Annotated in this window: 50 protein-coding genes, 2 rRNA genes and 2 pseudogenes (1 of these 54 running past the window's edge); 40 read left to right on the top strand and 14 right to left on the bottom strand. The window is 70.8% G+C overall.

What is annotated here, in order from left to right:
- The 4 genes from FCI23_RS24455 to FCI23_RS24470 all read left to right on the top strand — a co-directional run.
- Nucleotides 1-170 (top strand): 23S ribosomal RNA (locus tag FCI23_RS24455); the annotation flags it as partial.
- Nucleotides 171-277: 107 nt separating this feature from the next.
- Nucleotides 278-394 (top strand): 5S ribosomal RNA (gene rrf / locus FCI23_RS24460).
- Between the two features lie 202 nt (nt 395-596).
- The gene (locus FCI23_RS56625; RefSeq protein ID WP_169316923.1) at nt 597-2,027 is read left to right on the top strand and encodes a hypothetical protein; all 1,431 of its coding nucleotides are present in this window, start codon (nt 597-599) and stop codon (nt 2,025-2,027) included.
- Nucleotides 2,012-2,869: a tetratricopeptide repeat protein gene (locus tag FCI23_RS24470; RefSeq protein WP_136726188.1), complete on the top strand. Its 858-nt coding sequence runs from the start codon at nt 2,012-2,014 to the stop codon at nt 2,867-2,869. The genes FCI23_RS56625 and FCI23_RS24470 overlap by 16 nt, the downstream gene beginning before the upstream one ends.
- Nucleotides 2,870-2,963: 94 nt before the next feature.
- On the opposite strand, the gene FCI23_RS24475 is transcribed toward FCI23_RS24470, so the two are convergent.
- Nucleotides 2,964-4,217 (bottom strand): DUF1015 family protein, encoded by a 1,254-nt coding sequence (locus FCI23_RS24475; RefSeq protein ID WP_136726082.1) that lies wholly within the window; start codon nt 4,215-4,217, stop codon nt 2,964-2,966.
- Between the two features lie 76 nt (nt 4,218-4,293).
- Here FCI23_RS24475 and FCI23_RS24480 point away from each other — a divergent pair, with 76 nt between their 5' ends.
- Nucleotides 4,294-5,301, top strand: coding sequence for an HAD-IIA family hydrolase (locus FCI23_RS24480; protein WP_136726083.1), 1,008 nt, complete (start codon nt 4,294-4,296; stop codon nt 5,299-5,301).
- A gap of 208 nt (nt 5,302-5,509) precedes the next feature.
- Here FCI23_RS24480 and FCI23_RS24485 read toward each other — a convergent pair whose 3' ends face one another.
- Nucleotides 5,510-5,857 (bottom strand): sterol-binding protein, encoded by a 348-nt coding sequence (locus FCI23_RS24485; RefSeq protein WP_136726084.1) that lies wholly within the window; start codon nt 5,855-5,857, stop codon nt 5,510-5,512.
- A gap of 195 nt (nt 5,858-6,052) precedes the next feature.
- On the opposite strand from FCI23_RS24485, the gene FCI23_RS24490 reads away from it, so the two are divergent.
- From FCI23_RS24490 to FCI23_RS24520, 7 genes are all read left to right on the top strand, one after another.
- The gene (locus tag FCI23_RS24490; protein ID WP_136726085.1) at nt 6,053-6,919 is read left to right on the top strand and encodes a histone; all 867 of its coding nucleotides are present in this window, start codon (nt 6,053-6,055) and stop codon (nt 6,917-6,919) included.
- Nucleotides 6,912-7,169, top strand: a complete 258-nt coding sequence (locus FCI23_RS24495) for a hypothetical protein (protein ID WP_136726086.1) — start codon at nt 6,912-6,914, stop codon at nt 7,167-7,169. Before FCI23_RS24490 ends, FCI23_RS24495 begins: the two co-directional genes overlap by 8 nt.
- 7 nt (nt 7,170-7,176) lie before the next feature.
- Nucleotides 7,177-7,983: a TlyA family RNA methyltransferase gene (locus FCI23_RS24500; protein WP_136726087.1), complete on the top strand. Its 807-nt coding sequence runs from the start codon at nt 7,177-7,179 to the stop codon at nt 7,981-7,983.
- The gene (locus FCI23_RS24505) at nt 7,980-8,900 is read left to right on the top strand and encodes an NAD kinase (RefSeq protein ID WP_136726088.1); all 921 of its coding nucleotides are present in this window, start codon (nt 7,980-7,982) and stop codon (nt 8,898-8,900) included. Before FCI23_RS24500 ends, FCI23_RS24505 begins: the two co-directional genes overlap by 4 nt.
- A 180-nt stretch (nt 8,901-9,080) precedes the next feature.
- Nucleotides 9,081-10,823, top strand: coding sequence for a DNA repair protein RecN (gene recN / locus FCI23_RS24510; RefSeq protein ID WP_136726189.1), 1,743 nt, complete (start codon nt 9,081-9,083; stop codon nt 10,821-10,823).
- 61 nt (nt 10,824-10,884) lie between these two features.
- The gene (locus tag FCI23_RS24515; protein ID WP_136726089.1) at nt 10,885-11,682 is read left to right on the top strand and encodes a hypothetical protein; all 798 of its coding nucleotides are present in this window, start codon (nt 10,885-10,887) and stop codon (nt 11,680-11,682) included.
- A gap of 212 nt (nt 11,683-11,894) precedes the next feature.
- Nucleotides 11,895-13,034 (top strand): glycosyltransferase family 4 protein, encoded by a 1,140-nt coding sequence (locus tag FCI23_RS24520; RefSeq protein WP_136726190.1) that lies wholly within the window; start codon nt 11,895-11,897, stop codon nt 13,032-13,034.
- 401 nt (nt 13,035-13,435) lie between these two features.
- Here the strand turns inward: FCI23_RS24520 and FCI23_RS24525 are convergent, their stop codons facing one another.
- Nucleotides 13,436-15,253, bottom strand: a complete 1,818-nt coding sequence (locus FCI23_RS24525) for a glycoside hydrolase family 15 protein (protein ID WP_136726090.1) — start codon at nt 15,251-15,253, stop codon at nt 13,436-13,438.
- Between the two features lie 390 nt (nt 15,254-15,643).
- Here FCI23_RS24525 and FCI23_RS24530 point away from each other — a divergent pair, with 390 nt between their 5' ends.
- The 11 genes and pseudogenes from FCI23_RS24530 to FCI23_RS24580 form a co-directional block, all read left to right on the top strand.
- A complete protein-coding gene (locus FCI23_RS24530) occupies nt 15,644-17,290 on the top strand; it encodes a CTP synthase (protein ID WP_407646022.1) in 1,647 nt (548 codons plus the stop codon).
- A gap of 12 nt (nt 17,291-17,302) precedes the next feature.
- A complete protein-coding gene (locus tag FCI23_RS24535) occupies nt 17,303-17,926 on the top strand; it encodes an NUDIX domain-containing protein (protein ID WP_136726091.1) in 624 nt (207 codons plus the stop codon).
- Between the two features lie 1,298 nt (nt 17,927-19,224).
- A complete protein-coding gene (locus FCI23_RS24540; protein WP_407646019.1) occupies nt 19,225-21,336 on the top strand; it encodes a tetratricopeptide repeat protein in 2,112 nt (703 codons plus the stop codon).
- Nucleotides 21,337-21,539: 203 nt separating this feature from the next.
- Nucleotides 21,540-22,667 (top strand): alanine dehydrogenase, encoded by a 1,128-nt coding sequence (gene ald, locus FCI23_RS24545; RefSeq protein WP_246143944.1) that lies wholly within the window; start codon nt 21,540-21,542, stop codon nt 22,665-22,667.
- A 502-nt stretch (nt 22,668-23,169) separates the two neighbouring features.
- Nucleotides 23,170-24,129, top strand: a complete 960-nt coding sequence (locus FCI23_RS24550; RefSeq protein WP_407646023.1) for a ParA family protein — start codon at nt 23,170-23,172, stop codon at nt 24,127-24,129.
- Nucleotides 24,114-24,683 (top strand): hypothetical protein, encoded by a 570-nt coding sequence (locus tag FCI23_RS24555; protein ID WP_136726093.1) that lies wholly within the window; start codon nt 24,114-24,116, stop codon nt 24,681-24,683. The genes FCI23_RS24550 and FCI23_RS24555 overlap by 16 nt, the downstream gene beginning before the upstream one ends.
- Nucleotides 24,684-24,738: 55 nt before the next feature.
- Nucleotides 24,739-25,941, top strand: a complete 1,203-nt coding sequence (locus FCI23_RS24560) for a segregation and condensation protein A (RefSeq protein WP_136726094.1) — start codon at nt 24,739-24,741, stop codon at nt 25,939-25,941.
- Nucleotides 25,938-26,582 (top strand): SMC-Scp complex subunit ScpB, encoded by a 645-nt coding sequence (gene scpB, locus FCI23_RS24565; RefSeq protein ID WP_136726095.1) that lies wholly within the window; start codon nt 25,938-25,940, stop codon nt 26,580-26,582. Before FCI23_RS24560 ends, scpB begins: the two co-directional genes overlap by 4 nt.
- Nucleotides 26,582-27,628, top strand: coding sequence for a pseudouridine synthase (locus FCI23_RS24570; protein ID WP_136726096.1), 1,047 nt, complete (start codon nt 26,582-26,584; stop codon nt 27,626-27,628). Before scpB ends, FCI23_RS24570 begins: the two co-directional genes overlap by 1 nt.
- Before the next feature lie 90 nt (nt 27,629-27,718).
- On the top strand, nt 27,719-28,495 hold the full coding sequence (locus FCI23_RS24575; protein ID WP_136726097.1) for a nucleotidyltransferase domain-containing protein: 777 nt from the start codon (nt 27,719-27,721) through the stop codon (nt 28,493-28,495).
- A pseudogene (locus FCI23_RS24580) lies at nt 28,492-29,085 on the top strand (ADP-ribosylglycohydrolase family protein); the annotation flags it as partial. The gene FCI23_RS24575 and the pseudogene FCI23_RS24580, both read left to right, overlap by 4 nt.
- Nucleotides 29,086-29,098: 13 nt before the next feature.
- On the opposite strand, the pseudogene FCI23_RS24585 reads toward FCI23_RS24580, so the two are convergent.
- The 5 genes and pseudogenes from FCI23_RS24585 to FCI23_RS24605 form a co-directional block, all read right to left on the bottom strand.
- A pseudogene (locus FCI23_RS24585) lies at nt 29,099-29,221 on the bottom strand (DNA polymerase beta superfamily protein); the annotation flags it as partial.
- 62 nt (nt 29,222-29,283) lie between these two features.
- On the bottom strand, nt 29,284-29,691 hold the full coding sequence (locus tag FCI23_RS24590) for a Rieske (2Fe-2S) protein (protein ID WP_136726098.1): 408 nt from the start codon (nt 29,689-29,691) through the stop codon (nt 29,284-29,286).
- Nucleotides 29,688-30,284, bottom strand: coding sequence for a DUF6529 family protein (locus tag FCI23_RS24595; RefSeq protein ID WP_136726099.1), 597 nt, complete (start codon nt 30,282-30,284; stop codon nt 29,688-29,690). The genes FCI23_RS24590 and FCI23_RS24595 overlap by 4 nt, the downstream gene beginning before the upstream one ends.
- Complete coding sequence (locus tag FCI23_RS24600) at nt 30,281-30,937, bottom strand: hypothetical protein (protein ID WP_136726100.1); 657 nt, start codon at nt 30,935-30,937, stop codon at nt 30,281-30,283. Before FCI23_RS24600 ends, FCI23_RS24595 begins: the two co-directional genes overlap by 4 nt.
- A 100-nt stretch (nt 30,938-31,037) precedes the next feature.
- On the bottom strand, nt 31,038-31,400 hold the full coding sequence (locus FCI23_RS24605; protein ID WP_136726101.1) for a DUF952 domain-containing protein: 363 nt from the start codon (nt 31,398-31,400) through the stop codon (nt 31,038-31,040).
- Nucleotides 31,401-31,514: 114 nt separating this feature from the next.
- On the opposite strand from FCI23_RS24605, the gene aroH reads away from it, so the two are divergent.
- From aroH to der, 5 genes are all read left to right on the top strand, one after another.
- Nucleotides 31,515-31,877: a chorismate mutase gene (aroH, locus tag FCI23_RS24610; protein WP_136726102.1), complete on the top strand. Its 363-nt coding sequence runs from the start codon at nt 31,515-31,517 to the stop codon at nt 31,875-31,877.
- Entirely contained in the window at nt 31,874-32,959 is a 1,086-nt protein-coding gene (locus FCI23_RS24615; protein WP_136726103.1) for a prephenate dehydrogenase, read from the top strand. Before aroH ends, FCI23_RS24615 begins: the two co-directional genes overlap by 4 nt.
- Nucleotides 32,960-33,328: 369 nt before the next feature.
- Nucleotides 33,329-34,012, top strand: coding sequence for a (d)CMP kinase (gene cmk, locus FCI23_RS24620; RefSeq protein WP_246143946.1), 684 nt, complete (start codon nt 33,329-33,331; stop codon nt 34,010-34,012).
- Nucleotides 34,009-34,677: a lysophospholipid acyltransferase family protein gene (locus tag FCI23_RS24625; RefSeq protein ID WP_246143948.1), complete on the top strand. Its 669-nt coding sequence runs from the start codon at nt 34,009-34,011 to the stop codon at nt 34,675-34,677. The genes cmk and FCI23_RS24625 overlap by 4 nt, the downstream gene beginning before the upstream one ends.
- Nucleotides 34,678-34,816: 139 nt before the next feature.
- Entirely contained in the window at nt 34,817-36,274 is a 1,458-nt protein-coding gene (gene der / locus FCI23_RS24630; protein WP_136726104.1) for a ribosome biogenesis GTPase Der, read from the top strand.
- Between the two features lie 39 nt (nt 36,275-36,313).
- Here der and FCI23_RS24635 read toward each other — a convergent pair whose 3' ends face one another.
- The 3 genes from FCI23_RS24635 to ctaD form a co-directional block, all read right to left on the bottom strand.
- Entirely contained in the window at nt 36,314-36,538 is a 225-nt protein-coding gene (locus FCI23_RS24635; protein WP_136726105.1) for a hypothetical protein, read from the bottom strand.
- A 179-nt stretch (nt 36,539-36,717) separates the two neighbouring features.
- Nucleotides 36,718-37,512: a hypothetical protein gene (locus tag FCI23_RS24640; RefSeq protein WP_136726196.1), complete on the bottom strand. Its 795-nt coding sequence runs from the start codon at nt 37,510-37,512 to the stop codon at nt 36,718-36,720.
- Nucleotides 37,513-38,249: 737 nt separating this feature from the next.
- Entirely contained in the window at nt 38,250-39,929 is a 1,680-nt protein-coding gene (gene ctaD, locus FCI23_RS24645; RefSeq protein ID WP_136726106.1) for an aa3-type cytochrome oxidase subunit I, read from the bottom strand.
- Nucleotides 39,930-40,111: 182 nt separating this feature from the next.
- Between ctaD and exaC the strand changes: the two genes are divergently transcribed.
- The 3 genes from exaC (at nt 40,112) to FCI23_RS24660 (ending at nt 42,490) form a co-directional block, all read left to right on the top strand.
- A complete protein-coding gene (exaC, locus tag FCI23_RS24650) occupies nt 40,112-41,635 on the top strand; it encodes an acetaldehyde dehydrogenase ExaC (RefSeq protein WP_136726107.1) in 1,524 nt (507 codons plus the stop codon).
- A gap of 72 nt (nt 41,636-41,707) precedes the next feature.
- Nucleotides 41,708-42,091, top strand: a complete 384-nt coding sequence (locus FCI23_RS24655; RefSeq protein ID WP_136726108.1) for a DUF779 domain-containing protein — start codon at nt 41,708-41,710, stop codon at nt 42,089-42,091.
- Nucleotides 42,092-42,274: 183 nt separating this feature from the next.
- On the top strand, nt 42,275-42,490 hold the full coding sequence (locus FCI23_RS24660) for an I78 family peptidase inhibitor (RefSeq protein WP_136726109.1): 216 nt from the start codon (nt 42,275-42,277) through the stop codon (nt 42,488-42,490).
- Between the two features lie 41 nt (nt 42,491-42,531).
- Here FCI23_RS24660 and FCI23_RS24665 read toward each other — a convergent pair whose 3' ends face one another.
- Nucleotides 42,532-43,500, bottom strand: coding sequence for a phosphatase PAP2 family protein (locus FCI23_RS24665; protein WP_407646020.1), 969 nt, complete (start codon nt 43,498-43,500; stop codon nt 42,532-42,534).
- Nucleotides 43,501-43,745: 245 nt separating this feature from the next.
- On the opposite strand from FCI23_RS24665, the gene FCI23_RS24670 reads away from it, so the two are divergent.
- From FCI23_RS24670 to FCI23_RS24680, 3 genes are all read left to right on the top strand, one after another.
- Entirely contained in the window at nt 43,746-44,903 is a 1,158-nt protein-coding gene (locus tag FCI23_RS24670) for a hypothetical protein (protein ID WP_136726110.1), read from the top strand.
- A 144-nt stretch (nt 44,904-45,047) separates the two neighbouring features.
- Nucleotides 45,048-46,682 (top strand): MFS transporter, encoded by a 1,635-nt coding sequence (locus tag FCI23_RS24675; RefSeq protein WP_136726111.1) that lies wholly within the window; start codon nt 45,048-45,050, stop codon nt 46,680-46,682.
- Nucleotides 46,683-46,762: 80 nt separating this feature from the next.
- On the top strand, nt 46,763-47,950 hold the full coding sequence (locus tag FCI23_RS24680; protein ID WP_136726112.1) for an acyl-CoA dehydrogenase family protein: 1,188 nt from the start codon (nt 46,763-46,765) through the stop codon (nt 47,948-47,950).
- A gap of 36 nt (nt 47,951-47,986) precedes the next feature.
- On the opposite strand, the gene FCI23_RS24685 is transcribed toward FCI23_RS24680, so the two are convergent.
- Nucleotides 47,987-48,430, bottom strand: a complete 444-nt coding sequence (locus FCI23_RS24685; protein ID WP_136726113.1) for a cell division protein SepF — start codon at nt 48,428-48,430, stop codon at nt 47,987-47,989.
- A gap of 675 nt (nt 48,431-49,105) precedes the next feature.
- Between FCI23_RS24685 and FCI23_RS24690 the strand changes: the two genes are divergently transcribed.
- The 5 genes from FCI23_RS24690 to FCI23_RS24710 all read left to right on the top strand — a co-directional run bounded on the left by FCI23_RS24690 (nt 49,106) and on the right by FCI23_RS24710 (nt 55,326).
- Nucleotides 49,106-50,989 carry an FAD/NAD(P)-binding protein gene (locus FCI23_RS24690; RefSeq protein ID WP_136726114.1) on the top strand — a complete coding sequence of 628 codons (1,884 nt, stop codon included), beginning with the start codon at nt 49,106-49,108 and terminating at the stop codon, nt 50,987-50,989.
- A 91-nt stretch (nt 50,990-51,080) separates the two neighbouring features.
- Nucleotides 51,081-51,971 carry an LLM class flavin-dependent oxidoreductase gene (locus FCI23_RS24695; RefSeq protein WP_136726115.1) on the top strand — a complete coding sequence of 297 codons (891 nt, stop codon included), beginning with the start codon at nt 51,081-51,083 and terminating at the stop codon, nt 51,969-51,971.
- A 112-nt stretch (nt 51,972-52,083) separates the two neighbouring features.
- Nucleotides 52,084-52,887, top strand: a complete 804-nt coding sequence (locus tag FCI23_RS24700) for a DUF1684 domain-containing protein (protein ID WP_136726116.1) — start codon at nt 52,084-52,086, stop codon at nt 52,885-52,887.
- A gap of 140 nt (nt 52,888-53,027) precedes the next feature.
- Nucleotides 53,028-54,089: a S1 family peptidase gene (locus FCI23_RS24705; RefSeq protein ID WP_246143950.1), complete on the top strand. Its 1,062-nt coding sequence runs from the start codon at nt 53,028-53,030 to the stop codon at nt 54,087-54,089.
- A gap of 172 nt (nt 54,090-54,261) precedes the next feature.
- Complete coding sequence (locus FCI23_RS24710; RefSeq protein ID WP_136726118.1) at nt 54,262-55,326, top strand: S1 family peptidase; 1,065 nt, start codon at nt 54,262-54,264, stop codon at nt 55,324-55,326.
- Between the two features lie 98 nt (nt 55,327-55,424).
- Here FCI23_RS24710 and FCI23_RS24715 read toward each other — a convergent pair whose 3' ends face one another.
- Nucleotides 55,425-56,522 (bottom strand): winged helix DNA-binding domain-containing protein, encoded by a 1,098-nt coding sequence (locus FCI23_RS24715; protein ID WP_136726119.1) that lies wholly within the window; start codon nt 56,520-56,522, stop codon nt 55,425-55,427.
- Between the two features lie 63 nt (nt 56,523-56,585).
- On the opposite strand from FCI23_RS24715, the gene FCI23_RS56630 reads away from it, so the two are divergent.
- Nucleotides 56,586-56,936, top strand: the 5' end (the start) of a protein-coding gene (locus tag FCI23_RS56630) for a helix-turn-helix transcriptional regulator (protein WP_169316925.1). The gene runs 597 nt beyond the window's last position; 351 of the gene's 948 nt are visible here — the first part of the coding sequence; it begins with the start codon at nt 56,586-56,588; its stop codon lies beyond the right edge, outside the window.

Raw genomic sequence — 56,936 nt, forward strand, 5'->3', positions numbered from 1 at the left:
GGAGGGATAACCGCTGAAAGCATCTAAGCGGGAAGCCTGCTTCGAGATGAGTGTTCCCACCTCCTTTGAGGGGTTAAGGCTCCCAGTAGACGACTGGGTTGATAGGCCGGATGTGGAAGCCCTGTAAAGGGTGGAGCTGACCGGTACTAATAGGCCGAGGGCTTGTCCTCAGTTGCTCGCGTCCACTGTTTGGTTCCCGGGTTGCGAACATTCGCACCGGTAGAGCCAGTCACTTAACTGAAGAGTGTGCTTGTTCGCCAACAACACCCGATGGTGTTTCGGTGGTCATAGCGTTAGGGAAACGCCCGGTTACATTCCGAACCCGGAAGCTAAGCCTTTCAGCGCCGATGGTACTGCAGGGGGGACCCTGTGGGAGAGTAGGACACCGCCGAACAATCTTTGTGGACCCTCGGTCCTGGCCTAAGCGCTGGGACCGAGGGTCTTTTTTTATTTGATCCGCCGGTGCACAGCCACTCCTCCGGTAGGAGACACTGGCACTACAGCAGTACTGATCCGACAGGAGTCACCGTCGATGTCCAACTCACCCGAAGACCGGTCGGACCGGCCCGAGCGCCGGGATTCGCGCCAGGGCAGTGGTGACCGGGGGGGCTTCCGTAGCGGCGGCCCGCGCCGGGACGGCGACCGCCCTGGCGGCGGTGCTGGCGGTGGTGGTTTCCGGCGTGACGACCGAGGCGGATTCCGCCGTGACGATCGTCCGGGGTCCGACCGTGCCCGTACCGAGCGCCCGCGCGATGACCGTCCCCGTACCGAGCGCCCGCGCGATGACCGGGGTGGCAGTTTCCGTCGTGATGACCGGCCGCGCTTTGACCGGTCGGCTGGTGATCGGCCTCGTACGGACCGGCCGCGTGATGACCGTCGTGATGACCGCCCCAGCGGTCCCCGCCGTGAGGACGACCGTGGCGGCAGCTTCCGCCGTGATGACCGGCCGGCTGGTGATCGGCCCCATACTGACCGGCCTCGTGTCGATCGTCCGCGTGATGACCGTCGTGATGACCGCGCCAGCGGTCCCCGCCGTGAGGACGACCGTGGCGGCAGCTTCCGCCGTGATGACCGGCCCCGGGACGACCGTGGCGGGAGCTTCCGTCCGCGTGAGGACCGGGGTGGCAGTTTCCGTCGTGATGACCGGCCGCGCTTTGACCGGCCGGCTGGTGATCGGCCCCGTACGGACCGGCCCCGTGTCGATCGTCCGCGTGATGACCGCGCCAGCGGTCCCCGCCGTGAGGACGACCGCGGCGGCAGCTTCCGTCGCGACGACCGGCCCCGGGACGACCGTGGCGGCAGCTTCCGTCCGCGTGAGGACCGGGGTGGCAGTTTCCGTCGTGATGACCGGCCGCGCTTTGACCGGCCGGCTGGTGATCGGCCCCGTACGGACCGGCCCCGTGTCGATCGTCCGCGTGATGACCGCGCCAGCGGTCCCCGCCGTGAGGACGACCGGGGTGGCAGCTTCCGTCGCGACGACCGTCCGCGTGAGGACCGGGGTGGCAGCTTCCGTCGCGACGACCGTCCGCGTGAGGACCGGGGTGGCAGTTTCCGTCGTGATGACCGGCCGCGCTTTGACCGGCCGGCTGGTGATCGGCCCCGTACGGACCGGCCGCGTGATGACCGTCGTGATGACCGCCCCAGCGGTCCCCGTCGTCAGGACGACCGCGGTGGCACCTTCCGCCGGGATGACCGGCCGGCTGGTGATCGGCCCCGTACGGACCGGCCCCGTACGGATCGGCCCCGTGTCGATCGTCCGCGTGATGACCGTCCGCGTGATGACCGCCCCAGCGGTCCCCGCCGTGAGGACGACCGTGGTGGCAGCTTCCGCCGGGATGACCGGCCGCGGGGTCCGCGTCGGGACGATGACCGGGGTCAGAGCCGTCGTCCGAGTGTTGAGGGGCGCGGGCGGTTCGAGAGCAGGGGCAGGGATGAGCGGCGTGAGGAGCGGGAGCCGGTCAAGCGGCTGCCGATTCCGGACGAGGTCACGGGTCAGGAGATCGACCCAAGTGTGCGTCAGGAGCTGATGAGCCTGCCGAAGGGTCTCGCGGACGACGTGGCGCGCAACCTGGTCATGGTCGCTCAGCTGCTGGACGAGGAGCCGGACCGGGCATATGAGTACTCGCGGGTCGCCCTGCGGTTGGCATCGCGTGTGGCGGCGGTGCGTGAGGCCGCGGGGTTCGCGTCGTACGCGACCGAGAGGTACGCGGAGGCGCTGGCGGAGTTCCGCGCTACTCGCCGGATGACCGGCACGGTGGATCTCTGGCCGGTGATGGCGGACTGCGAGCGCGGTCTGGGCCGACCGGAGCGCGCGCTGGAGATGGCGGGTGCGCCGGAGGTGCAGAAGCTGGACCGGGCCGGTCAGGTGGAGATGCGGCTGGTCGCGGCCGGTGCTCGGCAGGACATGGGCCAGGCGGAGGCGGCGGTGGTGACGCTGCAGAGCTCCGAGCTCGCGTCGAGCGCTGTCCATCCGTGGACGGCGCGGCTGCGTTACGCGTACGCGGACGCGCTGCTGGCGGTGGGCAGGGAGAGCGAGGCCCGCGACTGGTTCGCGAAGGCGCTGGAGGCCGACCAGAACGGCACGACGGACGCGTCCGACCGGCTTGCCCAGCTGGATGGTGTGGCGTTCGTGGACGCACTCGAGGAGGAGACCGAGGACGTGGTGCCCGACACCGCGACCGCCGAGGTCGCTTCGGCCGACTCCGAAGTCCGGTCCGAAGTCCGGTCCGAAACCCAGCCCGAGTCCGAGTCCGAGTCCGAGTCCGAGCCCGAGCTCAAGCCCGAACCCGAGGACGATGTGACCGACGAGGCCGACCCCTCGTTCCTGGACGCCCCGTTCAAGGAGCCGGTCCAGAGCGACGAGGACTGATCGGACGGCGGCCTGTCTGACGGCCGTACAAGCCGAAAAGCTGAACAAGAAGGAGGGGTGCACCCGTTGCCACGGGTGCACCCCTCCTTCTTGTTCAGCCCAGGCCGAGGCTGCGCATCACAAGGCCGCTGGCCGGCTTGGGGCCGAAGGAGGTCGATTTGCGCGGCATGGTGATGCCCTGCCGGGCGAGTTCACGTACGACGGTCTCACGCACCGGGTGCAGCAGGACGGCCGTGCCGCCGTGCCGCTCCGCCTGCTCGACCGCGGCTTCGGGATCATGTATGTAGGCGATGTGCTCGGGGGCGTCGGGCACCTGCCATACATCCTCCAGGAGGAGGCTGTGCAGCACTGCGGCGTCGAGCCGACGCCAGGCCTCCGGGCGGTCGTGCGGTACGGACTGGTCGACGCGGTGCGGGTCGGGCAGGTCGAGGAGGCGGAAGCCGCCGTCGCCGCCCAGCAGGAAAGCGTTGCCCTCGACGGTGGCCGCATCGAGGACCGCCAGAGCGTCCTGCAGGTGCCGGCCCGGCAGTTCCCGGACGCGGAAGACACCTCGCACGGCGGCTACCGCTTCGGCGACGGGCAGGTTGGGCAGCACGCGGTGGATGGCGCGCACTCGCAACGGGTAGCGGGTGGTGTCCACCAGCAGCACCAGCCCGTAGTCCCAGGCGCTGGGGGCGGCCTGCTCGCCCTGGAGTTGGAGATAGGTCGCCCAGCGGTGGTGGCCGTCGGCGATGAGTGCCTGGCGCGTCGACAGATCGGCATTGACGGCCGCGATCTCGTCCGGGTCGGTGACATGCCAGAGCCGGTGGCGGACGCCGTCCTCGGTGGTGGTGGTCAGCAGGGGCTCGCGCCCGGCGGTGCTTTCCACAACCTCGGCGGCTGTGGTGCCGTCCTGGTAGACGAGGAGCAGCGGTTCCAGGTTGGCGGCGGTGGCGCGCATGAGCGCGGCGCGGTCCGCGACCGGGCCGGGCATGACGTCCTCGTGCGGCAGTACGACGCGCTCGGCGGGCGGGGTGAGGCGCAGGGCGCCGATCAGCCCGCGCTGGAGGAGGTCGCCGTCGCGCTGCTCGTACACATAGAGGGCCGGTTCGGGGTCGGGGGCCAGGACGCCCTCCTGCTGCCATTGGCAGAGCGTCCAGGCCGCCTGACTGGTGGCCTGGGGCAGGATGAGCCGGACGACGTTGTGCGGGTCTGCGGCGGCGAGGTGGAGCTGCCCGTCGGGGCGGATCACGACGTCGTACGGTGGCGAGGTGACCGCGGCCAGGCTGCCGACCCGTTCGGGAACGTAGCGGAGCCCGCGGAAGGGCGCGAGCCGCAGGCCGCGCGCGGGGGACCTGGATGTGCTCATCAGCGCATGCTACGCGGGTTGCGCGGGTGAGGAATGATCGAGCGGAACAGTCAGACGTATGAGGAGCGAATGAGCTATGAGCCACCGGACGGGCCTGAGCGGCAGCGAACAATCGTTGGACGTTGCGTATGACACGGCTTTGCTCGACCTCGACGGCGTCGTATATGCGGGTGGTGACGCAATCGCTCATGCCGTCGAATCGCTTGGCGCCGCGCGCGGGCACGGCATGCGCCTCGCATATGTGACGAACAATGCGGCCCGCACCCCTGAGGCGGTGGCTGAGCATCTGACCCGGCTCGGAGTGCCTGCCGAGCCGGGCGAGGTGATTACCTCCGCCCAGGCGGTGGCCCGGTTGATCGCCGATCAGGTGCCGACAGGCGCGCGGGTGCTGGCGATCGGGGGTGAGGGGCTGCTGGCGGCGCTGCGGGAGCGTGGGCTGGAGCCGGTGGGGTCGGCGGACGACGATCCGGCGGCAGTGGTGCAGGGGTATGCGCCGACGGTCGGCTGGGAGCAGCTCGCGGAGGCGTCGTACGCGGTGAACCGGGGCGTGCCGTGGTTCGCGTCCAATACGGATCTGACGATCCCCACGGCGCGAGGCAAGGCGCCGGGCAACGGTGCGCTCGTGGAGGTCGTACGGATCGCGACGGGTGCCGAGCCGCAGATCGCGGGCAAGCCGCTGCCGCCCATGCACCGCGAGACGGTGATCCGTACGGGAGCACGGCGGCCGTTGGTGGTCGGGGACCGGCTGGACACCGACATCGAGGGTGCGAACGCAGCCGGGGTCGACTCGCTGCTGGTCCTGACGGGTGTCTCGACGCCGGCGCAGCTGCTGGCCGCGGAGCCGAAGTACCGGCCGACCTACGTCGACGCGGATCTGCGGGGGCTGCTGGTGCCGCAGCCGGCAGCCGAGGGGGCCCGGTGCGGCGGCTGGGTGGCGTCGGCGGGTGACGAGGGGCTTGTCCTGGAGGGTGAGGGCGCGCAGCTGGACGGGCTGCGAGCGTTGTGCGGGGCGGCCTGGACGGCGGCGGGGGAGGGCTCGTACGGCAGGGACACGGGCAAGGCGCTGGCCCGGCTGGGACTTTAGGCAGGGTCCGGCGGACCGGGTTGCCTGCGGCGCCCGGGAGGCTCCCGCGGCCGTCCTGGGGCGGCTGGAAGTCGTAGCTCCCGTTCGGGGGTGAGCTGTGCTGTCCGCAGCACCTTGAGTTGGAAGAAGCGGTACGGATCTGGATCGGTGGCCCTGGGCGCCTCACCTCTCGGGAGGGCGACGGTACGGGAAGGGCGACCTTACCGAGTTACAGCAGTGAGCGCAGCCGCAGCAAGTCCCGGAATCCCGCCTGCAGCTTCACCCGGCCGGTGCCCCACGCCTTCGCGAAGGGCAGCTGTCCGTGGACCATCGCCACCAAGTCGTCACCGGACATCGTCAGCCGGATCTGCGCGCGCTCGGACGGCAGACCCTCCTCGGTCGTCACATCCTGGATATGGCCGCCTGCCAGCCGTCCGACGAAGGTCATGTCCAGGTCGGTGATGTGGCAGCTGAGCGAGCGGTCGAGCGCGGCGGCGCTGCGGATGTCGCCGTCAGCCTTCGCAAGGGTCTCCGACAGCCGGTCGAGTGCGTAGCGGCACTCCTCGATGGTCGCCATCGGTGGTGCGTCTCCTGTGTTCGGGTGGTGCGGGGTGCGGTGCGCGACACCTGGGCAGCCTTGGCGCGCGGCCAAGGCGCCGCGATCGCGCGCGTATCGGTCGAAGGTACCGCAGGGCGCTGTCGGTGGGACGTGGGACGGTAGGCGGTAGCGTCATGACCATCGGTGTCAATGGTGAGGTGAGGAGTGAGGTCAATGCGGGACGCGCTGCGAACGTGTCTGCAGATCGCGGGCGGCCTGGCCGAGGCCACCCGGCGGAGGACGGCGCATGCCGCCAGGGAACTTCTCGATCAGGCCGGGATAGATGTTGACGACCTCCAGCGGAAGATCGGCGAGCGGATTCCGCCGGAGGTTCAGACGCTCACGGATGAGCTGATCGCGTCCGGGCGTGCCAATCGCGACCTCCTGACCGGGCTCATCCGGGAGGAAGTCGACAAGACGTTGAGCCGGGTCGGCCGGATCGCCGACGAGGTCACCAAGGTCGGCGTCGTCCTGGAGGTGCTCGAGCGCCGGGTGCGCAACCTTGAGGCCGAAGAGCCACTCCAGGACGACGCCCCTTCGGAGGCGGCCCCGGAGGCGGCGCCGGTGGCCGATGAGGCCGGCCCGGGAGCAGGCACGGACGCGGATGCCGGGGCGGCGGCTCCGGGCAGGGCTCGTCCCGCCCGTAAGACCGTGCAGGCGGAGAAGTCGGCGGCCGCCGGGGCCGGGGCCGCTCCGCCCGCGAAGAAGGCTTCGTCCTCCAAGAGCGTCGCTGGGAAGCCCGCTGTCAAGTCCGGCGAGGCTGCTCCGGCCGGTGCGAAAACCGCGAAGGCGCCGGTGAAGAAGGCCGCTGCGAAGAAGGCCGCCGCGAAGAAGGCCACGCCTGCCGCGACGCCCGCGACGGCACCTGCGAAAAAGACCGCAGCGAAGAAGACCGCAGCGAAGAAGACCGCTGCGAAGAAGACCGCAGCGAAGAAGACCACGGCGAAGAAGACCACGGCGAGGCCGACGGCCAAGAAGGCCGCGCCCGCCGCTGGGCGTACCACGACCGGGGGGCCGGACACGGAGGCAAAGAATGAGTGAGCCGCTGAACGGCGAGGCGCTCGGGGCCGTAGGGGTGGGCGCGGGGACGCAACCCGTGGAGCCCGCCACAAGCGGGCCCTCAGCGCTGGGGGTCGTCGTGGCCCCGACTGGGAATGAGGAGGTTGACGCGCTGATCGAGCGGCTGGGCGATGCGGATGCCCTGCCCACCCAGAGTCATATCGAGGTGTACGAAGATGTGCACCGTGGGCTGCGTGACGCGCTCACCGCACTCGACGACAACAGGAGCTGAACCGTACGTGGCACGACGCCGACTCGACGCCGAGCTGGTGCGCCGAAATCTCGCCCGCTCGCGCGAGCACGCCGGGCAGCTGATCGCTGCAGGCCGGGTGACCATCGGCGGTACGACCGCGACGAAAGCGGCGACGCAGGTGGAGACCAGCGCGGCCGTGGTCGTGGCGAAAGATGACCATGACCCGGACTATGTGTCGCGCGGGGGCCACAAGCTCGCGGGTGCGCTCGCCGCGTTCGTTCCGCTCGGGCTGCGAGTGGAAGGCCGCCGGGCGCTGGACGCGGGGGCGTCGACGGGCGGTTTCACCGATGTGCTGCTGCGCAATGGCGCGGCGCATGTGGTGGCCGTCGATGTCGGTTACGGGCAGCTCGCGTGGTCGCTGCAGAGTGACGAGCGGGTCTCCGTGAAGGACCGCACAAATGTGCGTGAACTTGTGCTGGAACAGATCGATGGCACGCCGGTTGACCTGGTTGTCGGCGATCTGTCGTTCATCCCGCTGGGCCTGGTCCTGCCGGCGCTGGTGCGGTGTGCCGCGCCTGAAGCGGACCTGGTGCTGATGGTCAAGCCGCAGTTCGAGGTGGGCAAGGACCGCCTCGGCAGTGGTGGTGTCGTACGGAGCACGCAATTGCGCGCCGAAACCGTCCGCCATGTCGCCGAACAGGCGGCCGGGCTGGGCCTCGGGGTGCTGGGCGTGACCGCAAGTCCGTTGCCGGGACCGTCCGGCAACGTGGAGTACTTTCTGTGGCTGCGCGCCGGGGCGCCAGAACTCGACCCGGCGGATATCGACCGTGCTGTGGCGGAGGGGCCCCGTTGAGCGATTCGCAAGCGCTTTCCCAAGAGCGCACCGTTTTCCTGCTGGCCCACACCGGGCGGCCTGCGGCGATCCGCAGTGCCGAGCGGGTCGTGCAAGGGCTGACGAGGGCTGGCGTAGGGGTCAGGGTGCTGGCCGACGAGGCCGCCGACCTGCCGCTGCCGCCGTCCTCGGTGGAGATCCTCCAGGAAACCGGTCCGGTGGCCGTCGAGGGATGCGAGCTGATCATCGTCCTCGGCGGTGACGGGACAATCCTGCGCGGCGCGGAGTTCGCCCGCGCGTCCGGCGTACCGATGCTGGGGGTCAACCTGGGCCGGGTCGGCTTCCTGGCCGAGGCCGAGCGGGACGACCTCGACAAGGTCGTGGACCGGGTGGTCACCAAGGACTACGAGGTCGAGGAGCGCATGACCATCGATGTTCTCGTACGCGAGAACGGGCGGATCGCCCACCGGGACTGGGCGCTCAACGAAGCATCGGTGGAGAAGCAGGCCCGCGAGCGGATGCTGGAGGTCGTCACCGAGGTGGATGGCCGGCCGGTGTCGCGGTTCGGCGGTGACGGCGTGGTCTGCGCGACCCCGACCGGCTCGACCGCGTACGCCTTCTCGGCCGGCGGCCCGGTGGTCTGGCCCGAGGTGGAGGCCCTGCTCATGGTGCCGATCAGCGCGCACGCGCTCTTCGCCAAGCCGCTCGTGACCGCACCGAGCTCGGTGCTCGCGGTGGAAGTGCAGCCCCAGACCCCGCACGGGGTCCTGTGGTGCGACGGCCGGCGCACGGTGGAGCTGCCCGCCGGAGCCCGGGTGGAGGTCCGCCGGGGAGCCGTACCGGTGCGGCTCGCGCGACTGCACCACGCCTCCTTCACGGACCGGCTGGTGGCGAAGTTCGCCCTCCCGGTGGCGGGCTGGCGCGGCGCGCCGCACTAGGCCAGGCACTGGCGTCGCCGGCTGGACCGGCGACGGCCGGACGAGGTCCGGGGCGCTGTCCCCTCAAGCCCCGGACCGTTCGGCGGCCGTCGGCTGGGAAGGTCGCGCCGGTGTCATGGGGACAGCCCGGATCCCCCCCGCATGAGGGAGCCCCGTCGCGCGGCGTACCGCAAACCTCGTATGGTCGTATCCGTGTTGGAGGAGATGCGGATTCGGGCGCTTGGAGTCATCGAGGACGCCGTGGTGGAGCTTTCACCCGGTTTCACGGCGGTGACCGGCGAGACCGGCGCGGGCAAGACCATGGTCGTCACCAGTCTCGGCCTGCTGCTTGGTGGCCGTGCAGATCCCGCGCTGGTGCGGATCGGCTCGAAAGCGGCGGTCGTTGAGGGGCGGATCGCTCTCACGTCCGGTTCCCCGGCCGCCCTGCGTGCCGAGGAGGCGGGCGCGGAGCTGGACGACGGCGCGCTGCTCATCAGCCGTACGGTCTCGGCCGAAGGCCGGTCGCGGGCGTATGTCGGCGGCCGGTCCGTTCCGGTGGGGTTGCTGGCCGAGCTGGCGGACGACCTGGTTGCCGTCCACGGCCAGACCGACCAGCAGGGGCTGCTTCGGCCCGCCCGGCAGCGGCAGGCGCTGGACCGCTACGCGGGCGACGCGGTCGCGGTGCCGCTCGTGAAGTACGCCGAGGCTTACCGTCGGCTGCGTGAGGTCGCCGCCGAGCTGGACGAGCTGACCACGCGGGCGCGTGAGCGCGCCCAGGAAGCGGATCTGCTGCGCTTCGGACTGGAGGAGGTGGCGGCTGCCGAGCCGCTGCCCGGCGAGGACGTGGAGCTGGCCGCCGAGGCGGAGCGGCTGGGGCACGCGGAAGCGCTCGCCTCCGCCGCCGCGATCGGGCACGCTGCCCTGGCCGGCAATCCGGAGGACCCGGAGGCAGTGGACGCCAACACCCTGGTGGCCGGTGCGCAGCGTGCGCTGGACGCAGTACGAGGCCACGACCCGGCGTTGGCCGGGCTGGCCGACCGGATCGGCGAGATCGGCATCCTGCTGGGCGACGTGGCGGGCGAACTGGCCGGTTACGCCGATGACCTGGACGCCGATCCGCGGCGCCTCGCCGCCGTCGAGGAGCGGCGGGCGACGCTGCTCCACCTGACGCGTAAGTACGGTCCCGATATCGATGCCGTACTGGCCTGGTCCGAGGCCGGGGCCGACCGGCTCGGCGAGCTGGAGGGCGATGACGAGCGGATCGCCGAGCTGGCTGCCGAACGGGACGCCCTGCGCGACGAGCTGGGCGGGCTCGCCCAGGCGCTGACCGATGCGCGTACGGAAGCGTCGGACCGCTTCGCCGAGGCGGTCACGGCGGAACTCGGCGAGCTGGCCATGCCGCACGCACGGGTCAGCGTGGCCATCCGGCAGACCGATGACCCCGAGGGCATCGAGGTCGACGGGCGGCTTGTGGCCTATGGCGCCGCTGGGGCCGATGAGGTCGAGCTTCAGCTCGCGCCGCATCCGGGCGCTCCGGCGCGGCCGATCGCCAAGGGCGCTTCGGGCGGTGAGCTGTCGCGGGTCATGCTGGCGGTGGAAGTTGTCTTCGCAGGGTCGGACCCGGTGCCGACGTACCTCTTCGACGAGGTCGACGCGGGGGTCGGCGGCAAGGCTGCCGTAGAGGTCGGGCGGCGCCTCGCCCGGCTCGCGCGGACCGCGCAGGTCGTCGTCGTGACGCATTTGCCGCAGGTGGCGGCTTTTGCCGACCGGCAGCTGCTCGTCGAGAAGACGAACGACGGGTCGGTGACCCGGAGCGGGGTGAAGGTGCTGGAGGGCGAGGAACGGGTCCGCGAGCTCTCGCGAATGCTGGCGGGGCTGGAGGATTCGGAGCTCGGACGGGCACATGCGGAGGAGCTGCTCGCTGCTGCGCGGGCCGCGCGGTGACGGGCGCTTTCCCGCCCGCCCACTCGTTGCCGGGGACTGTACAACGGCAAGGAGCCGGAACATGACCGCCCTCCTCGCGACGGTCGCCGCGACCCGCTCCGCGTTTGCCACCCTGCGGCGTAAGCCGCGGGGCGGGTCCGCACGCTGGGCGCGGACGAACCACGCGGGCCGGACGGTGGACCTCTACGGCGGCCTCGCGGCAGCGACCGGCACCGTGCTCGCCACCGCGGCCGCGCCGGGGCTGCCGGTCCGGAGCCGCACGGCGGCACTCGCGGTGCTCGCCGCGGGAGGCTGCGGGGCGTATGACGACCTGGCAGGCACGCCCGGAGAGCGCGGTTTTCGCACACATATGGGGGCGCTGCAGGAGGGTCGGGTCACTTCGGGCGCCGTAAAGCTGTTCGGCATCGGGGCGGCCGGACTGGCGGCCGGGGCGCTGCTGAAGGAGCGCCCGGTGGACAGGCTGCTGGCCGGAGTCGTGGTGGCGGGCACGGCGCATCTGGTGAACCTGGTCGATGTGAAGCCGGGGCGGGCCGCGAAGGCGGTCATCGCGGCCGGTGTGCCCGGGATGCTGCGCGGCGGGCCCGCAGGGGCACTGGCAGGCGCACCGGTGGGCGCCGCGGTGGCTGTACTGGCGGACGATGCGGGGGAGCGCACGATGCTGGGTGACGCCGGGGCGCATGCGCTGGGCGCGGCGGTAGGGGTCTCGATCGTGGTTGCGAACGGGCGGGCGGGGCTTGTGCTGCATGCGGCGCTTCTGGCGGGGCTCGCGGCGGCCGGGGACTGGGTCAGCTATGGCGAAGGCCTGTGGAGTGCTCCCGGTCTGCGTACGATCGATTCCTTGGGTCGCCGCCCGCAGTGACGCGGGGCGGCAGGTCGGCCAGGTCGGTCACTGGTGTTATGGCGAGCGGTTGCGCCATAGCCGTCCGTAGGATCACTCGTACGGGTGGTCCCTGGTACGTGCGCACGGGCGTGGCCCGGCCGCGTTGCCGTGATGTCGTACCGGCCTGGCATCCTTGAGGACAGTGGCAACACCCGCCGTACGATGCCGAGTCAGGAGCCCGACCTCGCGTGATCAGTAGTACTCCGACCCCGTTGCACGGGCAGCTGCACGCCGTCCAGGTGCTGGGCGAGACGGCGGGCGCACACGTGTCCTCACTCGCGGGCGGCCTGGTGGCGCGCGGCGTGCAGGTGACGGTGTGCGGGCCCTCGGAGGCTGGGGCGGATTACGGATTCACGGCAGCCGGGGCCCGGTTCGCCCCGGTCGAGATCGCCCGCCGGGCCAACAGGGGCGACGCGGCGGTGGTCGCGTCGCTGCGTGCCGCCTGCGCGGGCGCGGATGTGGTGCACGCGCACGGCCTGCGGGCGGCCCTGCTCGCCTCGCTGGCGCTCGGTGGCCGTCGTACGCCGCTGGTTGTCACCTGGCACAGCGCTGTCCTGGCCGAAGGGGCGAGGGCGCGGATGCTGCATCTGCTGGAGCGGCGCGTGTCGCGCGCCGCCGCCGTCGTGCTCGGCGCGTCGTCGGACCTGGTGGACCGTGCCCGGGCCTCAGGCGCCCGCGACGCACGGCTGGCGCCAGTCGCGGTGCCCGGTCCCGTGCGCGAGGCCCTGCCGGCGGAGCTCCCCGCCGATGCCGAGCAGCTGCGTCAGAAGACCCGCGCCGAATTCGTCGAGGAGCGGAGCCCGCTGCTGCTCGCGGTGGGCCGCCTGGAGCGGCACAAGGGGTATGACACGCTCCTCGACGCCGCTCACCTCTGGCTGCGCGGCCCGGAGCCGCACCCGTTGCTCGTCATCGCGGGCGAGGGCTCGCGGCGCGCCGCACTCACCCGTCGCATCGAGACCGAGGGTCTTCCGGTGCTCCTCACCGGCCGCCGCGACGACATCCCGCAACTCCTTGCCGCCGCCGACATCGTGGTCCTCCCCAGCCGCTGGGAGGCTCGCGCCCTGATCGCCCAGGAGGCTCTGCACGCCGGTGTCCCCCTGGTCGCCACGGCGGTCGGCGGTATCCCCGAACTCGTGGGCGAGGCCGCCGAGCTGGTCCCGTACGGCGATCCGGCCGCTCTCGCCGCCGCCGTCGCCCGGCTGCTCGCCGACCCGGCCCGCCGTGCGGAGCTCGTGGCTGCCGGGCGCACGCAGGCCGCCACCTGGCCGACCGAGGACGACACGGTCGCCCAGGTGCTCAGCATCTACGACGAGTTGTCCACGAGCCGGTGACAGCTGAGATGGGAGTCCGGGAGATGCGCGTACGGATCGAGCCCTGGGCGGAGAGCGACTTCGATCTGCTGCGACCTCACCGCCATGCCGTGACTCCGTGACGCCGTGATCAGCCCGGCCCAGGACCGGGTGCGGCTGCCCAGCCGTGGCGGGCTCGACGGCTACCGGCCGTGCCGGGCGTCCTGGAGGGGTGGGGACGGTAGGTTTCGGGCCGCGCTACGAGGGACTTCACGGCGCCGGCGAACGGGTCCGGCTCTCGCGGAACTGACCCAGGTGCACGCCGTCCACCACCAGGCCGTTCTCGGCCTGCTCCGGGCGCCCTGACTCATCCCGTCCCCGACCGGGCCTGTACGGGCCACCGGGCGCCCACGCCCGCCGACCCGCACCCACCCCCCGGATGCTCAGCCCCCGTAAGCCCCGCTTGCCGTCAGCCGCAGGGCCGTGTCGATCAGCGGCACATGGCTGAAGGCCTGCGGGAAGTTGCCGACCTGCCGCTGAAGCCGGGGGTCCCACTCCTCCGCCAGCAGTCCCAGGTCGTTCCGCAGGGACAGCAGCTTCTCGAAGAGCCGCCGGGCCTCGTCGACCCGCCCGATCATCGCCAGGTCGTCGGCGAGCCAGAAGGAGCACGCGAGGAAGGCGCCCTCATCGCCCGGGAGACCGTCCAGGTTCTCGCCGTCTTTGCAGTTGGCATCCGTCGGGTACCGGAGGACGAAGCCGTCTTCCGTGGACAGCTCGCGCTGGATGGCCTCGATCGTGCCGATGACCCGCTTGTCGTCCGGCGGCAGGAAGCCGACCTGCGGAATGAGCAGGAGAGAGGCGTCCAGCTCCTTGGAGCCGTACGACTGCGTGAACGTGTTGCGCTCGCGGTCGTACCCCTTCTCACAGACATCCCAGTGGATCTCGTCGCGCAGCTCGCGCCAGCGCTCCAGGGGCCCGTCGACCTCGCCGGACTCGATCAGCTTCACGGTCCGGTCGACGGCGACCCACGCCATGACCTTGGAGTGCACGAAGTGCCGCCGGGGCCCGCGGACCTCCCAGATGCCCTCGTCCGGCTCGTTCCAGTGGCCTTCCAGATACCGGATGAGCTTGAGCTGGAGCAGGCTGGCGTAGTCGTTCCGGGCCAGGCCGGTCATATGGGCCAGGTGCAGGGCCTCGGTGACCTCGCCGTACACGTCCAGCTGCAGCTGGTGGGCTGCGCCGTTGCCGACACGTACGGGCTTGGAGCCCTCGTATCCCGGCAGCCACTCGAGCTCGGTCTCGCCGAGCTCGCGCTCGCCGGCGATGCCGTACATGATCTGGAGATTCTCGGGGTCACCGGCAACGGCCCGCAGCAGCCACTCCCGCCAGGCGCGGGCCTCGTCCCGGTAACCGGTACGCAGCAGCGACGACAGCGTGATGGCGGCGTCACGCAGCCAGGTGAAGCGGTAGTCCCAGTTCCGTACACCACCGATGTTCTCGGGGAGGGAGGTTGTCGGGGCGGCGACGATGCCGCCCGTAGGCCCATATGTCAGGGCCTTCAGCGTGATCAGCGAGCGTACGACCGCGTCCCGGTAAGGGCCGTGGTAGGTGCACTGCTCGACCCATTCGCGCCAGAAGTCCTCAGTTGCCTCCAGCGAGGACTCAGGCTCGGGCAGCGGCGGCGGCTCCTTGTGGGAGGGCTGCCAGCTGATGGTGAAGGCGACGCGGTCACCCGGGCCGACGGTGAAGTCGGAGTAGGTCGTGAGGTGCTTGCCGTAGGTGTCGACCTCGGTGTCCAGCCATACGGAGTCGGGGCCGGCGACGGCGACGGTACGGTCACCGACCTTGTGGACCCAGGGGGTGATCTGGCCGTAGGCGAAGCGCATGCGGAGGGCGGAGTGCATGGGCACACGGCCGCTGAGGCCCTCGACGATGCGGATCAGCTGCGGAGCACCGTCACGGGGCGGCATGAAGTCGGTGACGCGGACGGTGCCGCGGGGGGTGTCCCACTCGGATTCGAGAATGAGGGAGTCGCCGCGGTAACGGCGCCGGGTGGCGGTCGGCGGCTCGGAGCCCGGGGCATAGGCCGGCCCGAGGCGCCAGAACCCATGGTCCTCGGTGCCCAGGAGCCCGGCGAAGATCGCCGGGGAGTCGAAGCGGGGCAGGCACAGCCAGTCGGCCGTGCCGTCCCGGCAGACCAGGGCAGCGGTCTGCATGTCTCCGATGAGCGCGTAATCCTCAATGCGGCCGGCCACGTACATCTCCAGTAGAACAACGGAGCCGCCCCTGCCAGGGGGGCGATCTTGCGGTCTGGGGATCTTTACGAGCACTTGTTCCGGGAGCGGTGTGGGTGGTGCCGTGCCGGCCGGCTCGCTGCGATGCGTTCGAGCAGGATACGACGTTGAAGCAGGGGGTGCGCGCGCTACGACGGATCACGCTGCGCCGGTCGGGTTCTTTTTGTCGTACGAGCTCCCAGGTGCTAAAGAGGTCGCATTTCCCAGACCAGCTGCCGGAAACACCTGAGCCTGGTCGCTGATACCCTGGTAGCCCGTGGGCCGGTGGGCCGAACCACTGAACCGCCGCGATGACGCCCCCAAAAATCAGGGTGCCGTCTCGACCCTACCTAGCGACCACGGGAGCCCGTCTTGGCACTGCCACCCAAATCCACGACGACCAAGCACATCTTCGTCACCGGGGGTGTCGCCTCCTCGCTCGGCAAGGGGCTGACGGCCTCCAGCCTGGGTGCGCTGCTGAAGGCGCGTGGTCTGCGGGTCACGATGCAGAAACTCGACCCGTATCTCAATGTCGACCCCGGCACGATGAACCCGTTCCAGCACGGTGAGGTCTTCGTCACCGACGACGGTGCCGAGACCGACCTGGACATCGGCCATTACGAACGCTTCCTGGACGTCAACCTCGACGGCACGGCGAATGTCACCACCGGGCAGATTTACTCCTCGGTGATCGCCAAGGAGCGGCGCGGCGAATACCTCGGTGACACCGTGCAGGTCATCCCGCACATCACCAACGAGATCAAGTCGCGCATCCGGCGGATGGCGGCTGACGACGTCGATGTCGTGATCACCGAGGTCGGCGGCACGGTAGGCGACATCGAGTCGCAGCCGTTCCTCGAATCCGTACGCCAACTGCGCCACGAGGTCGGGCGTGACAACGTCTTCGTCGTCCACATCTCACTGCTGCCGTACATCGGCCCGTCCGGTGAACTGAAGACCAAGCCTACCCAGCACTCGGTCGCGGCGCTGCGGAACATCGGTATCCAGCCGGACGCGATCGTGCTGCGGGCCGACCGCGAGGTCCCCACCGCCATCAAGCGGAAGATCTCGCTGATGTGCGATGTCGACGAGGACGCGGTCGTCGCCGCCATCGACGCCAAGTCGATCTACGACATCCCCAAAGTGCTGCACACCGAGGGCCTCGACGCCTACGTGGTCCGACGGCTGGACCTGCCGTTCCGCGACGTGAACTGGACCCAGTGGGACGACCTGCTGCGCCGGGTCCACCAGCCCGCCCACGAGGTGAAGGTCGCGCTCGTCGGCAAGTACATCGACCTGCCCGACGCCTACCTGTCGGTGACCGAGGCACTGCGGGCCGGCGGGTTCGCCAACAACGCCCGCGTCGAAATCAAGTGGGTCACCTCTGACGACTGCAGGACCCCGGCCGGCGCCAAGAAGCACCTCGGCGGCGTGGACGCGGTCTGTGTGCCCGGCGGCTTCGGCGACCGGGGCGTGGAGGGCAAGGTCGCGGCCGTCACCTACGCCAGGGAGAACCGGATCCCGCTGCTCGGGCTCTGCCTCGGCCTTCAGTGCGTGGTCATCGAGGCGGCCCGTTCGCTGGCCGGCATCGAGGGCGCGAACTCGACGGAGTTCGACCCGGCGACCGCCCACCCGGTGATCTCCACCATGGCCGAGCAGCTCGACATCGTCGACGGCAAGGGCGACCTCGGCGGCACCATGCGGCTCGGCCTCTACCCGGCGAAGCTCGCCGAGGGCTCGATCGTCCGCGAGGTGTACGGCGGCGAGCCGTACGTCGAGGAGCGGCACCGCCACCGCTACGAGGTCAACAACGCCTACCGCAGCGAGCTGGAGAAGAAGGCCGGCCTGCTCTTCTCCGGCACCTCGCCGGACAACAAACTCGTGGAGTATGTCGAGTTTCCACGCGATGTGCACCCGTACCTGGTCGCCACGCAGGCGCACCCCGAGTTGAAGTCCCGCCCGACCCGCCCCCACCCGCTCTTCGTGGGGCTGATCGCGGCGGCCGTCAAGCGCCAGCAGGCCTGAGAGGTTAACCGCATGCTCCAGGACATCCCCGAGGAATGGCCCGTCGTCGCCACCGCGACCCCGTTCACCGGGAACAAGACCAGCGTCCGCACCGACAAGGTCGTCATGCCCGACGGCACGGTCGCCCAGCGGGACTACCAGGTCCACCCGGGCTCGGTGGCCGTGGTCGCCCTCGATGAGCGGGGGCGGGTCCTCGTCCTGCGACAGTACCGGCACCCGGTGCGGCAGAAGCTCTGGGAGGTCCCCGCCGGGCTGCTCGACGTCCCCGGCGAGAACCCGCTGCACGCCGCTCAGCGCGAGCTGTACGAGGAGGCGCATGTGAAGGCCGAGGACTGGCGGGTCCTCGTCGACGTCTACACCACGCCTGGCGGCTGCGACGAAGCCGTACGGATCTTCCTCGCCCGCGAGCTCTCCGAGGCCGACGGCGAGCGCTTCGAAGTGTCGGAGGAGGAGGCGGACATGGAGTTCGCCCGGGTGCCGCTCGCGGAGCTCGTACAGGGTGCGCTGGCGGGGCGGCTGCACAACAACTGCTTGGTGGTGGGTGCGCTGGCGTTGCACGCCGCGCTCGCCGGTGATGGGCTGGACGGGCTGCGCCCGGCGGATGCGGTTTGGCCGGCGCGGCCGTTCAGCGTTTAGCCCTTGCCGGGCGGGTCGGGGCTGTTCTCTTGCCCGGCGCCGGGGTTGCCGAGCCGTCCTCAAACGCCGGACGGGCTGGGTTTGGTGCCCTGCGCCGTTACGCGGGGTGCGCTTTGTTCGGTGGGTGGGTCGGTGGCGCCTCCGGGGTGACTCTCTCCCCCAACCTTCGGCCGGGAGGTGCCCCCACGACTGTGTGCCAGGGCCCGGGACGTTATGCGCCATCGCCGGCGGCACTTGGGCGACACAGTCTGCGGGGACACCCCTGAACCGCCCCCTCCGGCCGTCACAGCGCTTCACGGTGGGTTGTGTCCCGCGGTCACCCCGGGGGTTGCCCGGCGCGCGGTGCCTTTGGTTTTACGGTCTCCGCCCCGAGCGGCCGTCACACGTCTGTCCGGCCGGGAGGGGACGCGCCGGGGTGTCCCCGCAGGGGACGAGCGCGTGCACCCCGGGCAAGCGGGCCGTGGACCCGCACGTGCGAGCCCCGAGGAGATCACCCCACAGCGGCCCCGACCCCCCCCCACGACCACATGGCGTGGCGGCACGCACGACAACCCAGCCGGTCCGGCGCTTGTAGGGGCACCTCCTGGGGGCACCTCCCGGCCGAAGGCCGGGGGAGGTAGCTGGGGGAGGAACCGGCACCCCCGGCGGGGGAGGCGCGGAACGGCACCCTTGGCAGGCGGAACGAAACCGTGCCGGTCCGGCCGGGCAAACCCAGCCGGTCCGGCGTTTGTGGGGGCACCTCCTGGGGGCACCTCCCGGCCGAAGGCTGGGGGAGGTAGCTGGGGGAGGAACCGGCAACCACCGCAGAGGGGGTGGAACCTGCGCACCCGCAGCTGGGACAACCTGCCGTGCCGGTCCGGCCGGGCAAACTCAGCCCGTCCGGCGTTTGAGGACAAAGCGGCAACGGCGGCGCGCGGAACGGAACCGCACCGGGGGCACCCGGCGCCGTTCCGGCCGGCCCAGCGAGGGGAAAGTCGGATGATCGGCTGATCCGATGGGGTGATCCTTGGCTTGATCTGCCGCGTCGGAGCCCCGAGCGGGGCGGGGCCGGTGAACTAGGCTCATTCTGTTCCCGTGCGCGTTGGCGTCGGGCTCGTTTGCGCAGGCAGAACGGGAGTGGACCCGTGGCGGATCACGTGCTGGACGCTGACGCCTCGGCGGCAGCGTCGGACGGCAGGGGGACGGCTGCCCCACGCCCCGGTGCGTCGGTGTCCGCGGCTTTGCCGGGTGGGACCACGGATGGAACGCAGGATGCGGACGGCGGGGGGGCGGCTGTCCCCGGCGCCGGTTTCAGGACAGTGGGCGCGCCGGCCGAGGACATCGAACATCTGCGGCCGGATGCCGCTGAGGGCGGGGACGCGGCGCGGGCCGTACCGCGGGAGTCGGATTCAGGCCAGTGTCCGTTGCCGCCCGGGTTGCCGTACTTCGCCGGGCGGCGGCGGGAGCTGGACGGGCTGCGGGCGGATATCGACCGGCCGGGGCTGGAGGCGTTGCGTGGCCGGGTGCCTGCCGGGTGCCGGGTGCTGCTGGTGGCGGGGCGGCCGGGTTCGGGACGCACCACGTTGGCCGTGCGGCTGGCGCGGGAGGTTGCCGAGCGCTATCCGGACGGGCGGTTCTTCCTGCGGCTCACCGACAGCGACGGCGAGCGGCTGCCCGACGGGCAGGCCGCGCGGGCCATGCTGCGCGCGATGGGTGCCGCGCCGGAGCCCGGAGCGGGGCCGGAGAAGCTGCGGGCCGCGCTGCGCTCGGCGTTCGCCGCCCGCCGCGCGGTGCTGGTGCTGGACGATGTGGCCCACCCCGAGCAGTTGCTCGCGCTGCTGCCCGATGGCCCCGGCAATCTCGTGATCGCCACATCGGGCGGCCCGCTGCCGGGCGTGCCCGATGTGCGCCCCTGCACCGTGGGCGGCCTTGATTCCGCGGCCTCCATCGATCTGCTCACCCATCTGGTCGGTGCCATCCGCATCACCAATGACCCACGTGCGGCGGAGGCCCTGGCAGGGCAGTGCGCGGGGGATCCGACGGCGCTGCGCCTCATGGGTGCCTGGCTGGCCGCGCATCCGCGGCTGGCTGTCGCCGACGCGCTGCACCGCCTGCGCGCGGTGCTGGATGTCACCGCGGTGGAGCGCCCCGACCGCCCCGTACGCAGTGCCGGTGGCGGCACCGGTGAGCCGCGGTCGGGCGCGTCGGCGCCGCTGGCGAGAGCGTTCATGGCGGTGTACGAGGCGCTGCCGCAGACCGCCGCACGGTTGCTGCGGTTGCTGGTGCTGGCGCCGGCCGGGCTGGCCGACGCGCAGATCGCCTCGGCGTTGGCGGGGTGTTCGGTGGACGCGGCACGGGGCGCTCTGGAGGATCTGGCCGCGTGCGGACTGCTGGAGAGGGAACCCGGGACGGCGACGCTGCCGCACTTGTACCGGGTGCCGGGGTGCCTGGCGCCGTTGCTGCGGGCGCTGGTGGAGACGCGGGACCGGCCGGCGGAGGTGGCGCTGGCACGGGCGCGGATGCTGGAGCGGACAGTACGGCTGCTGCACGCGTGCCGGCTCGGGCTGGCGCCGGACCAGTCCGACGAGGTCCCCCGGCCGTTGCGTTTCGCGTCCCGCGCCGCGGCGGCGGAGTGGCTGAGGGCCCGGCTGCCGGCGCTGCTCGCGGCTGCCAGGAGCGCGGTGGCGGACGGCGAGCTGGACACTCTGGCCCGGCGGTTGGTGGCCGCGTTGGTAAGGGCGCTGGCCGCCGACCCGGAATGCGGTGACACCACGGCGGAGCGGTATCAGCTGCACTGCCTGGTCCTCGATGTGGCCGAGCGGCGCGGCCTGCCCAGGGAAAGGGCGGCGGCGCTGATCAATCTCGGTGACCTGGAGGCGGAGTCCGCCCGCCCGGCCGAGGCGCTGGAGCACTACCGGGCGGCGCTGGTGGCGGCCCGCGAGGGCTTCGACGGGGATGCGGAGGGCCGTGCGCTGGAGGCCATCGCCGGTACGTATCTGGAGCTGGACGACCCGCAGCGGGCCTCGGACTGGTTCGGCCGGGCGCTGGCCCTGAGGCAGACCCGCGGCGAACTGGTACACGAGGCGCGGCTGCGCGGCAGGATCGGCGCGCTGCACATCTATGCCGGGCGGTACGGGTCCGCGCTGAAGGAGTGGCGGGCGGTGGTCGCCGCCCACCGGCGGCTGCAGGACCTGCCGGCACAGGCCCGGGCGCTGAGCGAGGTGGCCCGGGTGCAGGAGTACGCCGGGCACCCGGAGGACTCCCTGCGGACCTGCCGGGACGCCCTCTACTGGGCCCGGCAGGCGGGGGAGCGGCGGCTGGAGGGGGCGGTGCTGCTGCGGATGGCCGACACCCTGGACCGGCTCGGCGATCCGGCCGGGGCGCGGTTGCAACGGGCGGCGGCGGACCATCTGTTGCAGACCGATGAGTGAGGGTATCCGGATGATCGCCTGCGAAAGTGTCAACGTTTCGGCTTGAACCCGACACATTGAAAGGCTGGACAGCGAGTCTTCCTTCACTACACTTGGTGGTGCCGCAGGTAACGCGGTCAGGTCCGGCGTACCCGGTGAAGGGTTGCTATGTCCGGATTTCCGGAGGCCTGTAGCAATCCCGACAGCTCCCAGAACCAAGGACCGTGATCGACGTGAAGGTCGGCATCCCCCGCGAGGTCAAGAACAACGAGTACCGCGTAGCCATCACCCCCGCCGGTGTGCACGAGCTGGTCCGCCACGGCCACGCCGTCCACGTGGAGCAGGGCGCCGGTCTCGGCTCCTCCATCCCCGACGCCGAGTACACCGCCGCGGGGGCGGCGATCTTCCCCACCGCCGACGAGGTCTGGGCCACCACCGACCTGCTGCTGAAGGTCAAGGAACCGGTCGAGGAGGAGTACCACCGGCTCCGCAAGGACCAGACGCTCTTCACCTACCTGCACCTCGCCGCCTCCCTCGAGTGCACCGACGCGCTGCTCCGCTCGGGCACGACGGCCATCGCGTACGAGACCGTTGAACTCCCCGGTCGTGCCCTGCCGCTGCTCGCCCCGATGTCCGAGGTGGCCGGCCGGCTCGCCCCGCAGGTCGGCGCGTACCACCTGATGCGCTCGGCGGGCGGACGGGGTGTGCTGCCCGGCGGTGTCCCGGGGGTGGCTGCGGCCAGGGCTGTGGTCATCGGCGGCGGTGTCTCCGGCTGGAACGCCGCGCAGATCGCCGTCGGCATGGGCTTCCATGTGACCTTGCTCGACCGCGACATCAACAAGCTCCGCGAAGCGGACAAGATCTTCGGGGCGAAGATCCAGACGATCGTCTCCAACGCTTTCGAGCTGGAGAAGGCCGTTCTGGAGGCCGATCTCGTCATCGGCGCCGTGCTGATTCCCGGTGCGAAGGCTCCGAAGCTGGTCACCAACGAGCTGGTCTCCAGGATGAAGCCGGGTTCGGTTCTTGTCGACATCGCGATCGACCAGGGCGGCTGCTTCGAGGACTCCCGTCCCACCACACACGCCGAGCCGGCGTTCCAGGTGCACGGCTCGGTCTTCTACTGCGTCGCCAACATGCCGGGCGCGGTGCCCAACACCTCGACATACGCGCTGACCAACGCCACGCTGCCGTACATCGTCGAACTCGCCGACCGGGGGTGGCGCGAGGCTCTGCGCCGCGACCAGGCGCTCGCCATGGGCCTCAACGTCCATGAGGGGCAGGTCGTCTACGGTCCGGTCGCCGAGGCGCACGGGCTCGCCGCCACCGAGCTCGAGGACCTGCTCGTCGCCTGACCTGGGGCGGAATCAGTGTCGGCACCGGCACCGGCGGCGTGATTTTTACGACTGGTGTCAACTTGTCGCCAATCCGGCACCTATGGCCGGGCCTTGGATGCCAGGGCCCGGCTATTGGTGTGGAACACTACCCTTTCACCGATTCGTACCCCGCTGAAACGTCGACGATGAGCTCGTTACACCCTTGACAGCGGGGCGTTCGGTTGCCGACACATCAGGCCGCGTCTGGCGGATTGTGTTGCTGTGAACCACCGACACGCCATAGAGTCGCCAACCGTCGGCATGCTGCCATGCTGACCTGTCTAGAAGTTTCCTGGTCACCAAGGAGGTAAGACGACTTGTGAATGAGTCGACATTTGCTCCCGGGGGTGGTCAACCAGGAATGACCGTTCAGGCCGACGGCCACTCCCGGCTGGAGGCAGTGGGCTCCGTCGCGGTCCGAACCTTCGAGGCCCGCCGGCCCGGTGTCCACCCGAGCACAGAGACGCAGTCCGTACCCGCCATGGCGAATTACGAGGACGATCTGCAGGACGGTCAGTTCTACGACCCCGACGCCGAGTACGAGCCGGACCCCGAATACGCGGCCACGCTCGCCCCCGACGCGGCGCGTCAGCGCCGCGAACGCGTCGGCCCCACCGGCCGCCCACTTCCGTACTTTCCGATCCCCGGACCGCTCACCGAGCACGGCCCGGCAAAAATTGTCGCGATGTGCAACCAGAAGGGCGGGGTCGGCAAGACCACCTCGACCATCAACCTGGGCGCCGCGCTGGCCGAATACGGCCGCCGCGTGCTGCTGGTCGACTTCGACCCGCAGGGCGCGCTCAGTGTCGGCCTGGGCGTAAACCCGATGGAACTGGACATCACCGTCTACAACCTGCTGATGGAGCGTGGGCTGGCGGCCGACGAGGTACTGCTGAAGACCGCGGTACCCGGCATGGACCTGCTGCCCAGCAATATCGACTTGTCGGCGGCCGAGGTCCAACTGGTCAGCGAGGTCGCCCGCGAGTCGACATTGCAGCGGGCGCTCAAGCCGCTCATGGCCGACTACGACTACATCGTCATCGACTGCCAGCCCTCGCTGGGCCTGCTCACCGTCAACGCGCTCACCGCGGCGCACACGGTGATCGTCCCGCTCGAGTGCGAGTTCTTCGCCCTGCGAGGGGTCGCGCTGCTCACCGAGACCATCGAGAAGGTCCGCGAGCGGCTCAACCCCGAGCTCGAACTCGACGGCATCCTTGCCACGATGTACGACTCGCGGACCGTGCACAGCCGCGAGGTGCTCGCGCGGGTCGTCGAAGCCTTCGACGACAACGTCTTTCACACCGTCATCGGGCGTACGGTGCGCTTCCCGGAGACCACGGTCGCCGGAGAGCCGATCACCACCTACGCGTCCAACTCGGTCGGCGCCGCCGCCTATCGCCAGCTCGCCAGGGAGGTGCTCGCCCGGTGTCACGCCGAGTGAGTCTCCCGGGGGCGGACGAACTGTTCCGCACCACCGGGGGGAGGGCACTGCAGTCCTCGTCGCCACGGCAGCACGCCAACGGCGAGATTCCCGGCCCCGCCGAACGGCCCCTGCGCCCGGTCCCGGGCGGCGAGCCCGAACCGGGCCCGGACGCGGCGGCCTCCCCCGAACACGGCGGCCGTGAGCCCGACCAGGGCGCCCCCACGGCTCGTACGGTGCCCGAACAGGCCGGAGGCCCGGCCCGCCGCCCGCAGCCCGGCCAGGGCACCCCCACGGCGTCCCAGGGGCCCGCCCCCGTCCAGCCCGCCCGCCGTAAGTCCTCCCGCCCCAATCGCCGTCCCAGCGGCCGCGAACGGCACGACGAGAAGATCACCGTCTATGTCTCCGCCGAGGAGCTGATGGACCTCGAACACGCCCGCCTCGTCCTGCGGGGCGAACACGGGCTCGCCGTCGACCGTGGGCGCATCGTCCGCGAAGCCGTCGCCGTGGTCCTCGCCGACCTCGAAGCCCGCGGCGACGCGAGCATCCTCGTACGCCGCCTGCGAGGTCGCTGACCCCCTCCGGCACGGTACGGTGCCGTCTCCGACGGCGCCCAGCACCAGGACCGCAATGCCCCCTCCCGACGACCCACGCCCCCAGCCTTCAGCCGGGGGGACCCCCATCTCGCGCTCGCCCCGGCGCAACCTCGGGCGCGGTCCCGGCCTGGCTCCGGCTGACTCCCCGCAGCCTGCCGCGCCCGTCCCTCCGGGCGGCGCCCCCGGCGAGGGCGCGACGCAACCGGACGGCGAGCCCCGCGGGCGTGTGCTGGGCAGCGGCCCCGCGGCCCGCAGCGCCGGCGAGGCGGTGGTGACCGGCGAGGGTGATTCCGGGCTCGTTCCGTCGGCGGGCGCGCCCGGGGACGTACCCCGGACGCAGGAGACACGTCAGAGGCCCGGCGCAGCCGTTTCCGTCCCGGCGGAAGAGGAAGCCGCGGGAGCCAACGGCAAATTCACCGTGCGGTTGGTGAACTTCGAGGGGCCGTTCGACCTGCTGCTGCAGCTGATCTCGAAGCACAAGCTGGATGTGACCGAGATCGCGCTGTCGAAGGTCACGGACGAGTTCATGTCGCACATCCGGGCCATGGGCCCGGAGTGGGACCTGGACCAGGCCACGGAATTCCTCGTCGTGGCGGCGACGCTGCTCGACCTGAAGGCGGCCCGGCTGCTCCCCGCCGCCGAGGTGGAGGACGAGGAGGACCTGGCGCTGCTGGAGGCCCGGGACCTGCTCTTCGCCCGCCTGCTGCAGTACCGCGCGTACAAACAGGTCGCGGCGATCTTCGCGGACCGGCTGGAGGCGGAGGGGCGGCGCTACCCGCGCACCGTGGGTCTGGAGCCGCAGCATGCGGAACTGCTGCCGGAGGTGGTGCTGAGCATCGGCCCGGAGCGGTTCGCGCAGCTCGCGGTCAAGGCGATGCAGCCGAAGCCGAAGCCGCAGGTGTACGTGGACCACATCCACGCGCCGCTGGTCAGCGTCCGGGAGCAGGCGGAGCATGTGATCGCGATACTGCGCGAGCGCGGCGCGGCGAGTTTCGGGGAGCTCACCGCCGACGCGCCGGACACGCTCACTGTCGTGGCCCGCTTCCTGGCTCTTCTGGAGCTGTACCGGGAGAAGGTGGTCGCGCTGGACCAGGAGGAGGCGCTCGGTACGCTCCAGGTCCGCTGGACCGGCGGCGGGGAAGAGGATCGCACGCAGCCGCTGGTCACCGACGAGTTCGACCAGGAAGCAAAGCCGGAGAAGCAGCAGAAGCCACAGAAGGAAGGGGCAGAGCGATGACGACCGACGAGGCCCCGGCGGGGCTGCTCGCCGCCGAGGTCGGCGAGCTGGAGCTGAAGCCCGCGCTGGAGGCGGTGCTGATGGTCGTCGACGAGCCGGCCACCGAGGAGCACCTCGCGAAGGTGCTGGAGCGGCCCCGCCGCGCGGTCGCGAAGGCGCTGCGCGAGCTGGCGGACGAGTACGCGACACAGAAGCGCGGCTTCGACCTGCGGCTGATCGCAGGCGGCTGGCGCTTCTACACCCGCCCGGCATATGCGCCGGCCGTCGAGAAGTTCGTCCTGGACGGTCAGCAGGCCCGGCTCACCCAGGCCGCGCTGGAGACGCTGGCGGTGGTCGCGTACCGCCAGCCGGTGAGCCGGTCCCGCGTCTCGGCGGTGCGCGGAGTGAACTGTGACGGTGTGATGCGCACCCTCCTCCAGCGCGGTCTGGTCGAGGAAGGTGGGACGGAACCCGAGACAGGTGCGATCCTGTACAGGACGACGAACTACTTCCTGGAGCGGATGGGCCTGCGCGGCCTGGATGAATTGCCGGAATTGGCGCCTTTCCTCCCAGAAGTGGACGCCGTCGAGGCGGACTCCCTGGAAGGGGTTCCGTCGTTCGACCCGGACGGCCCGGACACGACCTCGATTACGGAAACTTGATGCGAAGCAGCGACAGGAACAGCGGCAACCGGAACTCCCGGAGTGCGGGCAGCGGCGGTGGCGCCAAGCGCGACGGACAGAAGCGCACGGGCACCCCCCGGCCCGAGGAGCGCCGCTACGACGTCGGCAGCACGGGCCAGTCGGGCGCGAACCGGCCCGGCGGGGTCGCCCCCTCCAAGCCCAGCAACAAGCCCACCGGCAACCGCGGCCGCAAGCCCGCCCCCGCCCGGCCGCGCGAGCTGGACGCCCAGATCGAGGAGCGCAACCGCGCCCGCCACGACAAGCCCCAGCTCAAGCTCCCGAAGACCTTCCCCGGGGCCGAGCAGGAGGGCGAGCGCCTCCAGAAGGTGCTGGCGCGGGCCGGCATGGGCTCGCGCCGCGCCTGCGAGGAGCTGATCGAGCAGCGGCGTGTCGAGGTCAACGGCAAGATCGTCACCGAGCAGGGCCTCCGGGTCCAGCCGGAGAAGGACGAGGTCAAGGTCGACGGCCTGACGGTCGCCACCCAGTCGCACCTCTTCTTCGCTCTCAACAAGCCGGCCGGTGTCGTCTCCACCATGGAGGATCCCGACGGCCGCCAGTGCCTCGGCGACTACGTCACCAACCGTGAGACCCGGCTCTTCCATGTCGGCCGCCTCGACACCGAGACCGAGGGCATCATCCTGCTCACCAACCACGGCGAGCTGGCCCACCGCCTCACCCACCCCCGCTACGGCGTGAAGAAGACCTACCTCGCCGCGATCCAGGGCCCGATCCCGCGCGACCTGGGAAAGCAGTTGAAGAACGGCATCGAGCTGGAGGACGGCTTCGCCCGTGCCGACCACTTCAAGATCGTCGAGAATGTCGGCAAGAACTACCTTGTCGAGGTGACCCTGCACGAGGGCCGCAAGCACATCGTGCGCCGCATGCTCTCCGAGTCCGGATTCCCGGTCGAACGGCTGGTCCGCACCCACTTCGGCCCGATTCCGCTCGGGGACCAGAAGTCCGGCTGGCTGCGCCGCCTCACCAACACCGAGGTCGGCATGCTCATGCGCGAAGTCGACCTCTAGAGCGTCCGGGGCCGCCAGAGGGTCCAGGCGCTTAACCTTTAACAAAAATCCCATGGTTGGACGGTCACTTTTACGGCGAGGATGGTCCGCATGACCGCCATCCACTCCGAACGCCTGCGCGAGGCCGGTTTGCCCGATCTGCGGCCGGTCCTCGATGGGCAGGGGCATCCGCTGCTGTTCGCCACCGTCTCCGGTGCGCACCTGTACGGCTTCCCCTCCAGCGACTCGGATGTGGACCTGCGCGGCGCCCACCTCCTTCCGCTGTCCGGCATCATCGGACTGCGGGAGGGCGAGGAGACCCAGACCCGTATGTGGGACCGCGACGGCCTCGAACTCGACCTCGTCACCCACGACCTGCTCAAATTCGCCCGGCTCATGATCCGGCGCAACGGCTATGTCCTCGAACAGCTGCTCTCGCCGCTGGTGGTCCACACCAGCGGCGTGCACAGCGCCCTCGTGGACCTCTCGCCGGGCCTCATCACCCGGCACCACGCCCACCACTACCGCGGCTTCGCGAACACCCAGTGGGCCCTCTATCAGAAGACCGGCGAGCTCAAGCCCCTCCTCTACACCTTCCGCGTCCTGCTCACCGGCATCTACCTCATGCGCACCGGCACCATCGAGGCACACCTCCCGACTCTCCTGGACCAGGTACGCGCTCCCTCCTACGTCGCCGGCCTCATCCACGACAAGGCCCTCGCCGAGCACAGCCTCGCCATGGACGTCGACCCCAAGCGCCTGCGCACCGACGTGGAAGCCCTCCACACCGCCCTGGACGCCGCCCAGGAGGCCTCGCGCCTACCGGGCGAGCCGACGGTCTACGACGCGCTGCACGACCTCGTCGTACGGACCCGGGTGGCCGCGTGAGGAGCTCCGCCACCGGCGCGCTGACCGGGCTGGCGCTCGGCGACGCACTCGGTTTCCCCACCGAGTTCAACGACGTGCCCTCGATCCTCGCCAAGTGCGGGCCCTGGCGGCAGATGGAACTGCCGAGGGCCGCCTTCGTCACGGACGACACCCAGATGACCCTGGCGCTCGGCCGCGGGCTCCGTACCGCGATGGAACGCGGGCCGCTGGCGCCGGTTCGGATGGTGCGGCCGGTGCGCGAGGGGTACGTCGAATGGTGGCGCTCACCCGAGAACAACCGCGCGCCGGGCCGCACCTGTCTCGTCGCCTGCGAGCGGCTCAGCCACGACGCCCGGCGCTGGCAGGAGGCCAGCCAGACCGGCTCCAAGGGCTGCGGCGCGAACATGAGGGTCGCGCCGCTCGGCCTCGTACCCGGTCTGAGCGGCGAAGTGCGTGCCGGTGCCGCGCAGTTGTAGTCCGCACTCACCCACGGGCACCCCACCGCCCTCCCCACGAGCGACCTCACCGCGCACGCGGTGTACCTGCTGGCCCAGGGCACTCCGCCGGGGCAACTGACCGGGCTGCTGCGGCAGTACGCGGTGGAGAACCGCAAGAGCTGCGTCGGGCGACATAGACGCCGCGGCGGTCGGTGTCGCTGGCCTCGGTGGCCAGGCCGAAGGCGCGGGATCCCATGACACAGGCATAGGTGGTGTGGTCGGTCACCAGGGCGTGACCCGCAGGGCGCATGACCGAGATTGTGGCCGATGCCAGGCCGGACCGCACCTGGTATCGCCCGGGCTCACGCGAGCCTACGGGAGCAGGATCTCCCCGCTCCGGACGGCGATCGGCTGCGGGGCGAGGGGGCGGGGCGCGGGGCCGGCGGCGACCGAGGCATCGGCGACGCGGTATTTGCTGCCGTGGCAGGGGCAGTTGATGGTGCCGCCGGACACGGAGGTCACCGTGCAGCCCTGATGGGTGCAGACGGCCGAGAAAGCCTTGAACTCGCCGGTCGTGGGCTGCGTGACCACGACCTTGCGGTCGGCGAAGACCACGCCGCCGCCGACCGGCACCTGGGAGGTCTTCGCGAGCACCTGGCCGCGGCCCGTTCCACTGGAGGAGGCCGGCGGCGGCGCGCCCTGGTTGTCGCCGTACTTGCTGCAGCCGGCCAGCGCCGCCACCATCGCGCCCGCCGTGAGCAGCACCTCCCGGCGCCTCATGCCGTCACCCCGTTGGTGCGGAAGAACCACAGGGCCGAGGTCAGCCAGATGGCGGTGAGCACAGCGAAGACCAGCCCGCCGACGACCGGCAGCAACCAGCCGGGCAGCCGCTCCGCCCGCAGCAGCAGCATCTTGGCGCTGAAGGCGCCGAAGAAGAAGCAGCCGAGCAGCGAATGCCACATCACCCGCGCGCTGTACGTCTGGTAGCCGAGCGCGTAAAGGCAGTGCACGGCGACGGGCACGGCCAGCAGAAAAGCGGCCCGGCCGGACCAGCGGTGCAGCGCGCCGGTCCAGGACGGGGCGCGGAGGCCCGGCACCTTGCCGTACATGAGCAGCGCGGAGGCGGTCTGGACAAGAGCGAAGCCGAAGGCGGCGCTGGCGAGCCAGGACTTGACGGCGCCGGTGCTGGAGAAGCCGACGAGGTTGAAGGCCGTACCGGTCGGGTCGTGGGCCTTGCCGTAGACGCCGAGGAGAACGGCGACAGCGGCGGCGGCCAGGGCGGGGACGAGGTAGCCGAGGGCGGCGCGCGGGCCGCCGGGGCCCGGGGGACCGGCCGGGAAGGAGGCGGTACGGGCGTTCGGGTCCACGCTCATGGGGCACTCCCGATCGGCTTGGCGGTGAGCTGTCGGCCGTAGACGGTCACGGCACCGGTCGCGGGATCGATGGAGGGCGCGCCGGACGGCACGCCGTCGCGGTCGACGATGCCGACCTGGCTGCCGCTGCGCTGGACGATCCAGCCGCCCTCGACCCTGGCGCCGCGCACGACGGCGGTGGCCCTGTACAGGCCGGACGGCTTGACGGCCTTGTCTGCGCTGAAGGCCCAGTTGACGCGGCCGGGCAGGTGGACAGTGCCTGATATGCGGCCGCCGCGCAGTGTGCCGTCCAGGCCGGCGCCCCGCTTGCCGGTCAGCCGCATGGTGCCGTCGTCCTTGACGTCGCCCCGGAGCCAGGCCTCCTTCGTACGGCCGTCGCAGACGTACGCGACGGCCTTGCCCCCACGCAGCGAAACGGCGACGCTCGCGGCCCGGTCGGCGGTACGGCCCGCGTAGTCCGCGTCGGGCGGCGCGGTGGCGGAGGGACCGGCAACCGTGGGCGTGGGCGTCGGAGCGGTGCCCGGCGTGGCAGGGGCGGTTCCGCCGCTGTACGAAGTGACTCCCGACCCGGTCGTCACATTCAGCGACAGCATGGCCGCCGCGAGTACGAACCCGGCGAGGAGCGTGTAGAGCGGACCCGAACGCTTCGTCATCCTGGCCTCCCCCCGAGGCGCGACGTCAGGCCACCATGCAACCACCGGCCAACCAGATCGCGGAAGCCGCGCCTGGGGGCGCAACGGTATGAACCGGCGCTCAGGACCAGAGCGCGAGCGCCTCCGCGCTGCCGTCCGGGCCCCGCCGGACCTCCAGCATGCCCGCCACCGCGGAACGGTTGACGCGGCCGTACACATGCGGGAAGCGGGTGCTGTCCGAGACACCCGGCGGCGGCGCCGGATCGGCGGCCTCCCAGCGCACCTCGGCGTCCAGCGCGTCCTCATCGATGAGCAGCACCATCAGGGGCCCGGCCACCTGCCGGTAGAACGCGTTGGCCACGGCGAGCGTGACCGCCTCGTCCGGTGAGCAGTGCACAAAACCGTCTGTGGCGAGCGACGCCGGCGCGTACGGCCGGTCCGGCTCGTGCAGCCAGTCGTCAAGGGGCACCAGGTGGTAGATCATGCCCACGGTTGTACCCCACACACCCCGTCTCGCGGGTCGGGACCCCCAACCGTGTCCCGGCGACCGCGACTACGCTGATCAGGTATGTGCACCAGGACCCGAGGGAGCAGTGACATGGCGGTACGAGCGGTCCGTGGAGCCGTCCAGTTGGAACGGGACGATGCCGAGCACTTGCACGCGCAGGTTTCGGAGCTGCTCACCGCCATACTGGAGCGCAACCGCTTCGCCGTGGACGACCTGATCAGCGTGCTCTTCACCGCGACTCCGGATTTGCACAGCGACTTCCCGGCGGTCGCCGCCCGCAAGCTCGGCATCACCGACGTACCCCTGGTGTGCGCCCAGGAACTGGACATCGCCGGGGCCATGCCCCGGGTCGTACGCATCCTGGCCCACGTCGAGACCGATCTGCCCAAGGCCGAGGTCGCCCACGTCTACCTCGGCGCGGCGGCGGCGCTCCGCAAGGACATCGCACAGTGAGAACCGCGATCGTCATCGGGACCGGGCTCATCGGTACTTCCGCCGCCCTCGCCCTCGCCGCACGCGGGGTCGAGGTGCACCTCGAGGACCACGATCCGTCCGCCGCCCGCATCGCCGTCGCGCTCGGCGCGGGCACGGACGAGGCCCCCGACGGGCCGGTCGATCTCGCGATCGTCGCCGTACCCCCGGCGCGTGTCGCGACGACTGTCGCCGACGCGCAGCGCCGCGGCCTGGCCCGCGGCTACCTCGATGTCGCCAGCGTCAAGTCCGGGCCGCGCCGCGAACTGGAGGCGCTCGGCTGCGACCTCAAGGCCTACATCGGTACGCACCCGATGTCCGGCCGCGAGCGTTCCGGGCCGCTCGCCGCCACGGCTGACCTCTTCGAGGGGCGCCCCTGGGTCCTCACCCCGACTCCCGGGACCGACACCGAGGTTCTCAACCTCGCCCTCGAACTGGTCGCCCTCTGCCGCGCCATCCCGGTGGTCATGGACACCGACGCCCACGACCGGGCCGTCGCCCTCGTGTCGCACACCCCGCACCTCGTCTCCAGCATGGTCGCCGCCCGGCTTCAGCACGCCGAGGACGCGACGGTACGGCTGTGCGGGCAGGGCATCCGCGATGTCACGCGGATCGCCGCCTCCGAGCCAGGCATGTGGATCGACATCCTCTCCGCCAACCCCGGCCCCGTCGCCGATGTCCTCGCCGACCTCGCCACCGACCTGACCGGCACGGTCGAGGCGCTCCGCGCCCTCCAGTCCGCCGACGAGGAGAAGCGCCGTCAAGGCGCCACCGGCATCGAGGACATCCTCCGGCGCGGTAACGCCGGGCAGTCCAAAGTCCCCGGCAAGCACGGCACCGCGCCCAAGTCCTACGAGGTCGTCGCCGTCCTCATCGGCGATCAGCCCGGCGAGCTCGCCCGCGTCTTCGCGGACGCCGGACGCGCCGGGGTCAACATCGAGGACGTCCGCATCGAGCACTCCACCGGCCAGCAGGCCGGCCTCGTCCAGCTCATGGTCGAACCCTCGGCTGCGCCGGGCTTGACCGTGGCCCTACGCGACCGTGGCTGGTCCATCCGCCAGTAACCCGGCGCCGTGGGTGGTGTGCGCTTGTTCGGTTGTTGGGCCGGGGTCGCCTCCGGGGTGACTCTCTCCCCCAACCTTCGGCCGGGAGGTTCCCCCCCCAGCTACCTCCCCCGGCCGAAGGCCGGGGGAGGTAGCTGGGGGGGGAACCGGCACCCCCGGCAGACGGAACGAAACCGTGCCGGCCCAGCCGGACAAGCCCAGCGGGCAACCACCGCAGAGGGGGCGGAACCCGCACCGGGGGCACCCGGCGCCGTTCCGGCCTGCCCGGCGAGGGCGACGGTACGGGGGCCAGCGAGGGGCCGGTAGCCTTAGGAGAAGGCGTTCAGCCATCTCCGTCCCGCGAGTGTGTACGAGGAAGGTCTCCCGACTGTGTCAAATCCGGTGATCGTCGCGATCGACGGCCCCTCGGGCACGGGCAAGTCCAGCACTTCCAGGGCGGTCGCCGCCAAGCTGGGCCTGAGCTACCTCGACACCGGCGCCCAGTACCGGGCGATCACATGGTGGATGCTGACCAACGGTATAGACGTCAACGACGCCGCCGGCGTCGCCGACGCCGCCGGGAAACCGGTGATCGTTTCTGGTAGCGATCCCGCGGCGCCCACCATCACGGTGGACGCCGTGGACGCCTCCGGCCCGATCCGTACGCAGGAGGTCACCGCAGCGGTGAGCGCGGTCAGCGCTGTGCCGGAAGTACGGGCCCGGCTGGTGGAGCTGCAGCGCACGGCGGCGGCCGAGGCGCTGGCGGGCATCGTGGTGGAGGGCCGGGACATCGGTACGACCGTGCTGCCGGATGCGACGCTCAAGATCTTCCTGACCGCGTCCGAGGAGGCCCGTGCGGCCCGCCGCACCGCTGAGCTGAAGGGCAAGGAGGCCCAGGACCTGGCCGCCACCCGTGCGGCCATGGCCAAGCGGGACGCGGCCGACTCCGGGCGTAAGACCTCGCCGCTCGCCAAGGCGGACGACGCCGTGGAGGTCGACACCAGCGAGCTCACCCTGGACCAGGTCATCGAGTGTGTCGTTACCCTGGTCGAGGAGAAGCGGATCAAGGCGTGACCTCTGAACAAGCCGGCCGCGCCACGGTCCCCGGGCCGCGTGGAGCGGCGGTCGGCCGCCGCATCGGCATCGGCCTGATGAACGGCCTGTGGCGGCCGAGGGTGCTCGGCGCCTGGCGGGTGCCGGCCTATGGGCCGGTCATCCTGGCCGGGAACCACTCGCACAATGTGGACGGCCCGATGATCATCGGGACCTCCCCGAGGCCGGTGCACTTCCTGGTCAAGAAGGAGGCCTTCGTCGGCCTGATGGACCCGTTCCTGCGCGGGGTGGGCCATGTCGCCGTCGACCGGGACACCGTCGACCGTGCCGCGATCACTGTCGCGCTCGGCGTCCTGGAGCGCGGAGGCGTCCTCGGGATCTTTCCTGAGGGCACCCGCGGCGAGGGAGACTTCTCCGAGTTGCGCTCGGGCCTGGCCTACTTCGCGGTGCGCTCCGGCGCACCCGTGGTGCCGGTCGCGGTGCTGGGCAGCGCCCGGCCCGGTCGGGTGATATCGGCGCTGCCGCCGCTGCGCAGCCGGATCGATGTGGTCTACGGAGACCCGTTCACGGCGGGTGACGGCGGCGGAAGGCGCACCCGTACGGCGATGGACGCCGCCACGGTGCGCATCCAGGAGCGCCTCGCGGCGCACCTGGATGCTGCTAAGCGTGCTACGCAGCGCGCCTGAAAGCGTCCGACACCGTCGATTAGGCTCGATGAGGTAGCTCCTCCTCCGGTGGACACCGGGGGCTTCTCGCTCGGCCCGCCGGGCTCTGCGAAGGGCAAGCCCTGCCCTGCATGCGTCAAGAGTAGGACTTTGAGGAAAGATGGACATCGAGAACGAGTACGGCGACGCCGGTGCGCTCGGCGGTGCGGAATACGCCGAGTTCATGGAGCTCGCCGCCGAGGAGGGCTTCGACCCCGAAGAGGTGGCCGGCGACCTGGCCGCGGCGGGCCACGGTCCGCTGCCCGTGCTGGCGGTGGTCGGCCGGCCGAATGTCGGCAAGTCGACCCTGGTCAACCGGATCATCGGACGCCGCGAGGCGGTCGTCGAGGACCGGCCCGGAGTGACGCGTGACCGCGTCACCTACGAGGCGACCTGGAACGGCCGCCGCTTCAAGCTCGTCGACACCGGCGGCTGGGAGCAGGACGTGCTGGGCATCGACGCCTCGGTCGCCGCGCAGGCCGAGTACGCCATCGAGGCCGCCGACGCGGTGGTCTTCGTCGTGGACTCCACAGTCGGCGCGACCGACACCGACGAGGCGGTCGTCCGGCTACTCCGCAAGGCAGGCAAGCCTGTCGTGCTCGCCGCGAACAAGGTTGACGGTCCCTCCGGCGAGGCGGACGCCACCGCGCTGTGGAATCTCGGCCTCGGCGAGCCGTACCCCGTGTCATCGCTGCACGGCCGTGGCACCGGCGACCTCCTCGACGCGATCCTGGAGGCACTCCCGGAGGCCCCGGCCCAGACCTTCGGGGAAGCGGTCGGTGGCCCGCGCCGGGTGGCGCTGATCGGCCGGCCCAACGTCGGCAAGTCCAGCCTTCTGAACAAGGTCGCGGGGTCGGAGCGCGTCGTCGTCAACGAGATCGCCGGCACCACCCGCGACCCGGTCGACGAGCTGATCGAACTCGGTGGCATCACCTGGAAATTCATCGACACGGCCGGTATCCGCCGCCGGGTCCACCTCCAGGAGGGGGCCGACTACTACGCCTCGCTCCGCACCGCCGCCGCGCTGGAGAAGGCCGAGGTCGCGGTCATCCTGATCGACGGCAGCGAGACCATCAGCGTGCAGGATCTCCGGATCATCACGATGGCTGTCGAGGCCGGGCGCGCTGTCGTCATCGCCTACAACAAGTGGGACCAGCTCGACGAGGAGCGCCGCTACTACCTCGAGCGTGAGATCGAACAGGATCTGGTGCAGGTCCAGTGGGCGCCCCGGGTGAACGTCTCGGCGCTCACCGGCCGCCACATGGAGAAGCTCGTCCCGGCGATCGAGGCCGCGCTCGCGGGTTGGGAGACCCGGGTCCCCACCGGGCGCCTCAACGCCTTCCTCGGCGAGATCGTCGCCGCCCACCCCCACCCCGTCCGCGGCGGCAAGCAGCCCCGCATCCTCTTCGGCACCCAGGCCGGCACCAGGCCGCCCCGTTTCGTCCTCTTCGCCTCGGGCTTCCTGGAGGCGGGCTACCGGCGGTTCATCGAGCGCCGGCTGCGCGAGGAGTTCGGCTTCGCGGGGACACCGATCCAGGTGTCGGTGCGGGTCCGGGAGAAGCGCGGCCGCAAGAAGTAAAAGGCGGCGGGGGACAGGGCGCGGCCTCCGGGCCGCCTTTCACCCATGCATGCGGTTGTCGTGGCCGCTCCCTGCCGGCAGCGCCGGGAGATGGCCACGGTGCCGCCCGGGGCGGTAGGGCGCGCCGCTGAAGTCGTTGAACTGCAGCGCCTCCTCGCCGGAGCGGTCACCCGGCAGCGTACGGAAGAGCCTGCGGTACTCGGAGCAGAGCGCGTCGTAGATCGGTGTGCCCGAACCGTCGGAGGCGCTTTCGGGCGCGCGCATGGGCGGAATATGACCGCGGTAGGCGGCCCAGGAGATAGCGTCAAAGGTGTGCACGTCTGGGCCAACGACCATGCGCGGAGTCGGGATGCGGGCCATACGGCTGAATTACGCCTTCCTGCCCGGGCACAAGAAGGGCGCGCACGGTTTTCCGTACGCGCCCTTCGGTGGGTGACGATGGCTCAGGTGCCGGAGAGCGGCATGGTTGCGCCGACCAGCACGCCATGGCGGGCGGCCCGGTCCAGGGCGTCGGCCAGCAGGTCCTCACGCGGCTGCTGGCCGATGGAGCCGACCGGGGCCGCATAGACGTACACCTCGTTGGACTTGTTGACCGCCTGCCGCCAGCCCTCGCTGACCGGCAGTGGCTGGTGCGCCTGCCACCAGGCACCGGCGGAACCGGGCTGGAGGATGGCGTGCAGCTGGCCCATGGCGAGCAGCACCGACCAGCCGGCGAGTGGTGATGGCGGTGCTGACAGGTCGTTGACCGGCAGAAAGCCCTGCTCGATGAGGAGCGGGAGAAAGTCGTCGCCGGGGCCGCCCTGTCCCGGGCGGGCGACCGGGCCGGTCGGCTCGATCACCAGTGCGGGGCGCACATCGCCCTGTACCAGGACCAGTCCGCAGGTGATTCCGAGCACCGCCTGGCGCGGCGCCAGAACAGGCGCGGCCGGCACCGAGGGGGCGACAGCGACCGAGGGCGCGGCGCTCCCGCCGTTGCTCGTGATGCTCTGCACCGCGCCCTGGAGCTGCTGCTCCGACACCGGGACGATCTGGGACGGAATGCAGGTGGCGTGGGCGAACGCGAGCACGGCGGTCTCCTCGCCCACGAAGAGCACCGTACTGGTGCGCTCCTGCGAGGTGTTGCCGGGAGTGCGACAGGAGGTGCAGTCGTATGTGCCCGGCGCGCTCTCGCCTGCGAGCAGACGCTGCGCCTCCTCTTCGCCGATCTCGGCTCGTACCTCGTCGCTGACGTCGAGCATGGGCGGCACGGAAGCCTCCTTGACTGTGCGGCTACGGCTCCTTCGCCGGGCTCTGCCCGGCACGCAGTTAACAACGGAAGACCTGCGGTGGGAGTCACGCCCTTTCCCTATCCGGATCGCCTTAGAGGCCGCGCGAATAGGTGGGGCGGCGTCGCGTGCCGATGGGCGGCGCCTGGAAGTGTTGCCGTCGGTGTCGGTCGACGACTCTCCCCCAGACTCCGTCCGGGAGGTGCCCCCACCAAGCTCTCGGCTCCGCTCGAGCAGGGGGCACCCCCATCGCGTCGCCTCCTTCCTCCGCCTTGCCAGACTTGCCCCTCGCCCCGCTCCTTCCTCCACCCCACCTATTCGCGCGGCCTCTTATTCAAGCCCGTCCGGGGGTCGGGGGACAACGCACGGGGTTCTGCGGGTGGCTCTGGGCGGTGTCTCGCCCATCGAGCCGGAGATGGCCAAGGGCTCGCTCCTGGCGGTCTCCTCGACAACGACGGCCTGCTGGTGCCGCCGCGTGACATCGGCGAACCTTGGAGGCCTCGCGGTGGGTGTGGTGTACGGAGGTAAGGACGTGGCCAAGGCGGGGATTCGCAGAGCCGGGAAGCCGGCCGGGTAAGAGGCCGCCCGCCGCAAGCCGGGCGCCACCGTCGCGGCCGGTACCGCCGCGCTCGTCCTGGTCGCTGTCCCCGCGGTGACCGGCAGCAGCGTGCCGCACGCGGCGTCCTACGAGTCCCCACCGGTCGCACCGCTCAATGCGATGGCGCCTCCGCCTCGGCGTCCGCCGCTTCGATCTGCGCCACCTCCGGGTGGTGCAGATCGAACGCGGGCGACTCGGACCGGATCCTCGGCAGCGTCGTGAAGTTGTGCCGGGGCGGCGGGCACGCGGTCGCCCACTCCAGCGAGCGGCCGAAGCCCCACGGGTCGTCGACCCCGACCTTCTGTCCGTACTTCGCCGTCTTCCACACGTTGTAGACGAACGGCAGCGTCGAGGCGCCCAGCAGGAACGACCCGATGGTCGAGATCGTGTTGAGGGTGGTGAAGCCGTCCGCGGCCAGATAGTCCGCGTACCGGCGCGGCATTCCTGACACGCCGAGCCAGTGCTGCACCAGGAACGTGGTGTGGAAGCCGACGAACAGCGTCCAGAACTGGATCTTCCCCAGCCGCTCGTCGAGCAGGTTCCCGGTGAACTTCGGCCACCAGAAGTAGAACCCGCCGAAGGTCGCGAAGACCACCGTCCCGAACACCACGTAGTGGAAGTGCGCCACCACGAAATACGTGTCTGTGACATGGAAGTCCAGCGGCGGTGAGGCCAGGACGACCCCGGTCAGCCCGCCGAACAGGAAGCTCACCAGAAAGCCGACCGCCCACAGCATCGGGGTCTCGAACGACAGAGAACCGCGCAGCATCGTGCCGATCCAGTTGAAGAACTTCACCCCTGTCGGCACCGCGATCAGGAACGACATGAGGGAGAAGAACGGGAGCAGCACCGATCCGGTGGCGAACATGTGGTGCGCCCACACCACCATGGACAGCCCGGTGATGGCCATCGTCGCCGCGATCAGGGTGATGTAGCCGAACATCGGTTTGCGGGCGAAGACCGGGATGATCTCGCTGATGATGCCGAAGAAAGGCAGCGCGATGATGTACACCTCGGGGTGGCCGAAGAACCAGAACAGGTGCTGCCACAGCAGGGCCCCGCCGCTCGAAGGCTCGAAGACCAGCGATCCGAAGCGCCGGTCCGCCTCCAGGCAGAGCAGCGCCGCGGCCAGCACCGGGAAGGCCATCAGGATCATGACCGAGGTGAAGAGTGTGTTCCAGGTGAAGATCGGCATCCGGAACATCGTCATCCCCGGTGCGCGCATGCCGATGATCGTGGTCAGGAAGTTCACCGCGCCCAGGATCGTGCCGAAGCCGGCCAGCGCCAGGCCCATGATCCACAGATCGGCGCCGATTCCAGGCGAGTGTGCTGCGCTGTTCAACGGGGCGTAGGCGGTCCAGCCGAAGCTGGCACCGCCCTCCGGTACGACCAGGCCCCCCAGCACCATCAGCCCGCCGATGAGGAAGAGCCAGTACGAGAGCATGTTCAGCCGGGGGAAGGCGACATCCGGCGAGCCGATCTGCAGCGGCATGATCTCGTTCGCGAAACCGGCGAAGGTCGGGGTCGCGAAGAGCAGCAGCATGATGGTGCCGTGCATGGTGAACAACTGGTTGTACTCGTCGTTCGTGAGGATCTGCAGCCCTGGGCGGGCCAGCTCGGCGCGCATGAAGAGCGCCATCACTCCGGCCGCCAGGAAGAAGCCGAACGAGGTGATCAGGTACAGGTGGCCGATCTTCTTGTGGTCGGTGGTGGTCAGCCAGTCGACGATCAGCCGCCCCGGCCGCCGCGCCTTTACCGGTTCGGCAGTCGCCTCCGCGGTGTACGACCCCATCGTCGCCCCCTCGCCATCCGACACTCATGCCGCCTGGCACCCAGGCAATCACCCACCGTGCGTGCGGCCCCGCCCGGCGCGCTAGGGCGCGTAAGGAATCTGGCCGCGGTCACCGGCCCGCAGTAGCGTGCCCGTCAGGCCGGCGCCGCTGCCGGCCGTGCAAGAGGAAATGGAGCAGGCATATGACGGTCTATCAGCCTCCTGGAAGCCCTGGCGGCCCCGCCTCCTACGCACCCCGCTACGAGAACTGGATCGGCGGCGCATGGACCGCCCCGGTCGAGGGCGGTTACTTCGAGAACCCGTCGCCGGTCACCGGCGAGGTCTTCACCGAGGTCGCCCGGTCCACCGCCGCCGATGTCGAGCTGGCCCTCGACGCCGCCCACGCGGCCGCCCCGGCCTGGGCCCGTACCTCTCCCGCCGAGCGGGCCGCCGTCCTCAACCGGATCGCCGACCGGATGGAGCAGCACCTCACCGAACTCGCCGTCGCCGAGGTCTGGGACAACGGCAAACCCGTCCGCGAGGCCCTCGCCGCCGATCTCCCGCTCGCCATCGACCACTTCCGCTACTTCGCGGGCGCCATCCGCGCCCAGGAGGGCTCCATCGCGCAGATCGACGACGACACGGTCGCCTACCACTTCCAGGAGCCGCTAGGAGTCGTCGGCCAGATCATCCCCTGGAACTTTCCGATCCTCATGGCGGTCTGGAAGCTCGCCCCGGCGCTGGCCGCGGGCAACACGGTCGTTCTCAAGCCCGCCGAGCAGACCCCCGCCTCCATCATGTTCCTGGTCGGACTGATCCAGGACCTGATCCCCCCGGGAGTTCTCAACGTCGTCAACGGTTTCGGCACCGAAGCCGGCCGACCGCTCGCCTCCAGCGGCCGGGTCGCCAAGATCGCCTTTACCGGTGAGACCACCACCGGCCGGCTGATTATGCAGTACGCCAGCCAGAACATCATCCCGGTGACTCTGGAGCTCGGCGGGAAGAGCCCCAATGTCTTCTTCGCGGATGTGGCGGCCGAACCCGACGAGTTCTACGACAAGGCACTCGAAGGCTTCACGATGTTCGCCCTCAACCAGGGTGAGGTCTGCACCTGCCCCTCGCGGGCGCTCATCCAGTCCTCGATCTACGACCGCTTCCTCGGCGACGGTCTGGAGCGCACCCGCGGCCTCAAACAGGGCAACCCCCTGGACACCGAGACGCAGGTCGGAGCCCAGGCGAGCAACGATCAGCTGGAGAAGATCCTCTCCTACATCGACATCGGTACCGCCGAGGGCGCCAAGCTCCTCACCGGCGGCGAGCGGATCGACCCGGGCGGGGCCTTCTCGGGGGGCTACTACGTGGCTCCGACGATCTTCGAGGGCGACAACAGCATGCGGATCTTCCAGGAGGAGATCTTCGGCCCGGTCGTGTCCGTGACCCGCTTCGAACAGCTCGAAGACGCCGTGGGTATCGCGAACGACACCCTCTACGGTCTCGGGGCAGGGGTGTGGACGCGGGACATGAACACCGCCTATCGGGCCGGGCGGGCCATCCAGGCCGGCCGGGTTTGGACCAACTGCTTCCATGCCTATCCCGCGCACGCGGCCTTCGGGGGATACAAGAACTCCGGGATCGGGCGGGAGACCCACAAGATGATGCTTGACCACTATCAGCAGACGAAGAATCTGCTGGTCAGTTATGCAACGACCGGGCTCGGGCTGTTCTGAGCGATCGTCCGAGCGGCTGTCCGAGGGCGGGGGCTCTGGCGCCTCCGCCCTGCTCGGGCGCACCCTGACGGAATGACCGCATCGCAGGCGAACCGGGTCTCGCTCACTCCCGAGGCCGCACAGCTGCTGCGCAGCCTCGCGGGCCGCCACGGCCCGCTGATGTTCCACCAGTCCGGCGGCTGCTGCGACGGCAGCTCGCCGATGTGCTTCCAGGCCGGGGAGTTCCTGACCGGGGACGCGGATGTGCACCTCGGTGACCTGGACGTGTCCGGAATGGATCCGGTGCCCGTCTGGATGTCGCGGGACCAGTTCGCGTACTGGAGCCACACGCATCTGACGATCGACGTGGTGCGGGGCCGTGGCAGCGGCTTCTCGCTGGAGGCCCCGACCGGCAATCGCTTCCTCATTCGCTCCCGGCTGCTGACCGATGACGAGTTGGATGCGCTGGGCACGTGATGTGCAGAAGCTGTGTGCTCGTTGTTTCCCGGAATTCCACTCATGGTTGACCGGGGAGTAATTCCGAGCCCTCTGAGAATTACATGAGAGACAGAAAATAATCCCCGAAAGACTGAAGGGGCCACATCAAACCCGGTAGCGGAATCTGTGACAGAAGTGTGACGATCATCTACGGTGGCGGGTATGGCACCCATTCCTGGCCCCGGACAGCAGCCGCAGGACGACCTGGAGATCTACGTCGGTCTCATCTCGACGGAAGCGGAAGAACGCGCCCGGGGGCGAGGCTGGGCCAAGGTACGCGCCCTTCCGCCGGGCGCGATCATCACCATGGAGTACCAGGCGGGACGGCTGAACTTCACGGTCACCGATGGTGTGGTGACGCGCTGCTGGAGCGGCTGAGCCCGCTGTGGAGCCGCGCCACGCCGCCGGATCGGCCGAGGTCAGCCGACGGAACCCCGGCCCCGGGTGGCGGGCTGGCCGATCGGCGCCGGGCGTGCCGGGCGCTCGACGGGCGGGCGGCGGCTGCCGGTCGGGGTGACGGGGGTCCGCTCGTGCCGCGTGTTGTGCGGCCGGCTCGGGTAGTGCGGCTGGGCGGGGGCGTTGGCCGGCGCGCGCTGGGCGACCAGCTGCGGCCTGGGAGCGGCGGCGGTGACCGGCGGCAGAGGGGCCGGCGGGGGGAGGGCGGAGCGGCGCAGCCTGGCCCAGAAGCCGATCAGGAAGTCCTCGGCCATGGCCATCGCGGGCTCACACCAGGGCAGAGCCAGCAGGACCAGCAGACCGGCGGCCCAGCCGAGCAGTACATCGCTCACCCAGTGCGTGCCGAGATATACGGTCGTCATGCCGACCCCGAGCGCCAGCAGGGCGGCGATCACCGAGGTCACCCGGCGGACCCCCGGGGTGGTCGCCAGATAGGCGAGTACACCCCAGGTCACGACCGCATTCGCGGTGTGTCCGGAAGGAAATATATCGCCCCCGGCGAAGAGCTCAGGGGAGCCGACAGTGGTCGCGTAATGCGGGCCGAGCCGCCCCAGGCCGTACTTGACGGCCCCCACCGTTACGTTCAGCAGCAGCAGTGAGGTGCCCAGGACCAACAGCGGATGCAGGGTCCGCTGCCGCCAGGCGCGCCAGACCAGCCAGGCCGCGACCATCGCGGCGGTCGGGCCGCGCTGGCCCAGCACCACGAAGTAGTCCAGGAAGGCATGGATCTGCGGCCACTGCTTGTACGGCCGCCACATCATGACCTGCCAGTCGAGCGTGACCAGCTTGGAGGAGGTGACCACGGCAACCACGATGGCCACGTAGGACACCAGCGTGGCGCCGAACAGCACGAAGCGTGTTCGGCCCATGCGCAGGAGGGCGCTGGCTGTCTCGGGCTCCTCCAAGGCGGGAACCTTCTCATGGATACGCACCTAATCGACGTTACAGCGTGTGACAGGTGAGTTCGGGCAATCGAGAGTCTTTGTGATAACGATGTGATGTGGAGTGTGTCTCATTCGGGACATTGTCCGGCTGTTTCGGCGGAATCCCCAAAGTTTCCGATCTCATGTTTGAGCATCTCTCAGACCCCTTCCGGCGCTTTTATTCTTTTCTTACGGCCGTGTTTATCAGCCAGTACTGGACCGGCGGCCCCGCGTGACTAGTACATAATCGGCCCGTGCTTGACGTTGCTGACCCCACCACCGCACAGCCGGTCCGCGCCGCGCTGCGCCGCGCCGCCCCCGCTCTGCTCGCGTACGCCGCGGTGCGGCTGCTCGGTGTCGTCGTCCTCGCGAGCTGGGGCCTGGTGGAGGGCGAGGGCTGGCACCAACTCCTCTCCGCGCGTTGGGACTCCCTCTGGTACACCCGCATTGCCGAGGAGGGATACGGCTACACGCTCTACCTCCCTGATGGCCGGATTCATTCGAACCTTGCCTTCTTCCCGCTGCTTCCCTGGCTGGAAAGAACCGTCGCCGCGATCACCCCGCTCGCCCCCGCCGACGCCGGGCTGGCGGTCAGCTGGTTCTCCTCACTCGCCGCCGCCTGGGGGATCTTCGCTGTCGCGGACCGGTTGTACGGCCGCCGCACCGGAATCGCCCTCGCCGTGCTGTGGGCCGTCCTGCCCACCGGGATCGTCCAGTCGATGGCGTACAGCGAGTCGCTCTTCACCGCGCTGGCCGCCTGGGCGGTCTACGCCCTGCTCACCCGCCGCTGGGTATGGGCGGGCGGCCTCGCCGCGCTCGCCGGGCTGACCCGGCCGGTCGGCCTCGCGGTCGTCGCCGCGGTCTGGGTCACCGCCGCCGTGGCGCTGCGCCCCGAGGGATGGCGCGGGCCGTGGCGGAGCCCGTCCGGGCCGGCCCTCGGCATGGCGATCGCGCCGCTCGGCTGGCTGGGCTACGTCGCCTGGACCGGCGCGCGCACCGGCAGCCCGCTCGGCTACCTCGACATCCAGCACCAGTGGGGCAACGGTTTCGACGGCGGCCTCGCCTTCGCCGGCTTCGTCCGGGACAACCTCACGGGCCCCTTCCCGCTGGCCGGAATCGGGCTGCTCGCCGCCATCGCGCTGGTCGGCTGGCTGTACGTCCTGTGCGTACGGCAGCACCAGCCGCTGCCGCTGCTCGTCCTCTGCGGTGTCGTGGCCGCCCTCGCCCTCGCCGGGTCCGGGTACTTCGGCTCCAAGCCCCGGCTGCTGATGCCGGCGTTCCCCCTGCTGCTGCCGCCCGCCGCCGCGCTCGCCCGGATCCGTACCACGCCCGCGGTCCTGATCCTGGGCTGCGCCGCACTCGCCTCCGCGGTCTACGGAGCCTTCTGGCTGCACGGCTCGGGGCCCCCTTGATCCTGGGGGAGTGATCTGGGCCACGTAGTACTCGGCCATACTCGCGTACTCTGTCGTTTCACTCTCGTACGCCGCTGGGCTCCCCGGGACTGTCCCCCACCGTCTCCCCAGCGCGGCCGCGAGCGCACCGCTGGGAGGTATCTAATGACCGGGACGCCCACGGCCGGTACCGCTGAACCGGCCCACGTCCCACAGCACACTCGGCCGGTCAACCGCTGGACCGTCCTCGTTGTCCTCTGTAGCAGCCTGCTGCTCGTCGCGCTCGACGCCACCGTGCTGCACGTGGCCGTCCCCGCCGTCACCGAGGACCTGCACCCGGGCGCGATACAGCTGCTGTGGATCGTCGACGCCTATCCGCTCGTCGCCGCCTCCCTGCTCATCCTTTTCGGTACTCTCGGCGACCGGGTCGGCAGACGCCGTGTGCTGCTCATGGGTTACGGGCTGTTCGCCGGCGCCTCCGCGATCGCCGCGTTCGCGCCCAGCGCGCACATTCTCATCGCGGCCCGCGCCCTGCTCGGCGTCGGCGGCGCGATGATCATGCCCGCGACGCTGTCGATCATCCGCCAGGTCTTTCCCGACCGCCGTGAGCGGGCGGTCGCCATCGGCATCTGGACCGCCGTGGCCGCGGTCGGCGCGGCCGTCGGCCCGGTCCTCGGGGGCTTCCTCGTCGAGCACTTCTGGTGGGGCTCGGTCTTCCTCGTCAACATCCCGCTGATGGCCGTGATGCTCCCCCTCGGGCGCTGGCTGCTGCCGGAGTCGCGCGGCGAGCAGGACGGCCCCTGGGACGTCTTCGGCGCGCTCACCGCTGCGGCAGGGGTCCTCGGCGCCGTCCTCGGCGTCAAGGATCTCGGCGGCGGCCACGGCTCCGGCCGCCTCGGCGGGATCGTCCCGCTGCTGGTCGGGGTGGCGCTGCTGGTGATGTTCGTGCGGCGGCAGCGGCGGCGCGAGCATCCCCTTATCGACATGCGGATGTTCTCCCGGCCCGCCTTCAGCACCTCCGTCGGCTGCATCGTCCTCGCCATGCTCGCGCTCGTCGGCCTGGAGCTCATCGCCGTCCAGTACCTGCAGCTCGTGCTCGGGCTAAGCCCCTTCTCGACCGGCCTGCGGCTGCTCCCGCTCACCTTCGCCGCGATGGCCGCCGGCCTCTTCGGCTCCCGCCTGCTGCAACGGCTCGGCCCGCGCACCATGGTCAGCCTCGGCTTCCTGCTCACCGCTCTCGCCGTGCTTGGCCTCACCGTCATGGGCCAGCACGACCGGCCCTGGCTGCTGACCGGCGGCTTCGTCCTGCTCGGCTTCGGCCTGGAGACGACGCTCTTCGGCGCCTACGAGTCCATGCTCAGCGAGGCCCCCGCGGCCCAGGCGGGCGGCGCCGCGGCCATCGGTGAGACCTCCTACCAACTCGGTGCCGGCATCGGCATCGCCCTTCTCGGCAGCGTCATGAACGCCGCCTACGCCCCCGGCCTCGCCCGTGTCCCCGGCGTGCCTTCCTCCTCCTCCGCCGAGGCCGCCAAGTCCCTCGGCGAGGCCTACGACGTCTCCGGCCGCCTCGGTGGCCCGGCCGGGGCCGCCTTGCGCCATGCCGCGCGTCACTCCTTTGTGCACGGGCTGCACATGACGCTGTTCGTCAGCGCCGGGCTGCTGCTCCTCGGCGCCGTCGCCGCCTTGCGCCTGCCGCGGGTCATGGAGTGCGGCGCCGCTGCGGCCGCCGCCGTCGCCGGCATCCCGGCGCAGGCCGATCCTGCCGAGGTCCCGGCCCGCGAGCGCGCCCTCGCCCGCTGACGGCGAGCCGTGCTCTACCCCGTACCGGCGGCAGGGCGTAGCGTCGGGCGGGACGCTGGAAGATCACCGGAGGGACGAGGATGTCCGCTGGAAGGCTGCCGCGATTCGACGCGGGCGATCCGCTCGGGATCGACGATTTGCTGAGCGACGAGGACCTGGCGGTGCGGGACACGGTCCGGAGCTGGGCGGCGGACCGGGTGCTGCCGCACATCGCGCAGTGGTACGAGAACGGGGAGCTGCCGGTCATCCGGGAGCTGGCCCGGGAGCTGGGCGCGATCGGGGCGCTGGGGATGCCGCTGTCGGGGTATGGCTGCGCGGGGGCGAGCGCGGTGCAGTACGGGCTGGCGTGCCTGGAGCTGGAGGCGGCGGATTCGGGGATCCGGTCGCTGGTGTCGGTACAGGGGTCGCTGGCGATGTACGCGATCCACCGGTTCGGCTCGGCGGAGCAGAAGGAGCGGTGGCTGCCGGGGATGGCGGCGGGCGAGGTGATCGGCTGCTTCGGGCTGACGGAGCCGGACCATGGTTCGGATCCGGCGGGGATGCGGACGTATGCGAAGCGGGACGGCTCGGACTGGGTGCTGACGGGCCGCAAAATGTGGATCACCAATGGCTCGGTGGCCGGGGTGGCGGTGGTGTGGGCCCGCACGGACGACGGCATTCGCGGGTTTGTCGTCCCGACACGGGAGCCGGGCTTCTCGGCGCCGGAGATCAGGCACAAGTGGTCGCTGCGTGCCTCGGTCACCAGCGAGCTGGTGATGGACGACGTGCGGCTGCCCGCCGATGCCGTACTCCCCGAGGTGACGGGGCTGCGCGGGCCGCTCAGCTGTCTGAGCCATGCGCGCTACGGCATCGTGTGGGGTGCGATGGGTGCTGCCCGCAGCAGTTTCGAGTCGGCGCTGGAGTACGCGAAGACGCGTGAGCAGTTCGGCCGGCCCATCGGCGGGTTCCAGCTGACGCAGGCGAAGCTGGCGGACATGGCGGTGGAGCTGCACAAGGGCATTCTGTTGGCGCACCACCTGGGGCGGCGGATGGACGCCGGACGGCTGCGGCCGGAACAGGTGAGCTTCGGCAAGCTGAACAATGTGCGGGAGGCGATCGAGATCTGCCGGACGGCCCGTACGATCCTGGGCGCGAACGGGATTTCGCTCGAGTATCCGGTGATGCGGCACGCGACGAACCTGGAATCGGTGCTCACCTACGAGGGCACCGTCGAGATGCATCAGCTGGTGCTGGGCAAGGCGCTCACCGGGCTGGACGCCTTCCGCTGAGCGGAGAATCGGACATCAGCCGGTGAGCTGCCTCGCTCAGCTCTGGTTGAAGAAGCCGTCGCCGCCACTGCGGTGGTCGGCGTTGACGACCTTGTAGTCGGCGGGGGTGAGCAGGAAGACCCGCGTGGCGACGCGCTCGATCGAGCCGCGCAGTCCGAAGGTGAGTCCGGCGGCGAAGTCGACGACGCGCTTGGCGTCGGACGGCTCCATGGCCGTGAGGTTGACGATTACGGGGATGCCGTCGCGGAAGAGCTCGCCGATGCCGCGGGCGTCCCGGAAACCGTCCGGGGTGACGGTGGCGATCCGCCGGCCCTCGTCATGCGCCGAGTCGGCGGCCACTCGCACCCGGGGGTCGGTGACCCAGGATTGGCCGGGCTCGGCGCCCTCGGCGTAGTCGGCGTAGTCCTCGTCGTAGTAGTTCTCGCCGCCGTTGTCGTCAACGAGGCCCAGCCAGGCACTCGCCCGTCGAACAGAACCCATGGACGCCTCCTCTCATACGCGGTCTGTACCGTCCGCACCTCTATCGTCGTCCATGATGCGGATGATGCGCCAAGCGGATAGCCGCCGCACAGAGGATTCGTGACACAGCTGGTGCACAAAGAGATCGCCGTGGAGTCAAGCGGCGCTTGAGTCAAAGCAGCTGACGGGACGCCGGATAACCTTCCCCACTGGAGAGTGACGAAACAGAGCCGGTTAGCCGTATAGCATGACGGGCCGATGATGTGATCACAAGCCCCGAAGGCGAAGTTCGGAATCGTCAGGCCATCACGGTCCGAATGAGGTGGAGAGAAAAGCCGGAGAGCGAGGGAGGTGGCGCGTGTGTGAGGCAGGGGAAGCCGTCTCAGCCCGCCGCAGGCACAGGCACAGGCCCGGAGCGGACTACAAGGTCAGCGACAACACGACGACGACCACACCCGACCGAAGTCGATGTGGTCGCGGGTGACCAGCTGACAAGTACGCATGACGCCAGTGGATCAGGCTGTCGTTATTCCGTCAACTGTGCTGAGACGGGCTGATCAGTATTCGGACATGCTTGACAGTGCATGGAATCCGGGCCCTACCCTGGGGCAGAGCCGTAATGGCCCGCCGCGTTGAGGGACGCGGTCGTGTGCAGGCAGTGCCCGTGATCCATCTGTGCGTCCACGGAGTCTCCGCATGCCTGCCTGCCCTGGTTCGCTCTCTTCCGGTATCCCGGTCCTGGTCATCGTCGGCGCCGGCCCGCGCGGTACCGGACTGGTCGAGCGCATCGCCGCCAACGCCGCCGAGCTGTACGGCGAAAGCCGCCGCCTCGACATCCACCTCGTGGACCCGTTCCCGCCCGGCGGCGGCCGGGTGTGGCGGCACGAGCAGTCTCCGCTGCTGTGGATGAACTCCATGGCCGAGGACGTCACCATGTTCACCGACGACTCCGTGGAGTGCGAGGGCCCCATACGCACCGGCCCCGCACTCGACGAGTGGGCCGCGCGGATCCGGGGCGGCGAGCTCGACCCGCCCCCCGACCCCGAGCTGGCCGCCGAGGTGGCCCGCCTCACCAGCCAGAGCTTCGGCACCCGTCGGTTGCAAGCCGCCTATATGGCCTGGGTCTACGAGCAGTCGGCCGCCGCCCTGCCGCCCGGCATCACCATCACCGTCCATCCGCACCGGGCGGTACGGATCACCGGGCCGCGTGACGGGCGCCAGAGCGTGTGGCTCGACGGCGGCCCCGGACCGCTTAGCGCCGACCTCGTCGTGCTCGCCCTCGGCCACCTGGACGCCGAACCGGACGAGGAGCAGCTGGCGCTGTCCGGCTTCGCCGCCGGCCAGGAACTGGCCTACCTGCCACCGGAGTTCACCGCCGACAGTGACCTGTCGGTGCTGGAGCCGGGCGAGCCGGTGATCGTTCGCGGCTTCGGGCTCGCCTTCGTCGACCTGATGGTGCTGCTCACCGAGGGCCGCGGCGGCCGGTTCGAGCCGGACGGCCTCGGCGCAGTGGTCTACCGCCCTTCCGGCCGGGAGCCGGTGCTGTACGTCGGCTCGCGGCGCGGCGTTCCGTACCGCTCCAAGATCGGCTACAGCTGGCGCGGCGAGCGGCCCCCGCTGCCCCGTTTCTTCGGCCCCGCCCAGGTCGATGAGCTGCTGGGCCGGCCGGCGAAGCCCGACTTCCGCCGGGACATCTGGCCGCTGGTGGAGAAGGAGCTCGGCTTCGCCCACTACCACCAGCTCTTCACCGCCCACCCCGAGCGCACCGCAGTCAACTGGCCGGATTTCGAGGAGAAGTACGCCGCCGCCGACCCCGGCAGCGCCGAACTGCAGGTCCTGGTCGCCGGGGCCGTCCCCGACCCGGCCGACCGGCTCGACCTCGCCGCCCTGGACCAGCCGCTGGCCGGCCTGCGCTTCCCCGACACCGACGCCCTCCAGGACGGACTGCGCGCCCACATCTCGGCTGATCTCGCCCGCCGCCACGACCCGGCGTACAGCCCCGACCTCGCGGTCTTTCTCGGGCTGCTGTCGGTCTACGGGCAGATGATCCGCCTTGGTGACGTCGGCGGCTGGTGGCATGGCTTCTTCAGCTACCTCGCCTCCGGGCCGCCCGGTCCCCGGCTGCGGCAGCTGCTCGCGCTCTCCGAGGCCGGGGTCGTCCGCTTCCTCGGCGCGGACACCGCCGTCGAGGCCGATCCGGTACGCGGAGTCTTCCGGGCCTCCAGCGCCAGTGTGCCGGGCGGGAGTGTGGAGGCACGGGCGCTGGTGGAGGCGAGGCTGCCCGAGCCGACGGTGGACCGGACCAGGGACCCGCTGCTGAGCGCCCTGCGGGCAGAGGGAGTACCGTCCACCCCCACCGGGCTGATCGCGGTCACTTCGGATGACGGCCGGATCGTGGACCGCACCGGACGCCCGCACCCGCGCCGCTTCGCGCTCGGCCCGCACACCGACGCCCGCGCCGCCGGGGCCTTCGCCCGCCCCCGTACCAACGCGCCCGCCTTCCGGCAGAACGACGCTGTGGCCCGTGCGCTGCTGTCGTTCGCGAGGTCGGCGGTCTGTACCGCCACGACGCCGTGCTGAAGCGGTAGCACGGCCTGCCCAGAAACCGGCTGACCCACCGCGTTCGACCGGGCCGCATCCGCCGCGACCACTACACGGAGGCCTTGACTCGATGCCCGCACCAACCCGTCCACTGCACCTGGCCGTCGCCATCGACGGCCGGCGGAAGTACAGCGCCGCCTCCGCCTACTACGTCGAGCTGGCGCGGCTCGCCGAACACGGCACCCTGGACTTCGTCACCCTCGAGGACTCCCCGGCCCCGCCCGAGGACGGTACCGGCCGGCTCGACGCGCTCGCCGTCCTCACCCGGGTCGCCCCGGCGACCGACCGGATCGGTCTCGTGCCGACCGTCACCACCACCCACACAGGACCCTTCCCTGTCCCGGCCGCCCTCGCGACCCTGGACCGGGTCAGCGACGGCCGGGCCGGCTGGACGGTCCGGGTGTCCACCACCGGGGCCGGGGTCTCCGTCCTCGGCCCGTCCGGCGTGCCCGGCTCCCCGCAGGGCGACCCGGTGATCTCCGTCCCCGTCACCGACCCGGACACCTCGGAGATCGCCGCCCGGTACGCCGACGTCGCATATATCCGCGCCACCGACCGGCCCTCGGCCGGCACGGCCCGCGAAGCCCTGCGCACCCGCGCCAGTGCCCACGGCCGGGACCCCGGCGCCCTGACGGTCCTCGCCGACCTCGCCGTCGACTTCAGAGGCGGCGAGAACCGTGCCGGCGCCATCGGGCACTCCGGCGGCCCGCTCTACCAGGGCGGCCCCGTGCACCTCGCGGACCTCATCGCCGACTGGCAGCAGTCCGGCGCCGTCGACGGCTTCCACATCCGCCCCCTCGACCCGCCCCGGGACCTGGAGCGCTTCGTCAACGGCACGGTGGCCCTGCTCCAGCACCGGAGTCTCTTCCGCGGCTTCTACCCCGGTACGACGCTCCGCGAGCACCTGGGGCTGGCCCGCCCGGTGAATCGTTACAGCCTGGCCCGGGAGGCGGACCGATGAGTGCGATGGAATGCCCCGAGCCCCTCCACGTTGGCATCCGTACGCAATACGAGGGAACGACGCTGCGCGACCGGCTCGGTCTGCGGCAGCCGGTATGGGAGGCTTGATCGATATGAGCACTGAGTCCGAGGAAGAACAGCAGAGCTGGAAGGCCTGGCGTGAGCAGCGCGCCGAGACCGTTTCGGCGCCGTACGGGTCACTGTCGCTGACCGGCACATACTGGCTGGTCGACGCGGTGGACGGCCGGATCGAGGGCGTACCGGGCCACTGGGCGCAGACCGGGGACGGCGACGGGGTGGTCCTCACGGCCGGGCCGGACGACGGGCTCACCGTCGACGGACGGCCCCTGGACGGCGCCGTCCCGCTCATCGCCGACACCGGCCCGGTGGACGCCTCCCGTCTCGTACACGGCGAACGGCGGCTGGTGGTGCTGCACCGCGAGGGCCTGTGGGCGGTACGGATCTGGGACCCGGCCGCCGGTGCCCGGCTCGCCTTCGCCGGGATCGAGGCCTTCGACTACGACCCGCGGTGGGTGCTGCCCGCCGTCTTCCGCCCGTACGGCGAGGACCGCTCCGTCCGGGTCCCCAACGCGGACGGGGTGGAGCGCGGGCTGGCCGTCGGTGGCGAGCTGGCCTTCACCGTCGGCGGCACCGGGCACTCCCTGGCCGTCGCCGTCGAGCCGGACGGTTCCCTCTGGGGCGTCATCGCCGACGGCACCAGCGGCACCGGCAGCTTCCGTTTCCGCTTCATCCGCCCGCCGGCGCCCGCAGCCGACGGTTCGGTGGTGCTCGACCTCAACCGTGCGCTGCTGCCGCCGTGTGCCTTCGCGGACGGATTCATCTGCCCGTTCCCGCCGCCCGGGAACACCCTCCCGTTCCCGGTGGAGGCGGGGGAGCGCGCCGTACTCACCAAGTGAGGCACCCGCCGGAGCAGGCGATCCGGCGGTTGTTTTGACCGCCGGATCGCCGTTTCGTCATGGTTACGCGGCCGAAAGGCACTCTTGTGCGTTTGTGTCCCGTTCTGGATACTCCTCTAAGCACATTCGAGGAGGATCACGTGAGGACTGAGCGAACCAATCCCCGCAGCGGTACCGCAAGACGCGTCCGGCCGTTCGCCGTCGCGTTCTGCCTGCTGACCGCCGTCGTGCTCTCCGTGCCCCCGGCCGGCGCCGCCGCTTCGGCAGAGGCCACCCCGGAGCGTGCGGCCGCTGTCGCCGGGCGCCTCGGCGCCGGTGTGACCGCCGGCGCGTACTACGACGCCAGAGCCGGCGCCACCATCGTCGATGTCACCACCGCCTACGCCGCCGAGGCGGTGCGCCGGGCCGGCGCGGTGCCCAGGCTCGTCCGGCACAGCTCCGCCCAGCTGGCCGGCGCAGGCGCGGCCGTCCTGGCCGCCGATGTCGCCGGCACCGCCTGGGGCGTGGATCCCCGGACCAACAGGCTTGTGCTCAGCGCCGACGGCACTGTCTCCAAGGCCGAGCTGGCCAAGCTCAAGGCCGCCACCGCTTCCTACGGCAGTGCCGTGAGCATCGCGCGGACATCCGGGACGTTCAAGAAGCTGATCGCGGGCGGTGACGCCATCTACGGCGGTTCCTACCGCTGCTCGCTGGGCTTCAATGTCGTCAGCGGGAGCACGTACTACTTCCTGACCGCCGGCCACTGCGGAAAGGCCGCCTCCACCTGGTACAGCGACCTCGGTCACCTCACGGCGCTGGGTACCAACGCGGGCTACAGCTTCCCGGGCAACGACTACGCCCTCGTCCGCTACACCAACGGCTCGGTCCCGAAGCCGGGCGCTGTCGGCAGCCAGGACATCACCAGCGCCGGCGACGCCTACATCGGCGAGTCCGTCTCCCGGAGCGGCAGCAGCAGCGGCACTCGCACCGGCACCGTCACCGGGCTCGGCTACACGGTCAACTACGGCGACGGCAACATCGTCCGCCAGCTGATCCGCGCGAATGTCTGCGCCGACAGCGGTGACTCCGGCGGCCCGTTGTACTCCGGACCCATCGCCCTCGGTATTACCTCCGGCGGCAGCGGCGACTGCGCCTCGGGCGGTACGACCTTCTTCCAGCCGGTCACCGAAGCGCTCAGCGCGTACGGCGTCAGTGTCTACTGACCCTTCAGGGTCCCTCTACTGGTAAGGACACCCTTCGGTGCCCTTGTGCAGCCGCCACAGGGCGGCAATACTCCTGCGCAGTGCTTGTCAGGGGCATGACGTATGGTGTCCCTGCCTGCGCCTCACGGGCCCGCACCCCCCGGACCTTTTCCACCCCCCACAGGAGGAACCAGTGAGGACCACGCGCACTCCCCACCGCAGCGGTATCGTCAGACGAGCGCGGCTGATCGCCGTGGCGTCCGGCCTGCTGGCCGCCACCGCTCTCTCCCTGCCCGCCGCCAACGCTGCCCCCCAGGCGAAGGCCACTCCCGAGCGCGCGGCCGCGGTTGCCAAGTCCCTCGGCGCGAATGTCACCGCCGGCTCGTACTACGACGCCAAGACCAAGGCGACCGTCGTCAACGTCACCACCACCGCCGCCGCGCAGACCGTGCGCGCCGCGGGCGCGGTACCCAAGCTGGTCAAGTACAGCTCCGCCCGGCTGGCCAAGGCCGACAAGGCCACCCTGGCCGCCAACATCGGCGGCACCGCCTGGTCGGTCGACCCCAAGACCGACAAGCTGGTCGTCAGCGCCGACGGCACTGTCTCCAAGGCCGAGCTGGCCAAGCTCAAGGCCGCCACCGCTTCCTACGGCAGTGCCGTGAGCATCGCGCGGACATCCGGGACGTTCAAGAAGCTGATCGCGGGCGGTGACGCCATCTACGGCGGTTCCTACCGCTGCTCGCTGGGCTTCAATGTCGTCAGCGGGAGCACGTACTACTTCCTGACCGCCGGCCACTGCGGACAGGTCGCCTCCACCTGGTACAGCAACTCCGGCCACACCACCACTCTCGGGACGAATGTCAGCTACAGCTTCCCGACCAATGACTATGCCCTGGTGAAGTACACCAACACCTCGATCACCAAGTCCGGCACCGCCGGCAACACGGACATCACCAGCTCCGGCACCGCCTACGTCGGCGAGTCGGTCCTGCGGTCCGGATCCACCACCGGTATCCACTCCGGCTCCGTGACCAGCCTCAACGCCACCGTCAACTACGGCAGCGGCGACGTCGTCTACCAGATGATCGGCACCAACGTCTGCGCCGAGAGCGGTGACTCCGGCGGCGCCATGTACACCTCCGGTGGCATCGCCCTCGGCCTCACCTCGGGCGGTAGCGGTAACTGCACCTCGGGCGGTGTGACCTACTTCCAGCCCGTCGCCGAAGCGCTCAGCTACTACGGCGTGAGCGTGTTCTGAGCCTCTTCCGAACTCCGGGGCCCGGCAGGCGGGGGAGCGCCCGCCGGGCCCCGGCCACGCGTGTCCAGCTCGCCCGCGCCGCCGCGCTGGGTGGGATGTCAGGTGAGGCGTACGTCCCGCTTCTCGCTCTCCTGCGCCACGAAGCCCAGGAGCCGCTCGCCTTCCTCCACGACCGCTGCGCGGTCGCGTGCGGTGAGCGGGACATAGGGCTCCACGGTGAGGGTGGCGGAGCCGTTCCGCTCCTCGATCCGCCAGGTGCCGTGCACGAAGCCGTCGACGAGGAGACCGCCGCGCTTCTCGCGGCCGGAGAGCAGGAACCGCTGACGGTGTTCGTCGGTGAGGAAGACCCGGCTGCGGTCGGCGTGGGAGAGGAGGAGATTGTCGTACTGGGGGAGGAAGCGGGGCGGGGCCGGGGTGTCGGGGGAAGGCAGGGGGAGGCCGTCGATGTCGTAGAGCTGGGTGCCGTTTTCGTCGCGGTAGGGACGGAGCCGCGGCCGCAGGCGGTCGATGACGGCGCGTACGCCGGTGAAGCCGGACCAGACGACGATGTCCTTGACGGAGGCGGGCCCGAAGGCGGCCAGGTAGCGGAGGACCGCGGAATCGGGAGTGGAGTCGTCGGCGACGGGGTGGCCGAGCCAGGATTCCGCGGGAAGGTGCACGGCCGCGCCCGAGCGGCGCCAGAGGCCGCGCGGCGGGGGCTGGACGAGGGGGACGCGGGCGGAGACGGCGAGGGCGAGGGCGAGCCGGTCACGGTCGGGCCACTGCTCACGGAGGAGTTCGCCGAGGCGGCCGGCAGTGAGGGGCTGCTCGTCGAGGATTCTGCGCCCGGCGGCGGCGACCGGCCAGGTGTCCAACCCGGCGAGTTGCTTCCCGAAGCTGCTGAGCAGCCGGCGCTCGATCATCGGCTGCATGACAGGGCGCAGGGCAAGACAGTCCCCGGCGGTGACCAGGTGGACCGTCCCCCGCATCAGGGTCAGCCGTACCGCGCGACGCTCTGTGAGAAGCGCCGACAGACCGGCCGGCGTGAAGGCGGCCAGCCGGGACCACAGGGCGGCGTAGGGATCCTGGGGCACCTGGGCCTGCAGGCCGACGAGGTGTTCCAGGGCGGCCTCGGTGGTGAGGCCCGACCGCCGGAGCAGCAGCTGCCGCTCCACGAGGGCGCGCCCCAGGGTCCTGCGGTCCAGTACGGGTTCCATGGTCGTAAACGGTACGGACCGATGCGGTCAGCTCCTGTCCGCAATGGCTGGCAGACTGGCGCCATGCTGGAGACCTCCGCACGGCTGCTGCGTCTGCTGTCACTGCTCCAGTCGCGCCGCGACTGGACGGGGCCCGATCTGGCCGAGCGGCTGGACGTCACCCCGCGCACGGTCCGCCGTGACGTGGAGCGGCTGCGTGCCCTCGGCTACCCGGTGCACGCCACGCCCGGCACGGCCGGGGGCTACCGGCTGGGCGCGGGCGCCGCGCTGCCGCCGCTGCTGCTCGACGACGAGGAGGCGGTGGCGATCGCGCTCTGCCTGCGCACCGGGGCGGGCGGCACGGTCGCCGGGATCGAGGAGACCTCGCTGCGGGCGCTGGCCAAGCTGGAGCAGGTGCTGCCCTCGCGGCTGCGG

This window comes from Actinacidiphila oryziradicis (assembly GCF_005047355.1).
Classification (GTDB): domain Bacteria; phylum Actinomycetota; class Actinomycetes; order Streptomycetales; family Streptomycetaceae; genus Actinacidiphila; species Actinacidiphila oryziradicis.

Coding starts and splice junctions, on each gene's coding strand:
- FCI23_RS24535 (WP_136726091.1), top strand. CDS start 17,303: ATGCTCCAGGACATCCCCGAGGAATGGCCCGTCGTCGCCACCGCGACC.
- FCI23_RS24700 (WP_136726116.1), top strand. CDS start 52,084: ATGAGCACTGAGTCCGAGGAAGAACAGCAGAGCTGGAAGGCCTGGCGT.
- FCI23_RS24605 (WP_136726101.1), bottom strand. CDS start 31,400: ATGATCTACCACCTGGTGCCCCTTGACGACTGGCTGCACGAGCCGGAC.
- FCI23_RS24485 (WP_136726084.1), bottom strand. CDS start 5,857: ATGGCGACCATCGAGGAGTGCCGCTACGCACTCGACCGGCTGTCGGAG.
- der (WP_136726104.1), top strand. CDS start 34,817: ATGGACATCGAGAACGAGTACGGCGACGCCGGTGCGCTCGGCGGTGCG.
- FCI23_RS24570 (WP_136726096.1), top strand. CDS start 26,582: ATGCGAAGCAGCGACAGGAACAGCGGCAACCGGAACTCCCGGAGTGCG.
- FCI23_RS24715 (WP_136726119.1), bottom strand. CDS start 56,522: ATGGAACCCGTACTGGACCGCAGGACCCTGGGGCGCGCCCTCGTGGAG.
- FCI23_RS24600 (WP_136726100.1), bottom strand. CDS start 30,937: ATGACGAAGCGTTCGGGTCCGCTCTACACGCTCCTCGCCGGGTTCGTA.
- FCI23_RS24475 (WP_136726082.1), bottom strand. CDS start 4,217: ATGAGCACATCCAGGTCCCCCGCGCGCGGCCTGCGGCTCGCGCCCTTC.
- FCI23_RS24490 (WP_136726085.1), top strand. CDS start 6,053: ATGCGGGACGCGCTGCGAACGTGTCTGCAGATCGCGGGCGGCCTGGCC.
- FCI23_RS24675 (WP_136726111.1), top strand. CDS start 45,048: ATGACCGGGACGCCCACGGCCGGTACCGCTGAACCGGCCCACGTCCCA.
- FCI23_RS24595 (WP_136726099.1), bottom strand. CDS start 30,284: ATGAGCGTGGACCCGAACGCCCGTACCGCCTCCTTCCCGGCCGGTCCC.
- aroH (WP_136726102.1), top strand. CDS start 31,515: ATGGCGGTACGAGCGGTCCGTGGAGCCGTCCAGTTGGAACGGGACGAT.
- FCI23_RS24640 (WP_136726196.1), bottom strand. CDS start 37,512: ATGCTCGACGTCAGCGACGAGGTACGAGCCGAGATCGGCGAAGAGGAG.
- recN (WP_136726189.1), top strand. CDS start 9,081: ATGGTCGTATCCGTGTTGGAGGAGATGCGGATTCGGGCGCTTGGAGTC.
- FCI23_RS24690 (WP_136726114.1), top strand. CDS start 49,106: ATGCCTGCCTGCCCTGGTTCGCTCTCTTCCGGTATCCCGGTCCTGGTC.
- ctaD (WP_136726106.1), bottom strand. CDS start 39,929: ATGGGGTCGTACACCGCGGAGGCGACTGCCGAACCGGTAAAGGCGCGG.
- FCI23_RS24480 (WP_136726083.1), top strand. CDS start 4,294: ATGAGCCACCGGACGGGCCTGAGCGGCAGCGAACAATCGTTGGACGTT.
- FCI23_RS24575 (WP_136726097.1), top strand. CDS start 27,719: ATGACCGCCATCCACTCCGAACGCCTGCGCGAGGCCGGTTTGCCCGAT.
- FCI23_RS24515 (WP_136726089.1), top strand. CDS start 10,885: ATGACCGCCCTCCTCGCGACGGTCGCCGCGACCCGCTCCGCGTTTGCC.
- FCI23_RS24680 (WP_136726112.1), top strand. CDS start 46,763: ATGTCCGCTGGAAGGCTGCCGCGATTCGACGCGGGCGATCCGCTCGGG.
- FCI23_RS24550 (WP_407646023.1), top strand. CDS start 23,170: ATGGCGAATTACGAGGACGATCTGCAGGACGGTCAGTTCTACGACCCC.
- FCI23_RS24695 (WP_136726115.1), top strand. CDS start 51,081: ATGCCCGCACCAACCCGTCCACTGCACCTGGCCGTCGCCATCGACGGC.
- exaC (WP_136726107.1), top strand. CDS start 40,112: ATGACGGTCTATCAGCCTCCTGGAAGCCCTGGCGGCCCCGCCTCCTAC.
- FCI23_RS24590 (WP_136726098.1), bottom strand. CDS start 29,691: ATGAGGCGCCGGGAGGTGCTGCTCACGGCGGGCGCGATGGTGGCGGCG.
- FCI23_RS24525 (WP_136726090.1), bottom strand. CDS start 15,253: ATGTACGTGGCCGGCCGCATTGAGGATTACGCGCTCATCGGAGACATG.
- scpB (WP_136726095.1), top strand. CDS start 25,938: ATGACGACCGACGAGGCCCCGGCGGGGCTGCTCGCCGCCGAGGTCGGC.
- FCI23_RS24635 (WP_136726105.1), bottom strand. CDS start 36,538: ATGCGCGCGCCCGAAAGCGCCTCCGACGGTTCGGGCACACCGATCTAC.
- FCI23_RS24560 (WP_136726094.1), top strand. CDS start 24,739: ATGCCCCCTCCCGACGACCCACGCCCCCAGCCTTCAGCCGGGGGGACC.
- FCI23_RS24495 (WP_136726086.1), top strand. CDS start 6,912: ATGAGTGAGCCGCTGAACGGCGAGGCGCTCGGGGCCGTAGGGGTGGGC.
- FCI23_RS24655 (WP_136726108.1), top strand. CDS start 41,708: ATGACCGCATCGCAGGCGAACCGGGTCTCGCTCACTCCCGAGGCCGCA.
- FCI23_RS24685 (WP_136726113.1), bottom strand. CDS start 48,430: ATGGGTTCTGTTCGACGGGCGAGTGCCTGGCTGGGCCTCGTTGACGAC.
- FCI23_RS24660 (WP_136726109.1), top strand. CDS start 42,275: ATGGCACCCATTCCTGGCCCCGGACAGCAGCCGCAGGACGACCTGGAG.